The organism is Paenibacillus amylolyticus (genome assembly GCF_051136285.1).
GTDB lineage: Bacteria > Bacillota > Bacilli > Paenibacillales > Paenibacillaceae > Paenibacillus > Paenibacillus amylolyticus_F.
The window spans coordinates 2,074,728-2,132,398 of sequence record NZ_CP194938.1 but is presented as its reverse complement, the minus strand read 5'-3'; the positions used below and the strand labels follow the sequence as shown (position 1 = coordinate 2,132,398).

The 57,671-nt window shown below is 47.4% G+C and carries 53 protein-coding genes and 3 pseudogenes (2 of these 56 cut by a window edge); 32 read left to right on the top strand and 24 right to left on the bottom strand.

The annotated features are described in order from the left end of the window. Positions 1-745, bottom strand: the 5' portion of a protein-coding gene (locus ACR8BL_RS09470) for a M24 family metallopeptidase (protein ID WP_434752386.1). Its footprint begins 344 nt before the window's first position; the window shows 745 of its 1,089 coding nt (coding positions 1-745); the start codon lies at positions 743-745; its stop codon lies beyond the left edge, outside the window. Between the two features lie 479 nt (positions 746-1,224). On the opposite strand from ACR8BL_RS09470, the gene ACR8BL_RS09465 reads away from it, so the two are divergent. Continuing rightward, positions 1,225-2,433: a PQQ-dependent sugar dehydrogenase gene (locus tag ACR8BL_RS09465; RefSeq protein WP_434752385.1), complete on the top strand. Its 1,209-nt coding sequence runs from the start codon at positions 1,225-1,227 to the stop codon at positions 2,431-2,433. Positions 2,434-3,360: 927 nt separating this feature from the next. On the opposite strand, the gene ACR8BL_RS09460 is transcribed toward ACR8BL_RS09465, so the two are convergent. Beyond that, positions 3,361-4,095 (bottom strand): MBL fold metallo-hydrolase, encoded by a 735-nt coding sequence (locus tag ACR8BL_RS09460; protein ID WP_434752384.1) that lies wholly within the window; start codon positions 4,093-4,095, stop codon positions 3,361-3,363. 132 nt (positions 4,096-4,227) lie between these two features. Beyond that, complete coding sequence (locus ACR8BL_RS09455; protein WP_434752383.1) at positions 4,228-4,776, bottom strand: hypothetical protein; 549 nt, start codon at positions 4,774-4,776, stop codon at positions 4,228-4,230. Positions 4,777-4,939: 163 nt separating this feature from the next. Between ACR8BL_RS09455 and ACR8BL_RS09450 the strand changes: the two genes are divergently transcribed. Further along, positions 4,940-5,803 carry an SDR family oxidoreductase gene (locus ACR8BL_RS09450; protein WP_434752382.1) on the top strand — a complete coding sequence of 288 codons (864 nt, stop codon included), beginning with the start codon at positions 4,940-4,942 and terminating at the stop codon, positions 5,801-5,803. A gap of 21 nt (positions 5,804-5,824) precedes the next feature. Here ACR8BL_RS09450 and thrS read toward each other — a convergent pair whose 3' ends face one another. Then, positions 5,825-7,837 (bottom strand): threonine--tRNA ligase, encoded by a 2,013-nt coding sequence (gene thrS, locus ACR8BL_RS09445; RefSeq protein ID WP_434752381.1) that lies wholly within the window; start codon positions 7,835-7,837, stop codon positions 5,825-5,827. A 153-nt stretch (positions 7,838-7,990) separates the two neighbouring features. Between thrS and ACR8BL_RS09440 the strand changes: the two genes are divergently transcribed. Next, a complete protein-coding gene (locus tag ACR8BL_RS09440) occupies positions 7,991-8,266 on the top strand; it encodes a hypothetical protein (protein ID WP_434752380.1) in 276 nt (91 codons plus the stop codon). 120 nt (positions 8,267-8,386) lie between these two features. Here ACR8BL_RS09440 and ACR8BL_RS09435 read toward each other — a convergent pair whose 3' ends face one another. Both ACR8BL_RS09435 and ACR8BL_RS09430 read right to left on the bottom strand, forming a co-directional pair. Beyond that, the gene (locus tag ACR8BL_RS09435) at positions 8,387-10,150 is read right to left on the bottom strand and encodes a sensor histidine kinase (protein ID WP_434752379.1); all 1,764 of its coding nucleotides are present in this window, start codon (positions 10,148-10,150) and stop codon (positions 8,387-8,389) included. Next, positions 10,147-10,908, bottom strand: a complete 762-nt coding sequence (locus ACR8BL_RS09430; protein ID WP_434752378.1) for a response regulator transcription factor — start codon at positions 10,906-10,908, stop codon at positions 10,147-10,149. The genes ACR8BL_RS09435 and ACR8BL_RS09430 overlap by 4 nt, the downstream gene beginning before the upstream one ends. A 219-nt stretch (positions 10,909-11,127) precedes the next feature. Between ACR8BL_RS09430 and ACR8BL_RS09425 the strand changes: the two genes are divergently transcribed. Both ACR8BL_RS09425 and ACR8BL_RS09420 read left to right on the top strand, forming a co-directional pair. Next, positions 11,128-12,186 (top strand): M23 family metallopeptidase, encoded by a 1,059-nt coding sequence (locus tag ACR8BL_RS09425; protein ID WP_434752377.1) that lies wholly within the window; start codon positions 11,128-11,130, stop codon positions 12,184-12,186. Between the two features lie 354 nt (positions 12,187-12,540). Beyond that, a complete protein-coding gene (locus tag ACR8BL_RS09420) occupies positions 12,541-13,074 on the top strand; it encodes a GNAT family N-acetyltransferase (RefSeq protein WP_434752376.1) in 534 nt (177 codons plus the stop codon). 68 nt (positions 13,075-13,142) lie between these two features. On the opposite strand, the gene ACR8BL_RS09415 is transcribed toward ACR8BL_RS09420, so the two are convergent. Continuing rightward, positions 13,143-13,634, bottom strand: coding sequence for a DinB family protein (locus ACR8BL_RS09415; RefSeq protein ID WP_434752375.1), 492 nt, complete (start codon positions 13,632-13,634; stop codon positions 13,143-13,145). A gap of 284 nt (positions 13,635-13,918) precedes the next feature. Between ACR8BL_RS09415 and ACR8BL_RS09410 the strand changes: the two genes are divergently transcribed. The 5 genes from ACR8BL_RS09410 (at position 13,919) to ACR8BL_RS09390 (ending at position 18,148) form a co-directional block, all read left to right on the top strand. Continuing rightward, the gene (locus ACR8BL_RS09410; RefSeq protein ID WP_434752374.1) at positions 13,919-14,338 is read left to right on the top strand and encodes a hypothetical protein; all 420 of its coding nucleotides are present in this window, start codon (positions 13,919-13,921) and stop codon (positions 14,336-14,338) included. Beyond that, entirely contained in the window at positions 14,335-15,624 is a 1,290-nt protein-coding gene (locus ACR8BL_RS09405; RefSeq protein ID WP_434752373.1) for an ammonium transporter, read from the top strand. Before ACR8BL_RS09410 ends, ACR8BL_RS09405 begins: the two co-directional genes overlap by 4 nt. A gap of 146 nt (positions 15,625-15,770) precedes the next feature. Further along, positions 15,771-16,721 (top strand): DUF1963 domain-containing protein, encoded by a 951-nt coding sequence (locus tag ACR8BL_RS09400; RefSeq protein ID WP_434752372.1) that lies wholly within the window; start codon positions 15,771-15,773, stop codon positions 16,719-16,721. Positions 16,722-16,945: 224 nt separating this feature from the next. After that, complete coding sequence (locus ACR8BL_RS09395; RefSeq protein ID WP_434752371.1) at positions 16,946-17,404, top strand: DinB family protein; 459 nt, start codon at positions 16,946-16,948, stop codon at positions 17,402-17,404. A gap of 198 nt (positions 17,405-17,602) precedes the next feature. Further along, positions 17,603-18,148, top strand: a complete 546-nt coding sequence (locus tag ACR8BL_RS09390; protein WP_434752370.1) for a DUF2569 domain-containing protein — start codon at positions 17,603-17,605, stop codon at positions 18,146-18,148. 139 nt (positions 18,149-18,287) lie between these two features. Here ACR8BL_RS09390 and ACR8BL_RS09385 read toward each other — a convergent pair whose 3' ends face one another. The 14 genes and pseudogenes from ACR8BL_RS09385 to ACR8BL_RS09320 all read right to left on the bottom strand — a co-directional run bounded on the left by ACR8BL_RS09385 (position 18,288) and on the right by ACR8BL_RS09320 (position 29,797). Continuing rightward, complete coding sequence (locus ACR8BL_RS09385; RefSeq protein ID WP_434752369.1) at positions 18,288-18,746, bottom strand: threonine/serine exporter family protein; 459 nt, start codon at positions 18,744-18,746, stop codon at positions 18,288-18,290. 18 nt (positions 18,747-18,764) lie between these two features. After that, complete coding sequence (locus tag ACR8BL_RS09380) at positions 18,765-19,544, bottom strand: threonine/serine exporter family protein (protein ID WP_434752368.1); 780 nt, start codon at positions 19,542-19,544, stop codon at positions 18,765-18,767. Between the two features lie 193 nt (positions 19,545-19,737). Continuing rightward, a complete protein-coding gene (locus ACR8BL_RS09375) occupies positions 19,738-20,043 on the bottom strand; it encodes a hypothetical protein (RefSeq protein ID WP_434752367.1) in 306 nt (101 codons plus the stop codon). Positions 20,044-20,111: 68 nt separating this feature from the next. After that, complete coding sequence (locus ACR8BL_RS09370) at positions 20,112-21,155, bottom strand: S66 family peptidase (protein WP_434752366.1); 1,044 nt, start codon at positions 21,153-21,155, stop codon at positions 20,112-20,114. Positions 21,156-21,267: 112 nt separating this feature from the next. Then, positions 21,268-22,605: a DUF4179 domain-containing protein gene (locus ACR8BL_RS09365; RefSeq protein ID WP_434752365.1), complete on the bottom strand. Its 1,338-nt coding sequence runs from the start codon at positions 22,603-22,605 to the stop codon at positions 21,268-21,270. Next, a complete protein-coding gene (locus ACR8BL_RS09360; protein WP_434752364.1) occupies positions 22,602-23,117 on the bottom strand; it encodes a sigma-70 family RNA polymerase sigma factor in 516 nt (171 codons plus the stop codon). The genes ACR8BL_RS09365 and ACR8BL_RS09360 overlap by 4 nt, the downstream gene beginning before the upstream one ends. A 272-nt stretch (positions 23,118-23,389) precedes the next feature. Then, positions 23,390-23,926 carry an ankyrin repeat domain-containing protein gene (locus ACR8BL_RS09355; RefSeq protein WP_434752363.1) on the bottom strand — a complete coding sequence of 179 codons (537 nt, stop codon included), beginning with the start codon at positions 23,924-23,926 and terminating at the stop codon, positions 23,390-23,392. Positions 23,927-24,038: 112 nt separating this feature from the next. Continuing rightward, positions 24,039-24,914 carry a helix-turn-helix domain-containing protein gene (locus ACR8BL_RS09350; protein ID WP_434758345.1) on the bottom strand — a complete coding sequence of 292 codons (876 nt, stop codon included), beginning with the start codon at positions 24,912-24,914 and terminating at the stop codon, positions 24,039-24,041. Continuing rightward, positions 24,911-25,333: an NUDIX domain-containing protein gene (locus ACR8BL_RS09345; protein ID WP_434753060.1), complete on the bottom strand. Its 423-nt coding sequence runs from the start codon at positions 25,331-25,333 to the stop codon at positions 24,911-24,913. Before ACR8BL_RS09345 ends, ACR8BL_RS09350 begins: the two co-directional genes overlap by 4 nt. A gap of 228 nt (positions 25,334-25,561) precedes the next feature. Continuing rightward, positions 25,562-26,047 (bottom strand): annotated as a pseudogene (locus ACR8BL_RS09340) (GNAT family N-acetyltransferase); the annotation flags it as partial. Positions 26,048-26,286: 239 nt separating this feature from the next. Further along, complete coding sequence (gene flgB / locus ACR8BL_RS09335) at positions 26,287-26,697, bottom strand: flagellar basal body rod protein FlgB (RefSeq protein WP_434752361.1); 411 nt, start codon at positions 26,695-26,697, stop codon at positions 26,287-26,289. 231 nt (positions 26,698-26,928) lie between these two features. Beyond that, a complete protein-coding gene (gene speD / locus ACR8BL_RS09330) occupies positions 26,929-27,744 on the bottom strand; it encodes an adenosylmethionine decarboxylase (protein ID WP_434752360.1) in 816 nt (271 codons plus the stop codon). 250 nt (positions 27,745-27,994) lie between these two features. Further along, complete coding sequence (locus tag ACR8BL_RS09325; protein WP_434752359.1) at positions 27,995-28,573, bottom strand: DUF1273 domain-containing protein; 579 nt, start codon at positions 28,571-28,573, stop codon at positions 27,995-27,997. An 81-nt stretch (positions 28,574-28,654) separates the two neighbouring features. Beyond that, positions 28,655-29,797, bottom strand: coding sequence for an RluA family pseudouridine synthase (locus ACR8BL_RS09320; protein WP_434752358.1), 1,143 nt, complete (start codon positions 29,795-29,797; stop codon positions 28,655-28,657). A gap of 190 nt (positions 29,798-29,987) precedes the next feature. Between ACR8BL_RS09320 and ACR8BL_RS09315 the strand changes: the two genes are divergently transcribed. Beyond that, positions 29,988-30,395: a hypothetical protein gene (locus tag ACR8BL_RS09315; RefSeq protein ID WP_434752357.1), complete on the top strand. Its 408-nt coding sequence runs from the start codon at positions 29,988-29,990 to the stop codon at positions 30,393-30,395. 256 nt (positions 30,396-30,651) lie between these two features. On the opposite strand, the gene ACR8BL_RS09310 is transcribed toward ACR8BL_RS09315, so the two are convergent. Continuing rightward, entirely contained in the window at positions 30,652-31,362 is a 711-nt protein-coding gene (locus ACR8BL_RS09310) for a GT-D fold domain-containing glycosyltransferase (RefSeq protein WP_434752356.1), read from the bottom strand. A gap of 314 nt (positions 31,363-31,676) precedes the next feature. On the opposite strand from ACR8BL_RS09310, the gene ACR8BL_RS09305 reads away from it, so the two are divergent. The 5 genes from ACR8BL_RS09305 to ACR8BL_RS09285 all read left to right on the top strand — a co-directional run bounded on the left by ACR8BL_RS09305 (position 31,677) and on the right by ACR8BL_RS09285 (position 37,396). Continuing rightward, positions 31,677-32,366 (top strand): glycosyltransferase, encoded by a 690-nt coding sequence (locus ACR8BL_RS09305; RefSeq protein ID WP_434752355.1) that lies wholly within the window; start codon positions 31,677-31,679, stop codon positions 32,364-32,366. Positions 32,367-32,383: 17 nt separating this feature from the next. Further along, complete coding sequence (locus tag ACR8BL_RS09300; protein ID WP_434752354.1) at positions 32,384-33,373, top strand: polysaccharide biosynthesis protein; 990 nt, start codon at positions 32,384-32,386, stop codon at positions 33,371-33,373. A 34-nt stretch (positions 33,374-33,407) separates the two neighbouring features. Further along, positions 33,408-34,940, top strand: a complete 1,533-nt coding sequence (locus tag ACR8BL_RS09295; protein ID WP_434752353.1) for a nucleotide sugar dehydrogenase — start codon at positions 33,408-33,410, stop codon at positions 34,938-34,940. Beyond that, on the top strand, positions 34,900-35,673 hold the full coding sequence (locus ACR8BL_RS09290; protein WP_434758344.1) for a class I SAM-dependent methyltransferase: 774 nt from the start codon (positions 34,900-34,902) through the stop codon (positions 35,671-35,673). The genes ACR8BL_RS09295 and ACR8BL_RS09290 overlap by 41 nt, the downstream gene beginning before the upstream one ends. A 637-nt stretch (positions 35,674-36,310) precedes the next feature. Further along, positions 36,311-37,396: a glycosyltransferase gene (locus ACR8BL_RS09285; RefSeq protein WP_434752351.1), complete on the top strand. Its 1,086-nt coding sequence runs from the start codon at positions 36,311-36,313 to the stop codon at positions 37,394-37,396. Between the two features lie 299 nt (positions 37,397-37,695). Here ACR8BL_RS09285 and ACR8BL_RS09280 read toward each other — a convergent pair whose 3' ends face one another. Together ACR8BL_RS09280 and ACR8BL_RS09275 are read right to left on the bottom strand one after the other, a co-directional pair. Further along, positions 37,696-38,220: a DUF5412 family protein gene (locus ACR8BL_RS09280; RefSeq protein WP_434752350.1), complete on the bottom strand. Its 525-nt coding sequence runs from the start codon at positions 38,218-38,220 to the stop codon at positions 37,696-37,698. Between the two features lie 16 nt (positions 38,221-38,236). Beyond that, entirely contained in the window at positions 38,237-39,130 is an 894-nt protein-coding gene (locus ACR8BL_RS09275) for an AraC family transcriptional regulator (RefSeq protein ID WP_434752349.1), read from the bottom strand. Positions 39,131-39,251: 121 nt separating this feature from the next. Between ACR8BL_RS09275 and ACR8BL_RS09270 the strand changes: the two genes are divergently transcribed. The 16 genes and pseudogenes from ACR8BL_RS09270 to ACR8BL_RS09195 all read left to right on the top strand — a co-directional run. Further along, positions 39,252-41,105 carry an ABC transporter ATP-binding protein gene (locus ACR8BL_RS09270; protein WP_434752348.1) on the top strand — a complete coding sequence of 618 codons (1,854 nt, stop codon included), beginning with the start codon at positions 39,252-39,254 and terminating at the stop codon, positions 41,103-41,105. Between the two features lie 306 nt (positions 41,106-41,411). Further along, positions 41,412-43,295, top strand: a complete 1,884-nt coding sequence (locus ACR8BL_RS09265; protein ID WP_434752347.1) for an ABC transporter ATP-binding protein — start codon at positions 41,412-41,414, stop codon at positions 43,293-43,295. After that, positions 43,291-43,392: pseudogene (locus ACR8BL_RS09260) on the top strand (PD-(D/E)XK nuclease family transposase); the annotation flags it as partial. The gene ACR8BL_RS09265 and the pseudogene ACR8BL_RS09260, both read left to right, overlap by 5 nt. A 325-nt stretch (positions 43,393-43,717) precedes the next feature. Continuing rightward, complete coding sequence (recQ, locus tag ACR8BL_RS09255) at positions 43,718-45,598, top strand: DNA helicase RecQ (RefSeq protein WP_434752346.1); 1,881 nt, start codon at positions 43,718-43,720, stop codon at positions 45,596-45,598. Between the two features lie 760 nt (positions 45,599-46,358). Continuing rightward, positions 46,359-48,401, top strand: coding sequence for a B12-binding domain-containing radical SAM protein (locus ACR8BL_RS09250; protein ID WP_434752345.1), 2,043 nt, complete (start codon positions 46,359-46,361; stop codon positions 48,399-48,401). 112 nt (positions 48,402-48,513) lie between these two features. Next, a complete protein-coding gene (locus ACR8BL_RS09245; protein WP_434752344.1) occupies positions 48,514-48,687 on the top strand; it encodes a site-specific integrase in 174 nt (57 codons plus the stop codon). Between the two features lie 24 nt (positions 48,688-48,711). Next, a pseudogene (locus ACR8BL_RS09240) lies at positions 48,712-49,005 on the top strand (tyrosine-type recombinase/integrase); the annotation flags it as partial. A 73-nt stretch (positions 49,006-49,078) separates the two neighbouring features. After that, positions 49,079-49,249, top strand: a complete 171-nt coding sequence (locus ACR8BL_RS09235; protein ID WP_434752343.1) for a tyrosine-type recombinase/integrase — start codon at positions 49,079-49,081, stop codon at positions 49,247-49,249. 191 nt (positions 49,250-49,440) lie between these two features. After that, the gene (locus ACR8BL_RS09230) at positions 49,441-50,286 is read left to right on the top strand and encodes a PhzF family phenazine biosynthesis protein (protein WP_434752342.1); all 846 of its coding nucleotides are present in this window, start codon (positions 49,441-49,443) and stop codon (positions 50,284-50,286) included. Between the two features lie 707 nt (positions 50,287-50,993). Beyond that, positions 50,994-52,331 (top strand): hypothetical protein, encoded by a 1,338-nt coding sequence (locus tag ACR8BL_RS09225; RefSeq protein WP_434752341.1) that lies wholly within the window; start codon positions 50,994-50,996, stop codon positions 52,329-52,331. Continuing rightward, positions 52,297-53,199 carry an ATP-grasp domain-containing protein gene (locus ACR8BL_RS09220; protein WP_434752340.1) on the top strand — a complete coding sequence of 301 codons (903 nt, stop codon included), beginning with the start codon at positions 52,297-52,299 and terminating at the stop codon, positions 53,197-53,199. The genes ACR8BL_RS09225 and ACR8BL_RS09220 overlap by 35 nt, the downstream gene beginning before the upstream one ends. 15 nt (positions 53,200-53,214) lie before the next feature. Then, a complete protein-coding gene (locus ACR8BL_RS09215; RefSeq protein ID WP_434752339.1) occupies positions 53,215-53,964 on the top strand; it encodes a TenA family transcriptional regulator in 750 nt (249 codons plus the stop codon). Positions 53,965-54,070: 106 nt separating this feature from the next. After that, the gene (locus tag ACR8BL_RS09210; protein WP_434752338.1) at positions 54,071-55,090 is read left to right on the top strand and encodes a hypothetical protein; all 1,020 of its coding nucleotides are present in this window, start codon (positions 54,071-54,073) and stop codon (positions 55,088-55,090) included. Between the two features lie 11 nt (positions 55,091-55,101). Continuing rightward, positions 55,102-56,175 (top strand): C45 family autoproteolytic acyltransferase/hydolase, encoded by a 1,074-nt coding sequence (locus tag ACR8BL_RS09205; protein ID WP_434752337.1) that lies wholly within the window; start codon positions 55,102-55,104, stop codon positions 56,173-56,175. Further along, positions 56,151-57,101: an aminotransferase class IV gene (locus ACR8BL_RS09200; protein WP_434752336.1), complete on the top strand. Its 951-nt coding sequence runs from the start codon at positions 56,151-56,153 to the stop codon at positions 57,099-57,101. The genes ACR8BL_RS09205 and ACR8BL_RS09200 overlap by 25 nt, the downstream gene beginning before the upstream one ends. After that, positions 57,082-57,671, top strand: the start of a protein-coding gene (locus ACR8BL_RS09195) for a circularly permuted type 2 ATP-grasp protein (RefSeq protein WP_434752335.1). 850 nt of this gene lie beyond the right edge of the window; 590 of the gene's 1,440 nt are visible here — the first part of the coding sequence; it begins with the start codon at positions 57,082-57,084; its stop codon lies beyond the right edge, outside the window. Before ACR8BL_RS09200 ends, ACR8BL_RS09195 begins: the two co-directional genes overlap by 20 nt.

Sequence of the window (57,671 nt, the reverse complement as noted above, 5' to 3'; positions counted from 1 at the left end):
AAATGGTGCGCAGTTCCGGCGAAATGTCCCCAAAAGCAAAAGTACGCGTAATGTCTGACGCATATCCACCAGCGTACACACCCATATCAAACATAAGCAGGTCTCCGTGCTGCAGTTTGCGATCCCCAGGCGTACCATGCGGCAGTCCGGTTTTAGGCCCGATAAGTACCATCGTATCAAAGGAAGGGCCGTCCGCACCGAGTTTCTTCATCTGATATTCCATCTCGGCAACCAGCTCAATTTCGGTAACACCTGCACGTACATGTGTAAGACCTTGGCGCAGCGTTTCTTCAATTAAATAGATCGCATGGCGAATACGGGCGACTTCATCCGGCGTTTTGTTCACACGCAGCGCACGCAGCAAAGAGCCAACATCTTCAAAACTTGCATCGCCGAGTGCGGAGCTTAACTGCTCATAACGAGAGACGGTGACGTATTCTTTTTCCAAACCTACACGGTTCAGACGTCCCTGATATCGATCAAACAACGCATAGGGATTATCCGTGTCCGAATGTGTAGCAATGTTGGATACCGACGAAGCTTCAGCAGCAGCATCTGCGTCCAGAGCAGGTACGATCAATAAAGGCTCTTCACCACGAGCCAGCATCAGGCCCATAAAACGTTCATGCGGATTGCTTGCGTACCCGGTCAGGTAATAAATATGTTTGGGATCTGTAATTAACATAGCGTCGAGCCCTTGCCCGGACAGGTCGGCTTCCAGCCTTGATAAAGGAGTTTGATTCATGATAGATATATCCACCTTTCCTATGTACGCTCTTTTAAATACATCGCGTTTTCATAACACTTTAGCGTCTCTTCCCTCTATTATAGAAGAAGTTGAAAGAATTCTAAACTGGCAGTGGCTTGTGAGCCAAGGATACGTGTTTTTACCGTTTAGGTGAAGGGTGGTAAGGGTAATACAGGGCGATACCGCTTACAGATTGTGCATCAGGTGGAGTAAGAGACATAGATATACTAGATAAATAAACAATTGGAACAAAGGCTCGAGCAAAGATACACGCAATACAACACACAAAACACAACACACAAAACACAACACACAAAACACAACACACAAAACACAACATGCTACACATACCCACGACACGGTGACTCCCCTATAAGACGCATCACGACTTCAGGCCATATACGATATGTTGGAGAGAAACTGATCCTTTTTTTTATACCTAATGAAAACAAACTGAAAGGGGATTTTGATTCATCATGAACAATCGATTAACTGTGCCGCTGTATGCCTCTTTGCTTAGCATGGCTCTGTTAACCACATCGTGCGGACCCGACAATCCGATTCCAGATTCGCAACAGTTGTCTCAAGGAGAGGGATCTGGTCAAGGTCAGACCGCAACTGAAGGCAATAATAAAAAGGGTGCTGGAGAGAGTGAGGAGCAGGAGAGTACAGTAGTACCATATCAGGCTTCTGTACTGGTGAAGGGACTGAATGCACCTTGGGAGATCGTGACGGTTGCAGATGGACGGATGTTTGTGACGGAGCGGCCGGGGGTGATTCGAGTCATTACGGATGGAAAGCTGGAGGCCGAGCCGCTGATTGAATTCAAAGCACCTTTTAATGAAGAAGGTGAAGGCGGGTTGCTTGGACTGGAGGCAGATCCGGACTTCGAGAGCAACGGTTATTTGTATGTGTACCACTCGTATCTGGATGGGCAGGATATTGCCAATCGCGTGCTGCGCTTGAAAGTGACGGGTGGAAAAGCGGTGATCGACAAAGAGCTGCTGACGGGCATTCCAGGTGGGGTAAACCATAACGGTGGACGAATCAAAATCGGCCCGGATCAGTTGCTGTATATCACCACAGGTGAGCGTTATGAACCGGAACTGGCACAGAATCAGGATAGCCTTGGTGGAAAAATACTGCGTATAGGTCTCGATGGATCGATCCCTTCAGATAACCCTTGGCCGAATTCCCCTGTATACACTATGGGACATCGAAACGCTCAAGGGCTGGCATGGAACCCGGATAACGGGTATCTCTATGCGACCGAGCACGGTCAGCGCAACCATGACGAGATTAACCGGATTGTGGCCGGGGAGAATTATGGCTGGCCCGAAGTGGAGGGCGACGACGATGATAACGGAACCTATCAAGCGCCGCTGGCGCATAGCGGGAATGATGCCTGGGCACCTTCGGGTGTAGCCTTCATCACAGAAGGGCCGTGGGCAGGTTCATTGGTGGCTGCGAATCTGAGAGGCGAGCAGCTGCTACGAGTTATATTGTCCAAAGACGGTACGAAGGTCGAGCAGGTTGTACCCTTTTTCGAAGAGGAGTGGGGACGTATACGTAATGTTAGTGCCGGTGAAAACGGTAAACTGTATGTATTGACCAACAATCGGGATGGCCGAGGCACGCCGCGTGATGGGGATGACAAGCTGATTGTGCTTACCCCGGAAGAGTAAAGATTTTTTAGGCTGGATTGGTTGGTAGATAGAGGAAGTGAGAGTGCGGGTAGATGGGGATTGTAGGGTACATGAGGAAACGTCGCTAATTAGGAGTTAAGGTGTTAGGCGTCACAAGGGTTACAGGAAAGGATAGTGTTTTGCAAAACTAAAACGCTAGGTTTAAGGGTACTAGTTCCGCCCTGTATTATAACGATCACAGGAGAGCTTAGTTTGAGGTTTTTGGGTGTTTGAAAAATCTAACGATCCTCAGAAACGCTAATGACTCGAAAATACGCATAATGAGGCGAAAACATCAGTAATTCAAGTAAATAAGGTCTCTGGTGATCGTTAGAAAATAAAAGGTGGCGAATCAGGCCAAATAAGGCTTATGGTGATCGTTAGAATTTTGGCGAACTGAATGGATGGCATACGAGGTATATACGTAGCATCGGGTAAGGGGAGGGCTATCCTTGCTCGATATGACCCTGTCAGAACTGGCTGAGGGTCCGTCCATACGTTGAAATTCAGAAAAAGCTGTCCACGCCAGTATTAAGGCTCAGGACAGCTTTTTAATTACAGGAAACGCAGCGATAAAGGAAAGTACACGTCACGCCACAAAGTCTGTGGAAACCTGTAAGGTGTGAAGACGCAATAGTGTAACGCTTAGGTTTCAACTTGCGCATTCAACATGTGCATTCACGGATTATAACTTAAAGCTAAAGCAACTTAAAGCAACACTACACTATGCTGCACAGTACTATGCTGTTCTGTACTCGGGGATGATTTCGCTAAAGCATGTTGTAGAGCAGCCGTTGATGTAACGCTACAGCTCCACTGTGGCATACCCTTGAACTCTAACCTTAACCTTAAGCTGAACACTGTCTCCCCAGCAGATTGAAAGCTTAAGCTAAACTGTGCCGCTTACCCGCAGATGTATCAAAACACCTAGGCTTCCGACTTCTCGCTAAGCTCCGCAATGCGTTTTTCAGGCTCTTGGATAAACTCTCCGCCATGGTAGCAGAGTACTTTGTCCATTTTCAGACTTGTCAGTTTTTTCAGACTGCGCAGTGCTTCCGGCATGTCCGGTGTAGCTGGAGGTGCTGGGCCGACGAGTTCATCGTCTACGACGCGCAGTTCATCGGCAGCAAGCAGGAGCTGCTGCTCACCCAAATAAAGACACAGGTGACCTGGTGTATGTCCTGGTGTATGGATGACTTGTATTCCGCCTTGGAGCGGGAGAATGTCACCGTCCGCGAGTGTTCTGTCGATGTTAATCTCAGGCAGCTGCATCAGAAGCTGATCTGCCAAGGCCAGCACAGGAGCAGGCAGCATTGCGCGGCGTTCCGGTGTGAATTTGATCAGAGGTTTTGCACCGGTCAGATACGGGATTTCATCCGCATGAGCCCAGACCTCAAGCCCTTGAATAGCATCCAGCAGAGCGCCCAGATTGCCAATATGGTCAATATCCTGATGGGTAATAATGACACGTTTGATCTCTGCGAGAGGTACGTTCAACTCTTCGAGTGTCGCTTGTAACTCGGCAAATTGGCCGATCATGCCCGTGTCTACCAGCGTGTACCCGTCTTCGTCATGAAGCAGCACCGGATGAATCGGGCTATTGCCCGTAGGTGTTGGAATGTTAAGGTTTAGTACTTTGATGGATGGTATAAGTTGGCTCATATATTACCCGGATGTGAATCCGGGACACCTCCTTTTAAGGCTTGTATTTTCAAAAAGGGATTGTAAACCCGCGTGTACATCTGTTCATTTACCCATTCTGCATCATGCAACGCGCAAGTAATTACGTACTCTTTATTCTGCATCTGAATGTTCATAGTTTAGATGTTTTCTATATTTTTTTACCGCATGTAAAATCGTTTCAAACGTCTCTTCCTCATTGCTTCCGTCCTTAACGATGGTTACAAACGAGAAGTTTTCGTGAACCAATCGGTTCCTTGTCTGAAACGCCTGATGAAGCGCTAGGCTGCATTGTTCTTTGCCAGCTTTCAAAGCAATATGCTGCTTGCCCAGCTCGGCCTCCAGCATTTCCATATTGGAACGTGCCCGGTAGGCAGGAGTTTTCATCAGTTGAGTCGAATTAAACTTTTTCTGATACGTACGTTTGTAGAGTTGTAATAACATCTGTTCCATGATGGAGCATAACTCGATGGTTAGCGAAGCATATCTCCGGTTTTTGCGTTTGCGGGCAAGCTCGCTTGATTGTTCGTCATCCAGCCATTCGTATTCTTCATATATGGAGGAATCGTCATGGTTCAGAATATCGTGATATTCCTGTTCGAGCCGTTTAATCTCAAGCTTGGCGAGCTTCTTGACGTGTTTGAAATCCTCTTGGGTTAGCATACGACTTGTCCTCCCATGGGTACCGAGATGTGAATGGAACATGATCTAATCATGAATGATGTTGATCAGATGATCACTGTATTATCTCATATTCTGGAACATAATGCCTTAGCGCTTGGTCAAAATAATTCAAGGAACCTCCGGTTCAGAAGGGAAGGACACCATGTCCATTCAGACAGCAATCGTTACAGGAGCCAACTCCGGAATGGGGCTGGCAACCACCATTGAACTTGCAAAACAAGGATATCACGTCATGATGGCCTGCCGTAGTGAGAAGAGAGGACAAGAGGCGCTTCAACAAGCTTTGCAACAGTCCGGTTCTTCCGATATCGAGCTGATGCTGTGTGACCTCGGGTCGCTGGATAGCATACGTCAGTTTGCGCGCCATTATCGCGAGCGCTTCGATCACCTGGACGCACTGGTGAATAATGCGGGCGTAGTGATGGTGAAGCGTAAAGAAACGTCAGATGGTTTTGAGCAAAGCATCGGCATTAACCACCTTGGACACTTCCTGCTCACGTTGCTTCTGATTGAACCACTAAAAGCCGCCAAGCAAGGACGAATTGTGAATGTATCTTCAGGTGCATACAAGGCTGGAAAAATTCATTTTGATGATCCCCATTTAACAAAAGGTTATAATCCGATCAAAAGTTATGCCCAGTCCAAACTGGCAAACGTATTTTTCACCCGTGCCCTTGCCCGTAAGCTCGCTGGGACTTCCGTTACCGCAAACTGTCTACATCCAGGTGCGGTAGGAACCAGCATCGGGGTGGATCGCAACACCGGATTCGGTACCCGCATCATGGCGCTGGCAGCCAAGCTCCCGTTTTTCCTGACACCGGAAGAGGGTGCCCGGACAGCGATTTATCTGGCAACAAGTCCAGATGTCATCGGGGTGACCGGGCGATATTTCTACCAGCAGAAGGAGCAACGACTGAAAGATCATGCCCTGGATGATGCGGCAGCCGAGCGATTATGGACATGGAGCGAAGAGCAGGTTGGTTTGCAGCCTGACGAAAGGTTATAACATGTCATAAGTCTGTATCCCTCAACGTTTACTCTTCACCGCATGCTGAACCATCTCGATAAACGCATCAACAGGTTGAATGCCTTGATCTCCCTCACCGTACGCACGGACAGAGGCGGACGAGGCATTTTTCTCTTGTTCACCAAGCACAAGCGAATAAGGAACTTTCTCCATCTGAGCTTCACGAATCTTGTATCCAAGCTTTTCGCTCCGAAGATCTGTTTCCACACGTATCCCTGCGGCCCGCAGCTGGCTTTGTACCTGAAGTGCATAGTCCGTGTAATGATCTGATACGGGAATCAGCTTTACCTGTACAGGAGCCAGCCAGAGCGGAAACGCACCTGCATAATGCTCTGTCAGAATGCCGATAAAGCGGTCAATGGAGCCGTAGATCGCTCTATGGATCACAACGGGACGATGCCTCAGGGCATCCTCGCCGATGTAAGTGAGATCGAATTTCTCTGGCATTTGAAAATCAAGCTGGATTGTTCCGCACTGCCAGCTGCGTTTCAGCGCATCAAGGATATGAAAGTCAATCTTCGGCCCATAGAAGGCGCCGTCGCCCTCGTTAACGCGGTACTCTACACCGCGAGCGTCTAACACATTGCGTAGTGCCTGCTCCGCCTGATCCCACAATTCCTCCGAGCCCATAGAATCCTCAGGGCGTGTGGACAGCTCGATTTTATAGTCAAAACCAAAAATGTCGTACATCCGTCCAATCAGGGAGATCGCCCGATTAATCTCATCTTCGATCTGTTCAGGCATCACATAGAGATGGGCATCGTCCTGACAGAATGTCCGCACACGCATCATGCCATTCAGGGCACCAGAGAATTCATGCCGATGAACCTGACCGAATTCCATCATGCGAATCGGCAATTCGCGATAGGAATGCAGTGTGTTTTTGAAAATCAGCATATGTCCAGGGCAGTTCATCGGTTTCAAGGCAAATGTAGCATCGTCCACGTCCGCAAAGTACATGTTGTCCTTATAGTGCTCCCAATGACCCGATTGTTCCCACAGACGGTTGTTCATCATTAGCGGAGTACGAACTTCTTGGTACCCTTCTTCCAATTGCAGTTCCCGTGAAAATTGCTCCAGTTCTGTACGAACAGTCATGCCTTTAGGCAGATAGAAAGGCATGCCGGGTGCTTCTTCAGAGAACATAAACAGCTCCAGCTCTTTGCCAAGCTTGCGGTGATCCCGCTTTTTCGCTTCTTCCAGCACGTGAAGATGTTCTTGCAGCTGCGCTTTGTTCGGAAAAGCAGTGCCATAGATGCGCTGCATCATTTTATTGTCCGAATTACCCCGCCAGTAGGCGCCTGCGACATTCAGCAGTTTAAACGCTTTGATCCGCCCAGTGGATGGAAGATGTGGGCCGCGGCACAAGTCGAAAAACTCACCCTGCTCATAGATTGAAAGTTCAGCATCTTCTGGCAGATCGCGGATAAGCTCAAGTTTGTATGGATCATCGTTGGCTTCGAATAGCTCCAAAGCTTGCGCCCGGCTGACTACCTTACGGCAGATTGGCAGATTTTCCTGAATGATCTTGTTCATTTCACGCTCGATGGCTGCAAGGTCACCGATGGAAAGGGATTGCTCCAGATCGACATCATAGTAGAATCCATCTTCAATGACAGGGCCGATCCCCAGCTTCACGTGGTCTGGGCCATACAACCGTTTCAGTGCCTGTGCCAGCACATGAGCTGTGCTATGACGATACCTGTGCACACCTTCCTCGCTGTCTAGTGTAACGATGAATAATTCGCAGTCGTGCTCCAGTTTCTCGCTCAGATCAACATTTCGCTCATTCACGATACCACCGATGGCCTGTTTGCCAAGGCTTGTGCTGATCGAAGAGGCGACTTCGCCGACAGTGATACCTGCCTTGTAAGTACGTACAGCCCCGCCTTGCAACTGGACTTCAATCTTTTCAATCGACGATTCCGCTGCCAACGATTCAGATGCTGCTGCGTGCTGATCCCCCAAGGATGAATGCTCGCTTGCATACTCCCATTTTTTCTCTTGACTCATGTGAACCACTCTCCAATATTTGTGATGGAAGCGCAAAAAACACCCGTCCCGGAAAAGGGACGAGTGCGCTTGGCTCGTGGTTCCACCCTAATTTGGTTATGCTGCATTCCGCTCTCGGCCAGCCGCCGCAAACAGGAACCATCATAACCCTCATTGGAATCCATTATCGGGGATCAGGCGGTGAACTCTACTGACCGTACATGTAACCATCTTGCGAAATCATCGATTGAAAGAATGTATGGAGATGATCTGCGCATTGTCTGTACATCGTCGAAGGTTCGAGGTCACGGCTGCAGAGGGGTAACTTCGCTCCGTTCGCTGAAGAAGGTTTCACCAATCCCTTCTCTCTCTGGGCAGCACGCAATCGAAGTCCTGTCTCTGGTCATCGCCAAATATAAATGGATGCAACGAGCTGAATCACACAGATGAATTTCAGATAAGTTGATCCGTTAATGTGCAAATGTAGTTCAATAGTTGGAACAGGTGTTACTTGAGAGTCGATTATATAGACTGAAAATGGAAAGGTCAAGCGAAATGTTCGAATACAGATTAGCTGCTTTCTTTTGCACTTTGCATCCAGATTAAGCGAATCGTGGTTCCTTCGCCAGGTGTGGATAACACTTCAATTCGACCTTTCATCGCCTCAATTAAACCTCTGGTCACCGCCATGCCGAGTCCTGATCCAACATCACTAGTGCCCGTATCCGTACCGCGATAATATCGTTCGAATAGCTTCCACACCGTCTCCGGGCTCATGCCTTGTCCATTATCAGTAAACTCAATTGTGAATTCGCCTTCTTGTTCCCCGGCATGTACACGAACAACAAGAATAGAGCCCGGCGGGTTGTGAAGCAGAGCGTTAGCCGTGAGATTATCTACGATTCGTTCAAAAGAAGGAATGTGCACAAGCCCGTAGACAGGCATGTGAGCAGGTTGAAACAGAATACGTCCTTCGCCATAAGCCGGGTTACGCTCAGCCCGTTGAACGAGATCATGGAGTAGCGTATTTACGTCAGTTGGTTCTACTTCGGGTTGATACCCACCACTCCGTAGCCGATAGGTCATGGCAAGATCATTCACAAGCCTGTCCATATACATGGATTTGTCCACCATAATTCCTGCGAATTCCCGGACTTCTTCTGTAGACCAGCTATACTTGTCAGCCTCCAGCATATGAGCATATCCCTGGATAGAAGATAAAGGTGTTTTGAGATCATGGGTAATGCCTGCAATCCATTCTTCCCGCAGGGCGTCCGTCTGTTTCCGTTGTTCTTCATCCTGCTTGAGTGTATGGGACAAGGCCTGCATGGAATGAAGCACCTCACCATAGACTTGATATTTCCGTTTCCATTTTCCATTCCGACGCTGGCTCCGGGGAATACCTGAAACCCCTGTAGGCTCCTCGTAATGTCCTTGCTCGAGACGCTGCAACCACTGAAGCATATGTAACATCGGGGAACCGAAGCGATTGGCATACCACAACGCAAGCAAAACGAGTAGCACAACGATGGACAGAATCAAGACGATCAATGCAGGTTCAAGAATGAAAGCGTAGGGATTTACCTTCTCAACGACGGTTGAATCGACCCGTACACTTACGATCCAGGTCGTTTCATTTTGGTTGTCATACCATGTGGCTACCGATATGCCTGAACGATTGGGATAACGAACCTGGAGCACGAGATCTTGAATACTGTACTGAATGGGTACACCCACAGCCGGTTTATTATAAGAGACGATTTCTTTTCCGTAGGCATCCAATATTTGAATATAGGCATCTGCCTTGCGGATGGTCTCCTGTTCAGCAGGTTTTACAGTCAGTTTGCCGTTATCGTACGAAAGCTTTGCACGAATCCCATCCAGTAAGGACTTGGCTATATTCCGTTCTCCGTATAACAAAGTAAAATACTTTCCGTCCTTCTCCCGGATCAGCATGGCGAGCTGATAGGGGAACGGTTTATTGGCCTCCCAGTACGCAATCAATTCTCCGGGTTTGTAATGGTCTGGTACATCGGACGGGGCATGATAATCGTCAATGACATAGCCCTTCTCATCCAGAACCTGAAGCCAGCCATGATTTTTATCCACCTGCTTGAGCAGATCGGGATCGTATCGTATCGTGTTATCCGGCAGGATCTCGGCTGTATTAATAAGCTGATCTAATCCGTTATTGGCAAAGTCATCGACCAGATTCACTTCATTCACTTTCTGCAAAACCCAGAAGGTAGCGAGTGATCCTAGCACAATAATCAGGATCACGGTACCGGTAAGCATGCCGATGAACCGGGTCATTAATTTACGGCGGATGCTCATGTCTGCGACACATTGCCAGGCTGGATCAGTTTGTACCCCAGACCACGCACATTGACGAGAAACGCCGGATTGGAAGGATCGGCTTCAATGCGTTCGCGAATGCGATGGATATGCACCATAACGGTGTTGTCGTCGCTGATGGCTTCAGATCCCCAGACCCGTTCATACAGTTCCGATTTGGTGAAGATTCGGTTCGGATTTTTGCAGAAAAAGAGCAGTAACTGGAACACGAGTGCCGGACAGGTTACAGCCTGTCCCTCAACGCGCAGCTCTCCTGCCAATTCAAGCACCTGAAATCGTCCAAAATCATATATGCCTTGCTTCGTATGAGGAGATGACGTTTTTACGTGTTGTGAAGTGTTTTGTTGAACCGCTGCAGCTTTAGAAGGTAAATAACGATTCAGCAGTGACTTGATCCGTGCGACTACTTCAAGCGGATTGAACGGTTTGGCTACATAATCATCGCCGCCAACGGCAAAGCCGGTCAGCTTGTCATAGTCCGTTGTTTTGGCGGTCAGGAACAGAATAGGTGCATCCGTGACCTGTCGTAGAAAAGGGCAGATTTCCAAGCCACTTTTGCCTGGAAGCATAATGTCGAGCACGATACAATGGTACGTTTTATTGTTGCATGCTTCGAGCGCGGCTTCACCTGTAGTCACCGTATCAATGTCGAGAAACTGCTCTTTGAGCAACACCGTTTTGAGCATATGCAGAATTGCTTGTTCATCATCAACAATCAGTAATGAGACTTGATCCATTGTGTAGAGTTGACCTCCTCGTATTTCCTTTTCCGTATATTGCCCATCATATCATTCTTGTGACCACTTGGGATGCAGGTTGCCTTAACAGTACCTTAATTATGAGCTAAGGAAGCAGTGACGAGTTTAACTGAATGTAAGCAAGGGTTAGACGAAGCATAAGACTCATGATGTAGATTTAACTTAAGGAAGCTAAGATAAACAGAAAGGGTGTTGATTATGAATAAGAAATGGAAACTACTTTTATTAACGTTGGCAGCATTTGCTGTACTATCTGCTTGCACCAGTAACAAGATCACCTCAGATGAAGCAGAGCAGGCCGAGAAGCAAGTTACAGAGCAGGCATCTGGGCAAAAGGATAACCAAAGTGAGTCAGCTGGCAAAGAACAGAATGAAGGTTTGAAGGATAGTAAGGCCGTATCCCCAGACAATCTCATTGATACACTGATGAATGGTTCCAAGGATGCGATCTATGAGCAGTTCACTCCTGAAATGAAACAAGCCGTCTCTTTGGAAGATTTCAAGTCCTCTGCTGACAGCTTTTTGAAGGGAGTGAAGTTGTGGACCCCGAATTATCGTGCCGAGATGAACAATTTGACGGAATATGCATGGATCGACGATACAGGAGCTAAGGGCATCCGTGCTTATTTCACAGAAGATCATCAGATTGGTGGTTTGAGCATCACTCCACTGGAAGCACATCCCGATACAGACAATAAGCTAACCAAGACCGAGTTTCAATACCCGATGAAGGGAGAGATGTTTGTCTTCTGGGGAGGTCATAATGTCATGGCAAATTACCATTACGAGCATGAGACGCAGCGTTATGCATTGGATATTGTTCAGACTAAAGAGGGGGCGAGTTATCAGGGAGACCCCAAAGTCAATGCCAATTATTATGCTTTTGGTAAGCCACTCTATGCGGCTGCAGATGGTACGGTAGTGGAGATTAAAAACGATATTGAGGATAATGTGCCTGGCGTGATGAATCCGGAACAACCGGCGGGGAACTATGTAGTTATCGATCATGGCAACAAGGAATACAGCATTACGGGTCATATCAAAAAAGGCAGTGTAGCTGTGAAAAAAGGGGATAAAGTCAAGCAGGGGGACCTGATTGGTGATCTCGGTAATTCGGGTAACTCCAGCGAAGCTCACCTGCATTTCCAGGTATCGGATGGGCCGGATCTATTCACTTCGCAATCCCTTAATATCCGCTGGGCCGATCAAAGCCATGAGTTAACGCGGGGAAATACGGTTCAGGGATTGCCTGAGTAAGCAGGGCAATACGGTACCATTTTACAGATTCATTTGATGTGTTGATGTCGGGATATTCTACATGCTGTACGCCAGCTTCCGTTTTCCATTATAATAGCTTCTATAATTATAGCCTTGAATTTGGTTTTGAATGATATTAGAGCTATATAAGGTGAATTATTTATTTACACTTTAACGGAGAGGACAGAAAAAACCTGGAAAAGCGAAGCGTTCGCCCTTATCACCGGATTTTTCCCTTTGGAAAAGGGGATCAATAAAATCCGGGGATAACAGCGATTGGAAGGTTATTCTGTCATCGGAGTGGACTGTGTGAAATCTTTAGTTCAACTTATAGAGGTTAATGGAGGATTAGGGATGGCACTGGACAAGGTACAGATCGAGTATGCACGTCAGGAAGATTTACAGAGAATTGTTGAGATTTATAACTCTACGATTGAGAGCCGTATGGCAACGGCAGATTTGGAACCGGTGACGGTAGAACAGCGCTTGCCATGGTTCAACGAGCATACACCGGATCGTCGTCCTCTGTGGGTGATGAAGCGGGATGGGCAGGTTGTTGCATGGGCTAGTCTAAGTTCGTTCTATGGGCGTCCGGCTTACAATGGCACGGTAGAAGTCAGTGTATACGTAGATCAGCAGTGTCGTGGAATTGGGGCCGGTGGACGGATGTTGAATACCGTATTTGAGGCTTGTCCCGCGCTGGGCGTCACGACGATTTTGGGATTTGTATTTGGGCATAACGAGCCGAGTCTCGGTTTATTGCGCAAGCATGGCTTTGAACAGTGGGGATTCTACCCCGAGGTAGCTGTGCTGGATGGTGTGGACCGGGACCTCGTAATTATGGGTAAAAAAATAGAAGCAGGCCGCACGAGTGCGGGACAGAGTTAAATAAGAAAACCTCCGTATCCACCGTGAAGTGGAATGTGGAGGTTTTTTTATTTATTTTACAAACTGTTTCACAAACCGAGCTGCTGCTTGATTTCCCGAATCTGTCCCAGATGGCGTTCCTCGTGGTAACTTGTAAAATCGATCCATTGCGCAAGATCCATCTCACCAAATACCGGATGAGGGAAAGACTTGCTGCGCAGCAGAGCCGTATCATGCTCTTGTGCAAACTGTTCCAGCGCACGATGGGACGATGCCAGGTCGCTGCGCACATCTGCAAGTGACTCAGGTGCAGTTGGTGGCTGAACATGAGGAGGAGCTTCTACGGATCTGCTGCGATCCAGAGACAGCTCGTAAGGTTTTTTATCGATGGACATATGTTGTTCTTTTTCCAAGGCAAGACGTGCTTGATTTGTAATTACATTTTCCATCAGATTCAAGTGCCGTAACACCTGCATGATGCTCCACTGTTCAGGGGAAGGTTTCCGGTTCAATTGCTCCTCTTCAAGTCCCGAGATGGTTTCCCAGATTTGATTTCGAATTTCATCATTGCGTTCAAACATCGTTAACATCCTCTCTCTGCAGATTTATTACAAATATCGTTATAGCCTTTATGTGTCCAATTGAACATATGGAACCCTGTTTAACCAGCATAGAGCATAAAACGAGTAAAAGCGAATATCACCTATGAAATGCCTTGTTAGATGAATAGATGATGAAAATAAAAAACATACCCTTTTATTGGGTATGCTGAGTTATATAAAAGACGAAAAAAAGATTGACGGGCACACCCCGGCAAACTATAATCGGTACAAGTAACTTGATATGTAAGGAGTCCTGACATGATATGTTAGTAATCGACGAGGTGTATCACCATACAGCATTGCAAATATCATCGTCCGATCTATTGTACCTTATCGAACGGTTGAAGGTCAAAAAAGAAAATGAGATCGAAACGCTCAAGCAGAAGATTGAACAGTTTGATCAAAAACGACGAGCTGAGGAAGTGGCATATCAGTCGCTATCGCCTGTCCGCAAATGGTTTGCAGGACGACCGGCTTCCCATCATCAGGCGGTGGAATATATGGTGCAGGTGAAGGAACGGTTTCGCAAGATGGAGCAGATTCGCAGACGCATCCGTGACCTCGATCTGATCATGGAACGCATTCAAATCGCTGATCATAACCAGCAAAAAGAGGTTGAACTATCACCTGAAACGATTCGCGAAATCAGACAGCTAAGTGAAACGGAGGATGTACAAGCATGACTTTGGAGACGTTAAGCTCCGGAATCGACACGGTATGGGTTGTACTCAGCGCAGCGATGATTTTGTTGATGGAGGGCGGATTTGCACTGCTGGAAGCTGGTTTTGTACGTTATAAAAACAGTGTGAATATCATTATGAAGGTATTTGCTGATATTACCATTGGTACGTTATTGTTTTATGCCATTGGTTTTGGCCTGATGTACGGTTCAGATGCGGGTGGGTTCATAGGGGTGACGGGATTTTTCCTGAATGGTGATCTTTCTCATCTGAACGTACCCGTGTCATTGGAGACGTTCTGGCTGTTCCAGGCCGCGTTTACCATTGCCGTCATTTCAATTGTATCCGGTGCAGTAGCTGAACGGATCAATTTCCGTGCATACCTGCTCTATATCATCCTGATGACGGCAATCATCTATCCAATTGGCGGACACTGGGCGTGGGGCGGCGGCTGGCTCGGTCAGCTTGGTATGCAGGACTTTGCCGGTTCGGCGGTAATTCACGCACTGGGAGGTTTCTCCGCACTGGCGGCGGCGCTCATCATCGGGCCACGTAAAGGTAAATACACGCCGCTTGGTGTAAGCGCGATTGCCCTGCCGAGCAATCTGCCGCTGGCCTCGGTAGGGGCGTTTCTGCTGTGGTTCGGCTGGTTTGGTTTTAACGCTGGCAGTACATTGAGCGCTACAGATGTCAGAATCGGTCACATCGCCATTGTAACGATGCTGTCTGCGGCAGCGGGCGGTGCGGCTACGTTGCTGTACACGTTGTTCCGTTTCAATCGTTCCGATGCCCCTTCCGTGATTAACGGTTCACTTGCAGGACTGGTGGGCATCACGGCGGGCTGTGCATTTGTAGGTGATCTGGCAGCCATATTCATCGGTGCTGTCTCCGGTCTGTTAATGATGGCGGCAACCAACTGGCTGGATCGCATGCGGATTGATGATCCGGTGGGCGCTTTCCCGGTTCATGCCGTCTCAGGGATGTGGGGCACGATTGCTGTAGGTCTGTTTGCCACAGATGGTGGTATGTTCATGGGCGGCGGCTGGAGGCTGCTTGGTGTTCAGGCGTTAGGTCTGACGGCTCTGGTCATCTGGGGGTTTGCGATGACCTGGCTCGGACTGAAACTCATTGGGAAAGTGGTACCTGTCCGTTCAACCGAGGAGGAGGAAGACCTCGGATTGGATATCAGCTATCATGGGGTGATGGCTGCGCATCAGTCGCATGAATTTCTGGATGGTGAGGAGCATATGATTGCATATCAAGAGAAGTCTTCTGATTCAAATCGATAACATTTGTATAGGAAGAGATAGGGGCTGACGAAGGTCAGCCTCTTTTTTACACAGAAAGCAGGGAAAGAAGACAAGGCGGAAGAATATACAGGTGTATAGATGAATAAGTCTCAGCATAGGTGTAACGTCAAAAAGGGAGGATCTATATGATTAAGCCGGAACAATGTGAACGTCTGACTAGAAAAGCACGTAAAACCCTCGAAGAAGAATACAATTTAGGTGCTGTTGCCGATCTGGTACTGGATGCTGGGCGCTGGGGTATTCGCCTGGATGTATCCACGCCCGATGAGTATCGCAGAACAGGAAATTCGCGTGTAGGTGGACATCCTGATTTGCCCGATGATCTGGACTGGCCGCTTACGAAGGATGGGGTACCGATGACTTTTCTGGCCCAGCTGAATATGGTGGATCTGTCTCCGTATACGCCGAATGACGGACGCGGAACGTTGCCGGAGCGGGGCATGTTGTACTTCTTTATTGGGGGCGCGGATGCCGGTTATCCAATCGAACATCAAGTGATCTATGAACCATCTACGAATAACCTTGTAAAACGTGAGCCTGACGGGGTTACTGCACTTGGAGGAGAATCTACGGTAGCTCATTCTGTTACGGTTTTACCTAATCTTGAGGTTCCTACATATGCATATGTAGACGCTGCGGCGTTGAATGAACGTGATGATGTTTTAACGACAGAGTCCGAAGAAGGTAGTGCTCCGGAAGGCAGTTTGTTTGACCGCTATCTGGAATTTGAATCGGATTGGAATCATCCCAGTCCGCTCAATTGGGGTGGCATGTTTGGTTACCCGGAGGGGCAGCATTCTGATGTAGAACACCAGGCCTTGAGCTATATTGAGCTGGGTGAGGTATACAACGGCAACGAGCAGGAATGTGTGAAGAAGTTGACGGCTCATTATGACGGAGATGAAGAGCGCACATGGGAAGAATTATCGGACACGTTGCTGCTGTTAAAAATAGATACGCATGATGCCATCGGTTTTAAATGGCATGATAGCGGTGAATTGCAGTTTTTCATTCGAGGCGTAGATTTGGAGAATGAACAATTTGATCATACTTGCTGTTCGATCTATTCCAGTTAAGTTGTTTTTATACACAGTTCCAGTGTCATTCCATAAATTAGGTGAATAATTATTCAATAGTTGTAACAAAATGTCCTGATTTCCGTCTATAAGAGGAGGAGGGACTTTTTTTTGTGCACATATGTTAATCAGAGGCGTCAGTATGTTTAAATAGTTAGAAGAAGTTAATGACTTGAAGTGAGATCATACGTTCTGTATAATGGGATTAAAAGGGAGTGAAGAGGATGATTCAGTCTACATTCAAACATATTGATACAGCGGTTGCGTCTTTAGTTGATATTTGCGGTCAATTAAGTGAAGAAGATTTGGAACTGAAACCAATTGAGGGGAAGCGTTCAATAAGGGAATTGCTCTCGCATCTGGCCTTAGTCTGCCGCGCAGATCTGTACATATCCGAAGGTGCGTCGGAGGAAGAGATGGCTCTATTTTATCAAGAGAACCGCGTGTGCTCCGTGAACCAGATCAAGCTTTCACTTATTGAGAATCGAAACTTTCTGTATCAGCGGTACATGCAGTTTACTACCGAAGAGTTGCTTCATGTAACAACATCCTACTGGGGTGCTTCCTACACTCGTTTGGAATGGTTGCTTGAGATAATGGGGCATATGTACCATCACAGGGGGCAACTCTATACGATGTTAACCTTGACAGGAAGAGAACCGAAAACGGCGATGTTTGCCTAAACGAATACATATAATCCAATCAATACATAGGATATTTAAGGAATAAGGTGCATGAACGGAATAGCAAGGAAGCAATAAGGGAAAGGGGAGTTGGCAAGCAATCGTATGTAGCCCAACTGAGAATATTCTCCTTTTTATAACACAACATATAGATCTTGAGCTATAATAAATATTCTCATATTGTACTAGGAGGATATCATGGATAGTCGATATGGTAAGCAGGATGAAGAAAAAGATATGCATTCGTACAGAAGCGGCACCCGGCCTGAACTGCCAGGTATCTCTGGTCTGGGCGGCTGGTTGATTTTAATCCAGATTAGTCTTTGGGCCTCACTAGTGTTTTTACTTTCGGATATTTCAAGTGTTACTGTAATTATGGATCCGGCACGATGGGAAGGCAGTCGCGGTGTTGATCCGCAGCTATATGCGGAAGTCATCCGACCCCTTTTGTGGTTTGGATTCATCAGCAGCGTTATTCTATTCGTCATGGTTGTTGTGAATCTTGTTCTATTGTACCGCAGAAAGCGGCTGTTCCCACGGTTGATGATTGTACAGTACATCGTCAATGTGATTATTGGTGTGATGACCTGGATTCTCATTGCGCAAAATGAGGTGGGAAGAGAAGAACATGTGCTGGATGCAACACCCGCGTTTAATCTGATCGTTCGCTCATTGCTGACATGCTGTATTTTTATTCCGTATTTCCTCAAGTCGGTACGTGTAAAAAATACGTTTATCAAGTAGGCGAGAATGAGAATGTTCTGATTGTGATCTAATCGGGAAAACGAAAAGACCCATAGGATACAAGATCGGAGCTTCGTCAAGACTCCAGCTTGTAGACCATGGGCTTTTTTTGCGGGATGATTCACTTATGTCAGGAGGATCATTTGGAGGTTGACTTGACGCGAGCTGAACGAGAGAAGCTCTGGATCATTTGGTTTAACACCTCGGATAATACAAGTCCAACGGCGATGGCTCCCGATAACATCAGTGCTTTGGCAGCCATCTCCATGGCACCACTATAGTCATTTTGCACAAAGCTGCGCATCGCATTATACGCCAGTCCTCCCGGCACAAGAGGAATGATGCCTGCCACACTGAAAATAATGACAGGTGCACGAAACATACGAGAGAACAGCTGACTGATCACACCCACAGCAATCGTTGCTGCCAGCGTGGCAGGAACAGCGTCTGCTGCATATTCGAGCACAATATAGATGATCCAGCCAATCATTCCAACAAAGCCACCGTGAAGCAGCATACGCCTTGGTGCATTAAAGATAATGCCAAACGCGGCCGAAGCGACAAAGCTGGTTAAGGCTTGTTCAATAAAATGCAGCATATCCTGCAACCCTCCGTCTTACATCAAAAGTGAAAATACAACGGCAATGCCTGTACCGATGGCAAAAGCAGTCAGAAAAGCCTCAGCGCCCTTGGATAAGCCGGATACAAGATGCCCGGCCATTAAGTCGCGTACAGCATTGGTAATAAGCAGTCCTGGCACGAGTGGCATGACGGAACCAATAATAATTTTATCCCGCTCGAAGCCTGCCCCAAAATCCACCAGGAAAAAGGCAAGCATACCGATGACAAAGGAGGCTGTAAGCTCAGCAAAGAATTTCACACGTACCCAGCGGTGGAAAAGAATGACCGCAGCGTAACCGATCCCGCCGCAGATCAGTGCCGGCAGAAAATCAGCCCAGCCTCCGCCGAACATAATGGTAAAGCATGAACTGGATAAGGCAGCAGCACCTAGCTGCACTGCGTATGAATAACCAGAAGGTTTTCGTTCAATTTCCAGCAGTAAATTATGAGCTTCCTGAACGGTCAACTGCCCTTGCCCGATACGCCGTGAGACGGCGTTAACTTCAGATACTTTATCGAGGTCTGTTGTACGCTCAGAGATACGAATCAACTTGGCTGGTTCGGTGGCATCCACGGAGAAAAATATGCCTGTAGGCACAACGTAACTATGTGAATGTGGGAGACCTAGTGCAGCAGCCATTCGTTTCATCGTATCTTCAACGCGGTACGTTTCACCGCCGCTTTGCAGCATAATTTTGCCGGCAAGCAGACAGATGGCGATGACTTGGGATTGCTCCGATGCTTCAGTAGGAGCGTATTGGCTTGTATTACTCATCTCCGGTTCGGATTCAACAGGAGAATTTGTTTCATGACGTATGTATTCCAACCGGATCAAGCTCCGTTTCATATGAGATAAGGCGTGGTATCGTCACCATTGTATCATATTTCACACGCTCACAAGCAATCCCGGGACAGGTAATAAAAAGCTTCGCCCGATCCCCGAAAGGAAAGAGACGAAGCCTTTAGACTTACATCAACAAGGTGATGACAAGCAATTCATACAGCACCAGCGGCAGAATCGTTGGGCCAAACAAGGCACGCGGTTCGGGGTAACCATGCATTGGCGTCACTTGGAGGTACAGAATACCGCGATCCGCACTAATAATGACACCTTCCCAGACCTGACCGTCAATGTTCTGGACTTGTACTTTCTTGCCGACATGCTGACGAGCCGTATGATGCAGCATATTCCGCACACTTTGCACGGATTGCACCATCGGCTGATTGGCCTGATATACAACACGAGTGGTTGGTGTGGATGGTGATTCAGACATGATGCACAACCCTTCCTCGAAATGAAATCCTTCTTCCTTCAAGGTATGCATCTGCCTACAAAAGGTGATTACACGTATGTCATGTGCAGTTCACCACGACCGCTTTCGTAACTTACCTGACCTAGTGCACCATTAACAAAAGTCATCTGAGGTGGGATGTGACCCAGGTCCACATCATAGAGTACGGGCACGTCCAGATCACCTAGAGCGGAAGACAAAGCATCGGTAAATGTAAAATCGGACGTGTTCGAATAACCGGCAGGCCGCCCAAACAGGAAGCCGTTCGCCCCAGCAAACCAGCCAGCTTGTCTCATCTGCCACAGGCGGCGGTAGATATCTCCTGCGTTCATCTCGCAGCTTTCCAGATACCAGATCGTTCCCTCTTCAGCACAGTACTGCTGCACATAATGTTCTACCGGTGCAAACGGAGTACCGATCAAACAGGTGATTGTGTCCATACATCCTCCGAGTAGTCGTCCCGAAAAGTGGGCAGAGGTATTGGTACCTTCGGCTGCTCCGAGCTGCTCCCAGCGAGAAGGCGTATCCAGATTAAAGCCAGGCAGTTCCATTTTCCATTCGGATTGATAGTGGGTGGAGGATACCTGTAGGATCTCTTCCCCGGCTTTAGTCTGCAGCACATCAAGCCAGCGGGCCGTAACCGGATCTAACTCGCTTGACCGAAGATCTACATAATTGGTGCCATGAGCTGAGGCTGTTCCGGTTAGTAACGTGTAGGTAAACAAAAATGTACTGATATCGGAGTAGCCTAATACCCATTTGGCCGGTGATTTCTTCAAAGCCTTCCAGTCCAGCAATGGCAGAATATCCATCAGAAACTCTCCGCCCCATGGAGGAATAACGGCTTGTATCCCGGGATCAAGCATAAATGCATTTAGTTCTGCTGCACGAGTTTCTTTGGGAGCACTTACACATTTGGAATTGTTACGCAGGGAAAGACTTTCCTGAATGATAAAGCCAAGGTGCTCCAAATGTTGTTTGCTCTGTTCCAAATAACGATACATCGACTCCCCTACACCACTGGACGGTGCTGCTACACCAATGGTATTACCCTTCACAAGTGGCTGTGGATAACGGATAGAACGCGGGCTCATGTTATAACCCACCTTTCCTATCGGACTGACATTGCTCAATAATATATTTCATAATATTTCCATCATTATATAGGAAAGCTTTGTAAAAGACAGCCTGTCAGTCACAATTGAATTAAGGATTAACAGGGATTTCTAGTGAGAAAGGTGACTTTATTTTGGACGGATAGGTAGAAATTTTAATCTGAAGCTCACCCTGTAGTTTCGCACCATTTTCGATGGTGATTGAAACCGTGGTATGATTTTGATTCTTTCCATATCCCGGACTCCAGCTGGCACTAGGGGTTTGATACGTTTTACCTGAACTGTCTTTCACTTTGCTGAAATTAAAGACGTAACTATTTTCCATGTTGTCAGGAACAGAAAAATCAATAATGAGATCTTTACCTTCCACTTTGCTGCCAAGCATCTGAAGCCCGGAAGGGCCGCCCGTGATCTCACGTGTCTTCAGGTTGAGGCTGAAATCCAACTCCTTTTTATCAAGACCTGAGAATCCGGAACCTTGCAAGGTTAGCTTTTTGGGTTTGGCAAAATACATGCTCTCAAAATAGATGGAACGTGTATCTTCCCCGATGGAGGTGTCGGTTCTCCAGGCGCGTCCTTGTTCATCAACCAATTGTAAATCGCTGAGGCCAAAGATTTTCTTGGTGTTGTTTGGATCCATCTGTACATCAAGCACCAAACGGGTTGGATACATGGTGGCTTGTTTCACCTGGATACGTTGTCCGTCAATGACCAAGCTTTCATTCACAGGGATGACCTTTTTCATACCTTTGGTCAGATTTTTATCTACGGGCAGGGTTACTTTCCATACGCCTGGATGGGCATCGTCTCTCGATTTGAAGACCACAGTTAACACATCCGGAGGGGAGGCTTTGTCGGTGAAGACGACATCAATAAAGTTTTCATACACCTGATCATCTGAATCAGAGTTAGGTACGGAATAACCATAAACAACAGGAATATCTTTACCATTTTCATCAAGCAAGTCGATGTCATAGTTGAATTTCTCCGTATCTTTCATGCCTTTCATTTTATAAAAAATAACCATACGTGACTCGTCTGTAATAATGCCTTCTACGGTTACCGAACCACCATCATGCTCATCGGTGATCCCGACTTTCTGTAAGAGGGACTGATCAATCGCCATCATTAATCCTTTATCCTGCCGGATCAGGCTGACGACACCTTCCATGCCAGGCAGTTGTTCGACAAAGGACGCAAAGGCAGGGGATACCCGAATACAGCCAGTGAACAATAAAATCAGGGCGGCTGCCGAGATCGAACTGGTTAGCCAGCGCAGTTTTGATTTTCGTTTATGTGAAGCTTGTTGAATCCCGGCCTGCACAGCTCTGGATGCTGCGGCATGGGGTACATCGATAGCATCATATTCGGCCTTGCGTGCTTGAAGACGTGCCTCCAATGCTTCGAACGGGTTGTGTTCGTCGGTCATGATGATTGTTCTCCTTTCGGTTCAAGTTGATCCCGGAGTTTTCCAAGCACGCGGTGCAGTCGTGATTTTACCGTGCCTGCCGGGATTTCGAGAATGTCGGCGACTTCGGTCAGCGAGAAACCTTCGAAATAACTCAGAATAATAATTTGTTTGTATTCCGGTTCCAGGGCGGCTACTGCAGCGGCCAGATCAGGGTCCTCAGGGCGATCCCAGCGACTGGATTCCCGAATTTCCGTGACGGGGCTGAATCGAAATTTACGTTTGCGTTCATCTGCACAGTAATTCAGAAGAATGCGGATCAACCATGTGCTGAAGTAAGAGGGTTTTTTCAGTTTTTTGAGTTTGCGGAATGCTCGGTAGGTTGCTTCCTGTATCGCTTCCAGTGCATCGCCCTCGTTATGCAGATAGGCATAGGCGATCCGGTACAGGCGGTTGTGATGCATTTCCATTAAGGCTGCAAAAGCAGCAGCATCCCCTTTCTGTGCAGCTCGCGTAAGTTCGGTAGGGGTCACAAGGCTCCTCCTTTGCTGATGTTGTTTCGTATTAGACAGAGAAAGTCCCCGAACGGTTCTTGTGTTTTTTTAAAAAATATGAATGTATTCCATTTCAGAAAAGTTTCTATTGCATTATACAGCAAAAAACCGGTAGATCTCCTATGGGCATTGCTGCTCCAAAACGAGTCTAACGGTTATCCGTGTTGCCTTAAATATAGTTTCAGGCACAGTTTTGATCTCAAGTGTAGATGGAGTTACAGGGTATAGTAGCGTAGATCCATCCACTTATCTCAGGGAAGCTTCGTCACTACTTCTTGCAATCGAGCTGCGACAGAAATGTTCCCACGTTGCTCCGCAATGTCCAGTGCCGTTTCACCTGAAGTATTAGGTGCCATAGGATCGGCTCCATATTCAAGCAACATATCAATAATCACTGTCTGATCGGTATGAAAGGCTGCGGTGTGCAGTGCATGCTGTCCATCACTGTCAGCAATGTTTGTAGATGCGCCATATTGAAGCAATAGACGGATCACTTCTGCAGAACGCTCCCCAGCAAGTGCAGCGTGCAAGGCTGTGTTGCAAGGAATAAAGGAAATCAGGGAGTGGGAGATGCTATTCACATCAGCTCCGTGTTGGATAAGGGTATGTACACTTTCCTTTTGCCCATAGTGTGCGGCATATCCCAGAGGTGTCAATCCATCCTTGTTTTCTGTGTTCGCAAGTTCCGGGTGCACATCAAGCAGGGACTGAAGTGTTGCCATATCGCCATCTTGTGCAGCTTGGAATAGCTGATCGACCTGTTCTGTTTGCCGTTTCGCATCTGTCATATGTACTAACCTCCACGTTCGTATAGATATATTAGGTTGTGTTGCTGCTTCATAAGCTAATCCAAAGCTAACTTCATGATACACAGTTTATATTAGCGGCGCTTATCGATAATCACCTTTTTATCCGATACTGCGAAGGGGAGAGATGGAATCGTCTGGAGAAAAGAGAGCTAAACGAGCCTAAGCTCTCAAAACCGACTCTATAACAGATCTCCGTGACGGGGAGATCTGAGTTTGATAACAGCTGACAGGCAGCTTGAAGTCTGCGTTCTGTCAAAAATTGATGCGGCGAAATGCCAAAAAGCTTCTTATAATTTCGAAGAAAATGATTTACAGACAGATGCGCGGCTGAGGCAGTCTCTGCAAGCGTAATAGGCTGACTATAGTAGGCTGTCATGTACTCATGTGCGATGTAGATTCTGCGATATAATTCGTCCCTGGTAGAAGATCTCACCATATCAAGCTGGTCTATTTCACAGCGAATCTCACGATGTAAGACGAGCATATGTAATGCAAGCTGGTGAAGCTGCTCCTCCAATCCCCAGGCATCTAGGGTCTTAGAAACGTAGGAAGAACGCAGCCGCGCAAGAGCAGCACCCAATGGATCTTCCATCGAATAGGTTCGTTCCACCCAATCCATTGAACAAGCAGAGGACAGAGCATAAGGCTCATCCAGAAGATATCGATCACTGCTTGAGACATTCCGCCCGACCTCTTCAACCATACCAGGAGGAAAGAAGATGCAGAAAGATTCGACGGGCACAGGTGAATCAATATGCAACTGATATTCCTGTCCTTCGTTCAGGAGTAAATATCGATCATGACCTACGGAAAAATGTCCATGACCCGCTTCATATAACGAAGTTCCGTAACGAAAGGTTTTCAATGAAAGAGCCCCTTGACCTCTCCAGTCGAACTGAGTTCTGGATTCGTGCAATATGAAAGGGATGCTGCGTTGCGTTAACGTATTTCCCGTAAAGGTATTCATCGTGAGCTATCGGTGTCGTTTTTCTGTGGGTATTGACGCTTCGCTGCTTCCAATGCCGGGATGGCAAAGCTGGCGAGTGGAGAAGGCAACTCATGAAGCGGGAACCAACCGATCTCACCGATCGCTCCGCCTTCTTCCAGATTACATGCTACCCCGCCGATGACTTGGGTGGAGTAAATCATGGAAATCCAATGTTCCTGTAGCTCTGGACGCATGGTTTCAGCAGTACAGAGCAGACCATCGATAGCGATATTCAGATTGACTTCTTCTTTAATCTCGCGAATCACAGCTGTTTCGAGCGTTTCATACGCATCGACTTTCCCGCCGGGAATGCTCCAGGTATGCTGTTCCGGGGCACGGTTACGCCAAACCAGCAGTACTTCGTTTCGTTCATTAAGGATTACAGCACCTACGCCGATCCGGGGAGTGGCATCCGAGGTAATTCTTACACTCGCAGATTCTACTGAACGGATAGGACGTACAGAATCTGAATTCGACAGAGAATCCATGTGATCGTTAGAAAGCGAATTATGATGAGTACTAGAATCGGCTGGGACAACAGCCGCCGGGCGAAATGAAACCGGATATCCCGTCTGAGCAGACCAATCTGCTGCGAGAATACTCATTGGGATCAGATCATACTGTGTACCGTCCCGTAGCACGGCAGCACGATGTCGACCTTCTTCGCGGAATCCGGCTTTCAGGTACGCTCCCCTTGCGATTTCGTTGTATTCAATGACGTCCAGAGCGATCCGATTCAAGTTCAATTCATGGAATGCATATCTTAAAATCAAGTCCAATGCGTCGCTGCCGTAACCCTTGCCACGATCACGTTCATGACCAATACCAATAGCCAGCTGTGCAGAGCGATTATTCCATTCAATCCGATAGATGGCGACAAATCCGAGAAAGCGGTTATCCTCCAAGGTGCGCAGTGCAAATTCGAAATCTTGACCGTTGCGAACCGAAGACGCTCCTGTTTCATCCGATGTTAGTGGAGTCGCAATATCTGTATCCATGTTACGCATATAATCATAGTTCTCGGTGAAATGTGCGATCTGAACACGATCTTCAGGGCAAGGTGGTGCGAGTCTAACCTTAGAGCCTTGAAAAGCATTGTAATGACGAGCCATGTTGCACCTCTTTTACAGGATATAAATTCCTTCGTTTTTACCATTATACTACAGTTGGAAATATTACCGAACTTACACGTTGATCACCAAGGCTTGGCGACGAAGAGGGGGAGGTTTGTGGCAGATGGAATTAAAAGAAGCTACCGCCTGCGAAATACAGGGTAGTAACTTCTATTAAGGAGTCACAATGTCACTACCTCATACAAAAAAACAGCCACAAGGGCTGCTGGTATAGGCTTTTATTTTAAATCATTCAATAAATTTTTCATTTTTTTGTAATGTCCGCTGACGCGGTCAGCCATGTAGTTATACATGAGTTGGTTCTCGGAAAGCTGCGCCATCTCTCGGTCAATATCTACATTGTTGTTGTTATTGTTCATAGCGGTTTCGTTGTTCTGCATGACTCGGTATTGAACGATGGAGTCATTTGGGTTGCTGACTGGAAAATGTTTCTCGTGTGTCCGCTGCATCCGGAGCTGTCCTGTTTTACCATTCTCGATGATGCGTCTAAGCTCATCTTGAAACTCAACGGTTGTTTTCTTGTAATTGGGTGTGTCGGCGTTAGCAATGTTGTTTGTGATGGCTGCATGTCGTGCGTTTAGGGCTTGCAAAAGGGATTCATTACGTCTGGTTGTATTCGTTTCGATCATACCCTGATCCTCCTTCACCGCATCCGAGTGCAGTTCTCTCTATTTTAAGAAATTCGCCCGCACACTGTCAAGCTGAGGACTTTTAAAATCTAGCATCTGCAACCCGCATCTTATCAATAACTCCATAATAGGCAACGAAAAAAGATAAGCATATGATCGATCTAACTTCTGTCCAAGAAGCCGATCATCATTATTTATCTTTGTCGTCGTTATATTCTTTTCGATAACTACTCAGGAAGAGTGATTCATATTTTTGCCGTAATAAATTTCGTCCATCTCCAGCTTCAGCCACTCGGTGATTTCCTGTTGTTCCGATGTACTGAGCTTGTCCTTGGTGTACCCGAACAGATAATTATCCAGATCAAATTCCTTTAGCTTACATTTGGTGTGGAAAATATTCTCCTGATAGACGTTCACGTCAATCATATCAAAGCCGCTTTTGATCTCGTCCGGAATGTAATTCTGAATCGAACTGATCTCATGATCAATAAACAGCTTGCGACCGCTCGTATCCCTTGTAAAACCGCGCACCCGGTAATCCATAATCATAATGTCCGTATCAAAAGAATGAATCAGGTAATTCAGCGCTTTCAGCGGTGAAATCTCACCACAGGTTGACACGTCGATATCTGCTCGAAAGGTGCTAATGCCCTCGCTCGGATGGAATTCGGGATAAGTGTGGACTGTGATGTGACTTTTATCCAGCTGCATGACTACATTATCGGGCAGGGGTCCAGGCGATTCATCGAAGGATTCTTCGGGAATCTCGACAATGGGGCCTTCCGAGACCAGCATCGTTACACTGGCGCCCTGAGGAACGTAATCCTGCTGTGCGACATTCAGGACGTGTGCTCCGATGATGTCCGATACATTTTTCAAAATATGAGTCAGTCGGTCTGCGTTATATTGTTCATCGATATATTCAATGTAAGCTTCACGTTCTTCTTTGGTCTTGGTGTAACAGATATCGTACATATTGAAACTGAGTGACTTGGTGAGGTTGTTGAAACCGTGCAGCTGAATGCGCTGCTCTGGCGTTAAAGTCATGGTTACAGTTCCCCTTTGTCCCATACGACATAAAAATCGCAGTTTTAATACTACTTATACCCAACCTTGCCCGAAAAAAAACATGAGCCTGCACGTTCCATGGTGAGCGAAGTACTCTCCGTTAGTTCTGTTTATGCACCGAATAAACCAACGTTAAGAAGGATTATGAAGTTTATAGAGTCTTTTCCTTAGCAGTGTGAGTAGGGCAGCACAAAAAAACTGCACAGCATGGGCTGCGCAGCATCTTATGTTATAGGGACAAGTCCTCATCGTAACCAAAATCATTCATACGTTCTTCCTCCGCGACAGACTGAATGTCCTCAGAAGTTACCGTAATGATCGGATAATGTTCGTTCTGTTGTTTTTTCACCGCTTTTTCCTTCACAAAACGGGGGCTGCCTTCTCCGGCATCCTCATCATAGACAAGCAGCAGACCGTCACTTTTGCGCAGCAGCAGATCGTCTCGTGCGGTAAACTGCCATGGCCCGATATACGGCTGTTTGCTGATTGCGCCATAATAATCCACACCGGACAGGATGGAACGGTAGTACTCCTGCTTATCTTCTTTCCATTGTTCCTCCGGGTTCTGAAAAGCGGTGATGATCGACAGCTTCAGATGTGGATAACTCTGTTTCAGCTCCAGCACAACCTCGCAGGCCCACAGGTCAACGCCGTATTGACCGGGGGTAAGCACCCATTCCAGTCCGTCCTCTACAAGCGGAGTGAGGCGGGAGGCGATGGCTTTTTTTATATAGGGAATGCCTTCGTGCTTCTGACCAAAAATCTGTAGTTCATGGGCACGGTAACCGGTAATGAACAGGTTATGCAAACGTGAGAACCTCCTTTCAGACGGACGGAATCACGGTGGGATACAACATTCCAGCATTCCATCCGTCTTCGTATGAGCACGTTATTGTGCAGGCGTAGCTGGTGTAGTTTCTCCGCGGAACGGATACAGGAATGGCTTCGGAATATCCGTCTCAAATGTCATCAGCTTGCCTGTTGTTGGATGGATGAATGACAGTACGCGTGCATGCAATCCCAGACGTCCAAGATCTCTCGTACGTGCACCGTATTTACGATCTCCGGCAATCGGATGCCCCAGATCTTCCATATGCACACGAATCTGATTTTTGCGGCCGGTTTCCAGACGTACCTCCAGAAGGGAGAACTCGCGGTTCGACTTCAGACGTTTATAATGAGTGATGGCATGTTGTCCATCATTTGGACGGGAACTGGAGTACATCTTCAGCGTTTTGGTTTCCTTCAGCCAAGAGGAGATGGTGCCTTCTTCTTGAGCTACCGCGCCTTCAACCAGTGCGACATAAACACGGTCCTGTACATTTTCTTTCCAGTTATTTTGCAGCTGCTGCTGCACTTCTTCACTTTTGGCAAACATCATCACACCCGAGGTGTCCCGGTCCAGACGATGCACGATGAAAATCCGGTTCAGTTCGTTGGTACGACGCACATGTGACATGAGCTGGCGATAGGCGGTCAGATCATCACTTTTGTCTGCTGCGATGGACAATAATCCTGCTTCCTTGCGAATAACAATGATGTCGTCGTCTTCGTGCAAAATGTTGATGCCCGTCAGGGAAGGAGCGGCAACCGCACCATCTTTGCTGATGAATACGACCTGTCCAGGCGTCAGCGGCTCGTTAAACTTGGTCACCACTTTCTCATTCACGGATACTTGCCCACGTCCCAAAATGGATTTTACGGCATTTCGTCCGGACTTCAGATGTTTCAGCAGGAAATTCAGCAGTTCATCCGGCTCTGTTACTTTGTACTGACGTGGCGGTTCGGACTTGCGATAATGTGCATTGCCTGGACGCTTGGATATCTTAGCCGGTTTGGTACCTTTACCACCGCTTTTTGCAGGGGTCACAGGCGAATGGGTGTCTGAAACATTTTTGGCAGCATCTCTTGAGCGAGGGGAATTCGGTTTGGATGATGAAGTATTGGAGCGGCCGGAATGCGGCTTGGAAGAACCTCCGTATGATTTTCCTTTGGCAGATGTACCGCCTGTTGAGCGTTTGCGTTTATTCATGAATAACTATCTCCTTCTGAACAGCCTGTACCCTTTGTGTGCATACGATCCGTTCATTTCGTTATGCAGTTCAATATACCATTATCCGCACGGAATTAAAAATAGGTTCATCAAATCTGCCAACCATCCAATCCGAAGAGTTATCAGATTCATAGGATAAGATATCCCATAACATTGGAGGTGTTACTTCATGGGCGTGTTTCTCGATATGAGAACCTCGGAGAACTCGGGATACGTAGGGGCGCCGGGATTGCCTTTGTCCGAATCTCCTGAACCCTTCGGTGTAATCGGTCTTCAAACCCAAGGGGTCATTAATCCGATCATTACCTTCAACGGCACGGTGGGGGTTACAGGAGAACTGGGCGATACGTTTGTTGTAGAGATTGTGCGTGGTTTTCTGTACGATCCGTTTTTCATCATCTATCGTGCAGAAGGTACAATCGGGCAAAATGGCGGAGCCGAGTTCCATTCGTTTACAGCTCAGGATTTGGCTGCACCACCAGCGCTGGAAAATGTATATACTTCATTTATCTCTGGTGTGTCCACAGCGGTGCGAACTGGCCCGGAGATGTTCTACGGCATTGCTGCGACCGACTAACAAGGTATACACGAATCCGTTGAGGCTCGAAACGCGGAGTGAGGGTACAAGCACCGAATGCTGATTTGATTTTTTTGCGTTACCAGCACCTGTATAACGTTACCGCTTGTTTCGTTACATTAATTTGTTTCATTCGATGTAAATTCAACCCCCCCGGCCATAGCAGGCGGGGGGGTTGAATTCTGGTATATAACTGTGCTGTGCACATTGAGGATGTGCGCCCGCAACAGGAGCCACAAGATAAAGTGAGTGCATGTTAGTTGGCGCGCCCTTTCAAAATCATATTGTTAGCTTTGCCAAAATCGATGCCGACTTTACCTGCAAGTGCTGCTGTGCGTTCTGCAAGAATGACTGCGTTGACGCCACAAGAAAAAAGCGCGACATCGAATTCATCCCGATGGGTTTGAATCCATTGCAAGGTCTCATCCATCTGATCGTAGCTGTCAAAAGGGAGTGTACTTACGATATTTAGATGGTAAGGCTCCTTAACGAGCGCAGCCTGTAACTCATTCAGCTCACGCGTAACAAGCAACACACGTTTGCCAGCAAGGATCTGCCAGAATCGCGGAACTTGCACAAGTTCACGATTCACACAAGCATGACAGGTCAATGCAGGCGTGATTCCATAGTGAGCAAAGATCATATCGGTTAGTGGTCGCTTGAGATAATCCGGAGCTTTGATGGTGCTGTCTCCGCGGGGAAGGACACCGACTATGGTAGCTCGTTTCAAAGAAGCAGCTACTTCGTCCCGCATCTTCAGGTTGGGAAGCCGGAGTCCCTTTTGTCCGAGATTGGCTTTGACCACCCAGCGTTCCTGAAGCACTTGCTCCATAGGCCATACGGTTTCTTGTGACATGACGATATTCTCGCCATCCCCCACACGCACCAGAGAGAATGGACGCTGTTCGCGCAAGGCTGTTTCAAGCTGATCGAGCACGTCCTGCATTTCTAGATACATCGAATTCATTTGAATGCCTGCCCCCTTTGAAAATAACGCTCCTCTATTCTATGTTGCGAGAGAAACCGTGATCTGTGTGTTCGGCCCCCAAGAGATAACTTGGGATGTATATCAATCTATTTATAAGAAATTCAGTACATATGTCGGTGCAGGAATGTTTAAGCGTTCATACGTTATACAGTGCTGACATTTTAAGAGAGTATTCACGTGACAGGAATCAGCGCGAGGAAAGAGTTTTGTAGATGCTAGCTTTCATTTTCGAAAACTATGAAAACGACTGTACTCGGCCAAACGGGCTTACAGCGTTCATGAGGAGGAAGGGTATGTCCAGGAAAGTTGTGATTGAGATTAACTTCAATAACTACGGGTTAGATCCGCAGCGGCTGACCCGCGAATGGCTGGAGCGTCGCATGACGATTTTTCGCACGTTTACATTGCATTGCCTCAAGGCTCAGACGAATCAGGATTTCCTGACGGTAGTGAAGCTTTCGAAGGAATCTGGAGAACTGATGCAGGAGATTCTGGCGGGGCAGGAGCCGCTGCCTTCGAATATTCGTTTTGGAACTCATATTGAGAGTGTGCGAGCCATATTGGAGTTTGCCAAAGATGTAGAGGACATCTACATTGCCCGTCTGGATTCGGATGATCTGTATCACAAAACGTTTGTGCAACAGCTCTATGATGTGCAGCCGCAGCCGGGCACAATGGCGCTGATCAACCAGAATGGTTATCTGTGGGACAGTGTAAACAATGAGATGGCTCCAGCATTTCACCGTTCACCTCAATTTTATGTATATCTCTACAAAACGGCGGAATATGCCGCTGGATATCGTGTCAAACTTCCGGGCCGAGGTACACATGGCAATGTCATCGACTTGCCGCATGAACTGCTTGCACCGCGGAACTACGTCAATATCGTGCATGCGAGCAATACGTCGGTCAAAAAAGTACCGCCTAAAGACCGCTTGAACCCCGAAGAGATGGCGCAGGTTTTACGTGAATTCATGATCTGAACAGGAGGGATTCATCCATGATTCAAGGACAAACAATTCTGATCACCGGAGGAACCGGCTCCTGGGGCCAGAAGCTGACGGAGGTACTGCTTGCGCAGAATCCGGCGGAGATTCGCCTGTTTTCCCGGAACGAGTATGCACAGATTGCGATGCAGCGCGAGTTCAATCATGATCTGCGTCTCCGGTTCATCATCGGAGATATTCGGGATTACCGGGCAGTGGAGGAGGCGTGCCAAGGTGTGGATGTGCTCTTTCATCTGGCAGCGTTGAAGCATGTTCCGGTCTGTGAGGATCAGCCGGATGAAGCGTTCAAAACCAATGTCATCGGAACACAGAATATAATTCGGGCGGCTATTCGCATGCAGATCCCGAAAGTGATCGACGTATCCACCGACAAAGCGGTTGATCCCATTAATGTGTACGGTATGACCAAAGCGCTGGGCGAAAAAATGATGATTCGTGCCAATTGGCTGAGCGAGAAAACGCGTTTTGTATGTATCCGAGGCGGCAATGTGCTGGGTACAAGCGGCAGTGTGGTTCCCTTGTTCCGGCGGCAGATTGATGAAGGCAAAAGCCTGACCATCACGGACGAAGGCATGACCCGTTTTTTCCTGACCCGCACCGAGGCGATTCATTTATTGCTCAAAGCAGCGGAAGCGGCGGTAGGCGGAGAGACGTTTGTTATGAAAATGAAAGCTTGCAACATGACCGATCTGGCTTCCGTCATGCTGGAACAAGCTGGTCGCCCGGCAGGCGATTACAAAGTGACAGGCATCCGTCCCGGAGAAAAGCTGCACGAAGTGCTGATCTCGCCATTTGAAGCACCGCGTACACGCCAGTACGATGCGCAGTATTATGTCATTTTGCCAGAGCATCCCGACGAAGGACTGACGAAGCATTATGATCCGTTGCCACATGTGAAGTTTGACCAGTATCGCTCAGACAGTGAAATGATGAACAAACCGGCGATTGCAGCGTTTCTGCGGGCAGGAGGGTATATCAACTAACGGAAGGGAGGCGGAACGTTTGGAGGTGGAAGAGATGAGTGAAAACAGCCTGAATCCCGAAGAGAAAGGTCAAGAAGAAAAGGAGAAGCAGGCACAGACTTCAGGAGAGCACCGTGGCCGGAAACAGCAGCAATTGAAGCGACTTTATCCGAAACCACTGCAGACCACGCTTCAATGCATTCATGACCGCTCCCTGAAGGCTGTTGTCATTGGTCTTGGTTACGTGGGTCTACCGATGGCCGTTGAGATGGCACAGTCCGGTTACCAGGTGCACGGCATTGATATCGATGCAGGCAAAGTGGCTAAGCTCCGCGCAGGCCATTCATATATTATTGGCATTGAAGATGAGGTGCTTCAAACGTTGCTGGATGCGAATGTATTAACGGCAGGAACAGATTATGCAGCAGTCGCAGGTGCGGATGTCATTGTAATCTGTGTACCGACTCCGTTAACAGATGAACATCAGCCGGATATATCCTATATTTCATCAGCCGTGGAGGGCATGACCCCCTATCTTCAGCCGGGCAGCCTTGTCATTCTGGAGAGCACCACGTATCCAGGGACTACGGAAGAGCATGTAAAACAGCCATTAGAAGTAGCGCGCGGCTGGACCGCGGGTGATCATTTCTATGTCTGTTATTCTCCAGAGCGAGTCGATCCGGGCAGTGTGCATTATGGTGTGAAAAACACCCCGAAAATCATCGGCGGTTCGACTCCCGCCTGTCTGAGTTATGGAACACAATTCTACGGCTCGTTTCTGAACGAAGTCGTGCCTGTTAGCTCAACAACCGTCGCCGAGACAGCGAAACTGTTCGAAAATTCGTTTCGCAGCGTAAACATTGCGCTGGTTAATGAGTTAACCCCGGCTTGTGAGCAGATGGGAGTGGACATCTGGGAAGTGTTACAGGCAGCGGCAACGAAGCCTTTTGGCTACATGCCGTTTTATCCTGGGCCTGGTATTGGCGGGCACTGTATTCCGATTGATCCGATCTATCTGTCTTGGGCAGCCAATCGCCAGGGATCGGAGCTGCGGTTCATTGAGCTTGCAGATGCGACCAATCGGCAGATGCCGGAGCATGTGGTTCAGCGTGCAGTAGCCATGCTGGAGCAACGTGGTACTTCCGTGCGCGGAGCCCGCGTTGTGCTGGCGGGTATGGCGTACAAAAAAGATATTGACGACCTGCGCGAATCCCCTGCGCTTGACGTCTTCCGGCTGCTAAGCGCAGCGGGAGCCGAAGTTGTTTTCACCGATCCGATGGTACCGGTATTCCGTCAAGATGATGGCTCCATGCTCCAGTCCCGGCCTGCTTCGCCCGAATTGTGGACATGGGCCGATCTGGTGATCATCACAACCGACCACTCCGCGTTTGATTACCAGGAGATGGCGGATCATGCACGGCAGATTTTTGACACACGAAATGCTACCGCCGGATGCCGTGGAGACAATATCGTTGTACTCGGTCAGCCAGAGCGACATGCCCATGGGAAAGCACAGAAGGCTGCAAGGACGGATCGAGACTTAAAAAATGTGCACGGAAAAACGGGAGATGGCTATGGCGAATCATGACCGGGTCAACGAACGGTATTACGGGGAGATTAATTCCGAAGATTCTCATGAAGCAACGAGGACTCGCGTGCACTGGATGTGCCGGGAGACAACAGGCAAACGCATTCTGGATGTGGGATGCAGTCAGGGAATTACATCGATTTTGCTGGGGCGCGAGGGGTGTCGTGTGACAGGTGTGGATCTGGAGGAAGAGAGTATTCGCTATGCACAAGAGGAACTCGCCAAAGAATCGAAGCCTGTCCGTAATAACGTAGATTTCCGTATGCTGGACATCACGCAGTGGAAGGCCAGAACGACGTTTGACAGCGTTCTGCTGGGGGAGGTACTGGAGCATTTTGCTCATCCGGAGACACTGCTGTTGCAGATTCATCGTATGCTTGGAGAGGAAGGTACACTCATCGTTACCGTTCCTTATGGCTATCATCCATTCTATGATCATAAGCAGACGTTCTATGCGAGTAATCTGGCGATGTGTTTATTACCGTATTTTGAAGTATGGAAACTGGAAGTGCATCATAAATATCTATGTTGTGTGGCGCGCAAACGGCAGAAAGTACAGCTTGATATCAAACCTACCGTGAAACAAGTGCTGGACTGGATGAAGCTGGATCATACTCATTTTGTAGAGGTCGAGCAGCAGCATCTGCGTTCCATGAAACAGCGCAAAAAAGCGCTGGACAGTGCCGTGGATCAACTGAAACGCATACGCCGTCGGGAGAATGAAGAAGGATAAGCGGTGCAGAGTTGTAACACCAACACCAACACCAACACCAACACCAACACCAACACCACTAGCTTAAGCCTGACATCAGTAAGCATTAGCATGTATGTAGATCATCAACACCAATAGTAAAGTAGTAATACCGCAATCGCACCAACCCGCAATCACACCAACACTCAGGCACTAACACACGAAGAAAACTAACATTAACTCCACAACCGCTAACTGCGCTAACTCAGGTAAACTACCGCTACTGCAAGCTACTGCACAATTAGCATGGGTATCACCGGCACCTACAGTCATCAGCGGTAGCAACACTCCCACTACCAGTAAGTATAATGAAGCAAGTTTTTCTAACGATCACCAGAAGCCTTTATAAGGTCATTTTGAAGCTCACAGAATTCTAACGATCACCAGCGACGTTATTTGCTTTGAAATCAGCGATTTCTCTCAAATTCAGGCCTGAAATGCGAAAATAGGGTCATCTGTGATCGTTAGATTTTCAAAAGCTATGAAATGTGCTAAATAGCGTCATCTGTGATCGTTAGAAGTTTTAGATCTTTCAGAAGTTGCTTAATCTCTTTGGTTGTGGGAATCAGTACGCGTGAGGCAGGAAGGGGCTCAAAACGTGATCACCATCAGCTTGTGTATGATTGTGAAGAACGAAGAACGCACACTGGCGCGTTGTCTTGATTCGGTGGCTGATATTACGGATGAGATTATCATCCTGGATACAGGCTCGTCGGATCGAACGATGGACATCGCTGCAAAGTATACCGACCAGGTCTATACGTATACGTGGAACGAGGACTTTGCTGCAGCGCGGAATGAGTCATTCGCCCGAGCCACGCAGGAGTATATCCTGTGGTTGGATGCGGATGATGTGCTGTTGCCCGCGGAACGGGCAAAACTTGCCGTGTTGAAGGATCAGCTGACGTCCGGAGGCAAGACGGCAGGTGTGATCTTGAACTATACGCTGGCCGAGGGGCCGGAGGGAAGTCCGCTGGTGGCGGACCGCCGGCTTCGCCTGGTCAAGCGGGATGCCGGTTGCCGCTGGCATGGCCGGCTGCACGAGCAGCTGCGCTTCCCGCAAGGCGAGGTCATGACGGCAGATATTGCCGTCACCCATCGCCGCGAGGCGGGCAATCATTCGGCGCGTAACGTGCGCATTCTGCGCAAATGGATCGCCGAAGAGGGCATAGCCCAAGGACGCCTGCTGTTCTATTATGCAGGCGAATGTTATGACCGCCAGCGCTACGCAGCGGCGGCACGCGGTTACGCGAAGCTGCTGGAGCAGCCCAGCGGTTACCGCGAGGACCGGCTCATTGCCTGCACGAGGCTGGCGGAATGCCATGAGCGGCTTGGCGAGCCGGGCCGTAAGCTGGGCGCATTGCTGCAGTCGTTCCAGTACGACCTGCCGCATGCCGATTTCTGCTGCGCCATTGCCGCCTGCTTCCATGAGCGGCAAGAAATTATCACCGCCATCTATTGGTATATGCAGGCGGTGGATGTGAGCAGTCGCGATCCGGGTCTGCGCCCTGTACCGGCGGCCTGCCGAACGTGGCTGCCACATGCGAGGTTATCGCTCTGTTATGCCCATCTGGGCAACTGGGAGCAGGCGTTGTTGCATAACACAAAAGCTCGGAAGTATCTGCCGGATGATCCAGGTCTGATCGGGAATCGGGAGAAGCTCGAAGCCGTAATTCGCAAACAGCGGAAAGAAAGCGAAGGGTAACACATGTAAGAATGGAACCAAAACTGAAAGTGAAGATAAGGTATCCAACAGAATGAAGCTAGCAATCCATTGGTGAAACGGAATCATAATAGTTTTCATATATAGCAATCAACTAATGATCTTACTACAGTGGGCAAATAAAAAACAAACCCCGTTTAGCCGAGAAAGTCGGTAAACGGGGTTTACTTTTGCTTTAGCATGAACAATGTATACCGGGTTTAGAACCACTGAACTTATCTTCCATATCCATTTTTCCAAGCGAAGTTGTCATGACAGAATATTTCATCAGCATCTGTTGATCATAATTCAGGTTCCAAACATCGTACATACTGGTCTTTTGTGCGCAAGCTGCTGCAAGCCCAGCCCCATCCATCATAAATTTCTTCATCTATATTCAAGGTAACCGTCTCGTTACTATACTCGTTCCGGTTTTCGATGCGAAGGGTATTTTCACTTTCCCATTCGAGGTGATTTCCTCCATGAAAATCTGCACGATAGATGCTTTTAGCATTCGAAGCGTTTTTATCCGCTGTTTTCCTTACGTCCACCCAGATCGTGACCCCACCTGCTGCACCGCCATAGGGAACACCATATAGTTCTGCCGTGTATTCTCCATTTCGCGATGGCATGGAATAGCTCAGATCACCCCGGTCGGCACGATCAAATGTGGAAAGATAGGGCCGAAGCGTGAAAAAAAGCGTCAAAGCCACGATGGGCAACACAAACAAGGTGATAAATATCGAAGTGTTTGGATGCCTGAGAATCCAAGATTGGTGTGCGTTTATCGGAGATGAATCCGGGCCAGGAGTTCTATCTTTTGTCATAATCATGCACCTTCCTTTAGAGCGTAACCTGTTTGGCAGGGATATAAATATCCAGTTCTCCGTAATGCTCCTGGGCGAGACTGCCGTCTATTCTTTCAAAATAATAAGCATCACTTTTCATGTATCCGGAATGACTTTGCCAGTATTCATCGATAAACGTCCAGACACTATCCAGATGATCGATATTGATCAGACTCGGATGGAAATCACAGACAAATTTGAACACGGCATATTGATTGGCGGGCACCTCGATGCCGCTCAGTTCCTCCGGGATCTCATCCAAGCTTGTGACTTCGACCGATGGCTGATAGGTACTGTGATGTTCTTTCATCTCATTGGTAAATCCAATATATACGTTATCATGCAGCACGTTAGGGATCAGATGAAAGTACTTTTCATAGAAGAGGTTGCCTGCTGAATTGGATTCATAATTTTCTTCATTGTCCACATATCGAATCCGGGATTGCTGACCGATGAGCTTCATCGCAGGTTTCCGTACATAAATTGGATGAAAAATATATCCATACGGAAGGACCGTAATCATTGATGAAGTCATACGAGCCGTAAACTGTAAATCACCAGAACCCTGTTTGCGATATTGCAGAGGCGTTATGCCAAAGGCCTGTTTGAAAGCCCGAATGTAAGACTGCTCATGTTCAAAAGAATAATGTCCGCTGATATCTATGATTTTCCAGTTCAGATCAACTAATTGTTCCAGACTGCGGGCCAATTTGCGAGCGCGGATATACTCTCCAGGCAACTGACTGCTGGCATGTTTAAACATGCGATGTAAATGGAACTTGGAGATGTGGGTTATCGACGCGAGATGATCGAGTGTCAGCTTCTCATGAATATGGTCTTCTATGTAATCAAACAACGTATCCAATGTCTGCAGTAGATCTGGTTGCATATACAATCTCCTTATTTCGTCCTGATTTATAGGGGATAGCAAGAAATGTTCATTTTTTCCTTATCACTGATGATATCATAACCAGATACTTAATTTTATGACAAGATTGGAGTAATTACATATGTTAGCCGACCAAACCATAACAGACCAAAAAACATATAAGCCCATCCAGATGCTAACAAGGCTATGGACATTAACCGGAAAATATCGCATGTTTATCATCCCGCTGCTCGTCGCGGCTTTGGCTGCCTCACTGGTGGAAGTAGGGTATCTGGAATCGATTCGCAGATTGGTCAAAGGCGCAGCGGAATCACAGTTTTCTCTAATTTATTCAGGGTTGACCATCGGCGTTTCTATTGTTGTGCTGCGTGCCATGGTAAGCCTGTTCACAACATGGTCGGAGACGTTATTTCAACAGAAAACACTGGTGTTTTTACAGTCCAGGCTGCTGCATTCCCTTGGACTAACCGATACACAAGAACTGGCAAGGTATCATTTGGGGGATCTCACATCCAGAGTATGGACTTCAGCTACGGAGGCTCAAAAAGGCATCAATCAACACGGGATCGAACTTGCGAAAAATATGATTCAATTGCTTCTGGCTTTTGCCTATTTCAGCTGGGTTAACCTGCAACTTGCTCTTGCCATTATTGCGTTCACATTAATCTATCCGCTGGTAACGGCAGGACTCGGAAAAAAACTGCAACGAGAACACGACCGATTGAATGCAAGTGCAGCGGAGCGGGATGAATTGCTTACGGATATCATTCAAGCCCCGGTGGAAATCCGCAGCTACGGACTTTCGGGTTATATGCAACAACAGTTTAGCAGACGAATGAATAAGGTATTTAGGCGTACGATGTCCGTTTCGGTATTACAGCGTTTGACGGAGGCTGCTGGACGGGTTTCTACTTACGGGGGCATGATCCTGATCTTGTATCTCGGTGGAATCCAGGTGCTGAACGGACATATGGATGTGGGCGGATTGGCGGCTTTTCTGGTCGCAAGCAGTCAGTTGACACGTCCGATTGAGGCACTGTCAGGTTTATGGAGTGAGGTCATTGGGTCAGCTTCTCATGCGTCCCGTGTGTTTGAGATGTTGGATTTGGAAAAAAAGAAACCGGCTGCAGCTCAGCCGCAGCACAAATTTATGACCGAAGGTGTTCATGTAGACCAGATCTCCTACAGGTATGCAGAGCAAGAAGAAGTGTTATCGAACATTTCTTTTACAGCCGCCAAAGGCAAACTTACGGTAATTACAGGCCCTAGCGGATGCGGAAAAACTACATTACTGAAAGTCATTGCTGGATTACATGCCCCTGCGAGCGGTTCAATCCAGCTGAACAATCCAAATACATCAAATACATCCATGCTTGCCAATAAGGACTCTGTGGGATCGGCAGCCTCTAAGTGCCCAGTTCAGAACATAGCAACGGGTATAAATCACGTTTACGTTCCGCAGCAAGTCTTCATTTTTTCAGGAACCGTAGAAGATAATATTAGATTTGGTGCTGAAGGGGTGTCTGCGGAAGAAATACAACTTGCTGCCCGTATGACTCATGCGCATGATGCCATTATGAACCAGACAGATGGTTATGAGACAGAGCTTCAGCCGCAAGAAGGAACGATGTCTGGCGGAGAACTTCAACGGATCAGTCTCGCCAGAGCGGTGTTAAGAAAATCGGAAATTTTATTGCTGGATGAACCAACCTCCTCACAAGACCCGTGGTATGAGCAACAGTTGAACGAGCTATTTACTGTGTTAGCTGCGGAGTATGACACAACGATCATTGCAGTCACTCATCGGTTATCTTTGATTGAGTGTGCAGATCAGGTGATCTATATGCAGAATGGAGAAGTTGTAGACATCGGCACTCACCGTGAACTGCTGAATCGTGAGAATGGTTACCTTGCTTACCTTGCGGAGCAGGATGCAGAAGAACGAATAGATGAAAAAGCGCCAGAACGGGTGTGAACAGATCGAAAGAGTACCCAAATCAATAGAGAAGTAAGACGTCTGAATAAATAACAGGGCAAAAAAGCAGAAGCACTCTTAAAAGTGAAGGTGAAGAATGAGATTGAGGTAGCCCGCGAAGGTAAAGGTAGAAGTATAAGTAAAACTGGAGGAACAGCATGTCAGATGAATATACAGCATGTCAGATGAATATGAAGATAAGCAGAAAGGGAATGAAACGTGTTCACAAAAAGCCGATACACATTTAAGCAGTGCTGTCGATGGAAAATGAACATGAGCGCATAGAGGTGGAGGGCAGGAGCATAGATGGAAGAGCAATTTAAGAGCAATGAAGTAGAGGGAAATAAGCGCATAGATGTAGAGGAACATAAACGCATAATTGAAGAGGGACCTCATAGCAGTGATGAAAATCAGGATGTGAATAAGGCCAAAGAACCAGCATCTCTGAGAAAGGTATGGCCGGTGGTTGTCCGCTTTATGAAGCCCTATAGATGGGCGGTAATTATTATGTTTCTTTTTATTGCAGCGGACGCGGTGTTCGATTGGGGTCTGGCTTTTGTGCAGGGATTTTTCGTTGATGCAATTCATGACGGTGGACAGGAGAAACTGAATGCCACGGCGGTAACTTTTATCGCTGTGTTGATCGGGTTTATCGTATTACTGGCGATGCATCGTTATGTACTTGTACGGCTCAAAGAATCCATGCATAGGGATATGTCGATGAACCTGCTAAAGCTTCTCAACCGGATGCCTTATCCATGGGTTCGTAGACAGAAGTCCGGGGATGTGATGCTGCGAATCAAGGAAGATACTAAGCATGGTGCAGAAGTCTTGGAGGCGATGGCAGAAGGAGTGACGGTTGTTTTTATTATCGTTCTCTCCCTGGGGTACTTGTATCGCGCAGATGCATGGGTTGCAGTCATTGCACTTGTCAGTGCGGCGGCGATCTGGTTTACGGCCAGGGTATATGACCAGCGCATTATAAGGTTGTCGGATGAAGTGGAGTCTTTGGAGGGTGAGTCACAGCAGCAGATTCAACAGTACATGGAAGGTGTGTCTGTGATCCAGGCCTACAACGCTTCGCCATGGTTTCTCACACGTTTGCGTACACAGCAACAACTACTTAACCGTGTGCAGGCGAAGCTGCAGATGACTTTGAGTGTATCGGATAATGTGGCGATGGCCGTATTTGGTCTGGCTCAATTGGCAGCATTATTTCTGATTGCTTTAGCTGCAGCGAGGGGGGCTTTGTCACCGGGAATGGTTGTGGCAAGCAGCTTGCTGTTTGAACTTGTGGTATGGCCTGTCCTGGGTTTGTCGAGCCAGTGGAGCCAAATGCAGGCGAGTATAGGTGCATTTGCACGAATATCGACATGGCTTAATCTAGCACAGCGAACAGAACTAGACGGTGTAAACCAAAACAGTTCACAACGCGGAGTACTTCTGCAAAATGAACAGCCCATCTTGACACTGGATCAGGTGACGGTGTCGGCTGAAAGCAGCGGTCGAACCCTTCTGGATCGGATCACGCTCAGACTGGTACCCGGTGAACTGGTAGCTGTAGTGGGAAGCAGCGGAGCCGGGAAGTCTACGTTATGTCAAGTGTGCGCGGGATTAATCCATCCGACGTATGGACGTGTGATGCTGGGTAACGAGGATGTAGAGCAGATTATGGCTCGGGATCAGCAATCCCGGCTGACGTATATGCCGCAGTCACCGGCATTTTTTACAGGCACGATCGAAGAGAATATCCGTCTGGGTACGGACGCTACATTAAATGAAGTGAAACTTGCAGCGGGACAGGCTGGTTTGCAGGAATTTATTGAGGCTCAGGAAGGTCAGTATGATGCGATCCTGCAAGAAAAAGGGGCTAATCTGTCTGGAGGTCAACGCCAGCGTCTGTCCCTTGCCCGGCTTATGATGAGATCTTCAGATGTGTATATTTTGGATGAACCCACTTCATCGCTGGATAACCGAACGGAGCAGTTCGTCATGCAACAACTTCGCCGCTTCGTGCAAGGGAAAACGGGGGTGCTGGTAACTCATCGCATGGAGGTCGCCCGTCAGTGTTCACGTATTCTCGTGATGAAGCATGGACAAATTGCGGAGGATGGCACGCATGAGCAGCTGATGGAGCAGAAAGGTTTATACTATGGCATGAATGTCAGGGATGCAGCATCGGGGGAGTAATAAAGATGCTTCCCTAGACAAACAGTCGATTTTTGATATTTGGGCTAAAACGGCAGGAGGTAAGCTGATAAACATTGAAATGCAGCGGTTTAACAGAGTTTGAGGTAAAAGCGCTTAAAAGCTAAAACTGCATGTTACAGCTAAAATAGTTTATTAAAAAAGGAAAGCAGCCGTTTGTCTCCACCCGGGATGAACGGTTGTTTTACGTGTGTCTGCAAAGGTTCAAGCGTTTTACAGTAAAACGCGGTTGCTCATTCGGGGCTAGCCCGTTAAACTAAAGGGAGCGGCGTTTTGCTTGACGGACAAGTCATGAGAACGCCATTTTGTTGTCAAGGATGCGGCGAAGATGCCCCGTCCGGATGTCAGAATCGGATAGAACCAAGCTGGTGTAACAACACCGGTGACAAGTAAGGAGTCTTTACATGAGTGTGCAAGCACCTACATTAGAAGAAGCGCAGGGTCTCCTGCAAAAATATTATGGTTACCCCGATTTTCGTGAGGGTCAAAAAAAGATCGTTTCCAGCCTGCTCGAATACGAGGATACGCTGGGTATTATGCCAACCGGAGGCGGGAAGTCGATCTGTTACCAGATTCCTGCCTTGTTATATCCGGGGCTGACGCTGGTCGTCTCCCCGTTAATATCATTGATGAAAGACCAGGTCGATGCGCTGACGACCGCTGGCATTGCCGCCGCTTATATTAATAGTACGTTAAGCGGCAGAGAAGTAAATGAGCGGATCCGTGCGGCGCAGCGTGGGGAGCTGAAGTTGCTCTACGTCGCGCCGGAGCGACTGGAGCTGGATTGGTTCCGCGAGGAGATGGGGCAGCTGCCAATCTCGTGCGTTGCTGTGGATGAGGCCCACTGTGTGTCACAGTGGGGACATGATTTTCGGACAAGCTACCTGGCGGTAGCGCCGTTTGTGGATAGTTTGTCGGAGCGGCCGGTAGTTGCGGCCTTTACGGCGACAGCGACGCCCGAGGTCATGGGCGATATACTGCGGCTGCTGCGTTTGCAGGACCCGCAGACGTATGTGACCGGACTTGGGCGAGATAATCTCGCGTTTAGCGTGCTGCGCGGCGAGAGTAAAAAGGATTTTGTCTTAAACTACGCGCGCGAACATGCGAGCGAGCCAGGTATTGTATACGCCGCGACCCGTAAGGACGTGGACGATCTGCATCAGCGTTTACTGCAGGCAGGTTTGCCCGCAGGACGTTACCATGCAGGTATGACGGACGATGATCGGGCTCAGAGCCAGGAACAGTTTTTGTATGATGATATCCGCGTGATGGTGGCAACAAATGCATTCGGGATGGGGATCGATAAGTCCAACGTACGTTATGTGCTTCACTACAGCATGCCGAAGAATATGGAGGCGTATGTACAGGAAGCCGGACGTGCAGGACGGGATGGTGAGCCGAGTCAGTGTATTTTGCTATTCGGAGCGCAGGACATCATTACTCAGAAGTTCCTGATTGAGCAGAACCCGATGGAGGGTGACCGCAAAGCCAACGATTACCGCAAGTTGCAACAGATGGTGGATTACTGTTATACCACACGCTGTCTGCGCAGTGCGCAACTGGATTACTTCGGTGAAGTGCACGAGGACAAGCCATGCGGCATCTGCAGTTCCTGTACTGACGAACGTGAGCTGGTGGATATGACCATTGATGCGCAAAAAATATTCAGCTGCATTCACCGCATGCGTGAACGCTACGGGGTATCACTTGTGGCATCGGTGCTTAAAGGCTCTCGTGCCAAAAAGGTGCTGGACTACGGCTTCGATTCCTTGCCGACCTATGGTGTAATGGGCAATCGCACAGAGCGCGAAATTGCAGAGATCATCAACGTCATGGTATCCGAAGGGTATCTGATGTTGTCTGAGGGACAATATCCCGTAGTACGTTTACAGCCGCTGGCGGTGGAAGTGCTGAAAGGTCAACGCGAAGTCATGCAGCGTGTCGTGCGCAAAACAGCCGCTACGGCTTCCGGTACAAACTATGGCGGACGCCGCGGACGTGATGCAATGCCTTCAGCAGTGAACGAAACTGTGTTTGAACAGCTTCGTCTGATCCGTCGTGATCTGGCTGCCAAAGAACATGTGCCATCCTATATTATCTTCAACGATGCAACCTTGCGTGAGATGAGTGTGGTATGTCCGAAGACAGAACGTGACATGCTGACTATTAAAGGGGTCGGTGAAGTTAAGTACCGCAAGTATGGACTGCCGTTCCTGGAATTCTTCCAGAAGCAATCTGGTGAAGAAGTGGACACGGACGATGACGCGTTTTATGAGTATGAGTGATATGTGATATGTAATGAGTGATGAAAGATGAGGATAAATGACAAGAGACAAGTGAGATCTGATCTGTGCTCAGTGACCTGTGCCTGAAGACTAATTCTAGAAAAATTAGAGATTAAAGATAAGACTAAAGTTTAGGAGATAGAAATCGGACACAGACAGAGATATGGACAGAAACAGAAATGGGAACGAGAACAGAACCTAATCAGATGCAGAAAAAGATGCAGAGGTAGAAGCAGAACAAGACAAGAAGCAGAATCAGAAACAGTACCAGAGGCAAGATCAAAAAAGAAACGGAAACAAATCAGGATATGTATCTTAAAATGTGTCCCTGCAGAGTAGACAAAATGAGAGAGATTGTCTTTCAAAGGGTGGACATTGACGTTAAAGGTTGCTAACGAATATTGGCACAGTATATAGTGATTTTGATGGAGTTTAGTCTATATATTGTGTTTTCAGTTGGGTGGAGAGTGGATGTGTTTTTAAAAGAGGTGTCCACTCTTTGAAAGACAAATTGGGGATTTGTTTATGAGATGCGGACGGTTATAACATATGGACTGGTTAATAGATCCTGTGGGTGTGTGCTGGTGCGTGATGCGCGTACTGGTGCAGATATCGGTGTGGAGTTGTGCAAGTGTGGCCAAAGATATGGCTCGGACTTGCGTTGAGGTTTGTCTGAACAGCATCCGGGGCAGGATGGCTGTGGAGCTTTACTTTTCCTAAAAAATATATGGTCTGGGTGTCCAGGCAAAGGTTGTGAACCATGAAGGTAATTTTATCGACTTTGAATGCAAAGTACATCCATACCTCGCTGGCGCTGCGGTGTTTGAAGGCGTACAGTGAGAAGGATTTTGATATTGAGCTGGCGGAGTATACGATCAAAGACCCGGTCATGAATATTGTGTCGGATCTGTACCAGCGCGGGGCGGATGTGATTGGGTTTTCGTGTTACATCTGGAACATTGAAGAGACGATTAAGGTGATTGATAATTTGAAAAAGGTTATGCCTGACGTGAAAATTTTGCTGGGCGGGCCGGAGGTGTCCTACGACACCGAATATTGGATGAACCGGATTCCTAATGTCGATTTTATTGTCATGGGTGAAGGGGAAGAAACACTGCATCAGCTGCTCACGGAGCTGGAGGGTAGTAAGAAGTTCCATTTTGTCTATGGACTGGCGTATCGCAAAGGGGAAGAAGTTATTCTCATGCCAGGACGTCCAAAAGCGGATTTGAATGATCTGCCCTCACCGCATCGATTTGAAGAGGATATCCCGGAACTTGGGAAGCGGGTTGTTTATTTTGAGACCAGCCGGGGTTGTCCGTTTAGTTGTCAGTTCTGTCTTTCCAGCATTGAGGTTGGCGTGCGGTATTACGACATCGAGCGGACGAAGTCGGACATTCTGTACCTGATCGAGAAGGGTGCGAAGCTGATCAAGTTTGTAGACCGGACGTTTAACATTAAACGTGATTATGCGATGGAGATGTTTAAGTTTCTGATCGAGAATCATCAGGGGACGGTGTTTCAGTTTGAAATTACGGCTGACATTATGCGCCCCGAGGTGCTCGACTATTTGGCAGAGAATGCGCCGCCGGGTACGTTCCGCTTTGAAATTGGGGTTCAGTCCACGAATGATCCGACGAATGAATTGGTGAAGCGCCGCCAGAACTTTGCCAAGCTGAGCCGTACGGTGAACAAGGTGAAAGCCAGTGGCAAGATCGATCAGCATTTGGATTTGATCGCAGGACTACCGGAGGAAGATTATAATACGTTCCGCAAGACGTTTAATGATGTATTTGCTTTGGGGCCGGAAGAGTTACAGCTTGGGTTCCTGAAAATGCTTCGCGGTACCGGACTGCGTCTGGATGCAGAAAAATACAACTATACGTACATGGATCACGCGCCGTATGAGATTTTGGGCAGCGACGTGTTGCCGTTCAGCGACATTGTACGTCTGAAGCGGCTTGAAGATGTGCTTGAGAAATACTGGAACGCACATCGGATGGATCATACGCTCAAGTATTTGATGGAGCAGGAGTTTGATTCACCGTTTGATTTCTTCCAGGCGTTTGGCGATTACTGGGAGGGTCAGGGTTGGCAGAAGATCGGACACCAGCTAGAGGATCTGTTTACTCGTCTGCACAGCTTCTTGGAGTCACGCAATACGCCACACATGGATATTGTGCTTGGTCTGATGAAACTGGATTATTTCCTGGGACATAAGTACAAGCCGCGTAAAATCTGGTGGGACGATGTACTCCAGAAAGATCAGTGGGCGGGTTATATGAAAACGTTGGCTGATCGTCCAGAGGACGTTCGATTGCCACGTATTGCCGGTGCCTCTGGCTCGGCATGGCTCGAAAGCAGCGGCGCGAGTAGAGCGGCCGCTGCGGGAACTTCGGCGGCTGCCGGAGAGGACACTGCCGCAGATGCGGCGGGTGTGATCGGCAGCCATGCCGGGGATGCTGCGTCGCTTGCAGTGCGCGACGCAGTAGGGTCCGCCGCAGATGGAGCGGCGGACATGGGGGACGGCAACGCTTCGCGTGCGTTGCCGATGACCTCGGCCATGACCGCACAGACGGTCATGGGTGCCCGTGCTTTCGCCGATCTGAGACTCGGCGAAAAGGAACTGCAGAAGCACGCCGTATTGGACGTGCTTCCGTTCCGGCTTGAGCGTGTGCTAGCTGGCGCCAGCCCGCTTGCCGCGAAAGGCCAAACGCTGCTGGTCGTGGTATACCAGCAGCATGAAGACCAGCAGGCGCAGTATTACACGCTGCCGTTGGGAGAAGAAGCCGCTGCCATGTAAATGCAGTGGCAATAGTTCCAAAAGCATCGGAAGATCATTGTTTCCCCTTACGGGATGAAGATGATCTTCCTTTTTTTATTTTCCAAATTCAATAGAACGTATATATATCCAATTGAGTCGCAAAACGATTAAAGCATACTTTAATCAGGTTGAACGATTTGTAACTTGTCTCTCTCAAAAAGATACAGAAATTAGCACTTCCAGTGTCCAAACATACTGCTTGAGTTTGCTTGAGCGAGGAGTCTCTCATCCCAGTGTAATTCAGACAATTAGTGCGATTCGATAAAAACAAACCAAGTTGCCCATTGTCATGTCCGAAAAAGAAGGTGCCCAATTGACCCAAGCCTTAACTAATCTTAAGTATAAGACAATCCTGTATCTAACCTATTTGGCAGGGCTTCGTGTTGACGAAATTGTTCGTCTACGATATAGCGATCTGGATATTGAGCGCCAGACCATTATCGTAAGGCAGGGAAAAGATCATAAGGATCGGAGAACGCTTCTCTACAATCTTACATGGAACATAGTGCAGAAATACATTGCAGAGTATCGACCCGATCGTTGGTTTTTTCCGGGACAATCTTCAGATCGACATCTTACGGAGCGCAGCGTACAAAAGGTTTTTGAAGAAGCTAGACAACGAGCGGGCATTGTAAAAAAAATGCAACATTTATGCTTTGTGGCACTCTTTCACTACTCATTTGCTGGAAAACGGAACAGATCTGTGCTATATACAAGAGATTCTCGGTCATACGAGTGCACAAACAACGCAACGATATGCACATGTCAGCACGAAAAACATTCAGCGTATTCCAAGCCCGCTGGATCGTAGGGACATGGGAAAGTGACAACTCTAAATATTTCCCTTTTTCGCCAAATTTTTCTTCGCAAATATCACCCCATAGGTTATCATATACATAGTGAATTATGAAGATCATGGACAATTACACTAAAAATGCAGTACCAGAACATGTGAAAAGCCAAATAAGAATCAGTTATAAGATTAGAGGATGATATTTTAATAAATGGAGGTGGGATTATGTTACAGGAAGTGAAAAAATATAAAGTATTTACTGATGATTTTAATCAGGGAAATGCAGCAACTGTTGTCGCCTATAGAGGATGGCATGATGCAGAGATGCTTGAAATAGCGAGGGATTCCGGAACACCTGTAACGGTATTCGTACAATTTAGCAACGAGCAAGCTGAGAATACCGTCTTACGTTATTTTTCCAGCGAAAAGGAAATGGCGTTCTGTGGACATGGAACACTCGCAGCAGGTGCTTTTATATTGCAGCAATACGAACGGAACCCAATACAGGTTGTTTCCGGGTCCGGTACACCTATTGTCATTTCAAAATCCCCGCAGGGCCATTTTTATTTTAAGACCTCACGAGTGAGTCGATTAGATATGAAACCGGACAAGATCGAAGTGGCATACATGTTAGGAGTGAACCCCGAGATTATTTTGGATGATATACCTTTTTGTGTGGCCAGCATCGGATCGCCCAAATTGTTCGTTCCGCTTCGTCATTTAACCGCATTAGATGAAGTAATCCCTAATTTTGAGCAGATCAGAGCGTGGAGCGAAAAATACGGTGTGAACGGGGTATATGTTTATACCTTTCAAGAAACTGTAAAGAGGAATCAGGATGATAAGGCTGTTTATATCAATGCACGCGGCTTCAATCCATTGTTTGGTATCCCGGAGGATGCTGCGACTGGTGTGGCGGCAGGGGCGCTTGGAGACCTTCTGTTTCAGGCGGGAGGGCTGTCTGAATATGTAATCCAGCAAGGTAAACATGTCGGTGCTAAAAGCGAAATCAGTGTAAAAATCAAGACAGGAAGTGTGGAAATCGGTGGTTCCGTGCTGAATTTGATATGATATAAACTCATCATACAATCTGAATGACGAACATAATGTGTTTGACTGCCCAGTATCAAAAATACTGTTATAGAGGGGCTGTCTCAAAATGTAGTGCCCACCGTCAAGTAGACAACACAAAAATAAAAGCTAATTAAGCGGCCTTGATACAGGGGCCGTTTCATTTTGTCTGGAACAGTTAGTAATTGTGAAAGTGTACCTGATCATCAACCATTTATAATAACTTGACCATGGAATCTCTTCCATATAATATCACACAAAAAGCTTCGCTTCTCAAACATTCTGAATAGCTAGATAGATGTTTTCTTTGCGAATGTGACTAAACGCCCAACCCCTTTTTGAAAATATTCTCCACACGTAGCCGCGCCTTCTCGTACTCTAATTTTGCATAGCGAGCTTGTAAATCTGCTTCAGGTGTTTGATACCTCCTCTGTCGTCTCGTAGTACCTGCTCACCGCCTGCTTTGTATTTCTTTTCCCAAGTATATTTTACCTGTCTAGAATATGGGGAGATTGTCGGTTATTGGACAGTCTTTTTTATGTAAAATTTACCTAATATGACTTTAAAAAATATTTTTTTTAAAAAATACAATATTCGACAACATTTTGAATTTTTATTTGATATCTTTTATTTATCTAAAAAGTAAAATTTGACTAAAAACAATTTCAATTATAATTCCCCATCAATATTAAGATTGGAGGAAAGTGATGAATCCGATTCTTCCAACCCAAAACGAAGTGAAAGAAATGTTTAGTCAAGCTGGACGAGCATTAATTTCAAGACCTAGAATCATCGTTTCGCCGCAAATCCAGAGCGTTGCAAAGATGAAACAGGATGCGGATGCAACAAAGAAGCTCTTGGATCTGATTGGTTTAACAATTGATCGATTGTTCGGGGGGGATATGGTGCGTGTAGCCCGCTGGTTGGGTTATTCGGATACTGTGCTGCGCTGGGTTCAGGCCAGTCCGCGTTTGGATAGTCAGAATGTTCTGGTCCGCAGCGACCTTTATGACGATCACGGCCTGCTGAAAATACTGGAATTGAATTTGGGAAGCAGTGTAGGAGGCCTGGTAGAAGCCTCACTTCACGCAGTCGTGCTCAAATTGCCCTCGGTTAGCGGCTTTGTCCGTAAGTGTGAAGCCGAATGGTTGGACGTACTGAAGGAATGGGCCTGGATCACGGCGCGGTCATATCTCTCGCATCACTCCGATCCGCTGCTGGCTTTTGTTGAAAGTGAATTTTCGATGCCTGGTATGCAGTCGACGCTGAACAGAATGGCTGCCAAGTTCCATGAAATAACTGGGATTCGAGTGATGGTATGCACCCCGAGAGAACTTGAGCGCCGAAATGACGGCCTTTATGCAAGCAAAGGGAAAGTGGATGTCATCTATCGGTTATTCGATATAGAGGATTTGCAGAGAGCCCCTTCCGAGTTTGAACATATCCTTGATGCACTGGAGAATCGTCTGGTAGACATGCCTATGGGTATCTCCAGCCGGATCGCTGGAAGTAAGGTGATGTTCGCCCTCTTGTCTGATCCTGCATATCAAGTTGGCTTCTCTGAAGAAGACATGGAATGGATCAGACTACATATTCCCAAAACCCGACTGCTGACAATCGGAAATAAGGACTATGCTTTGTGCAAAAGGGAACAGTTGCTTATTAAGCCGGCGGACGGATACGGGGGCGCGGGTATCATATGCGGCTGGAAGACGTCCGAGGCTGACTGGAGAGTCCAGATTGATTCTTATTTATACTCTTCGTCTTGTGAAGCAAGGGCCGTTGTTCAGGAAAGAGTTAACCCCTCGTCAGGACCCGTTGTTATAGCAAATGAGGAGGGCATGGTCTATGAAGAGCAAGCAAGCTTTTTGTGGGGCTGTTATTTGTTTGGAAATAGGCACATCGGCCACATTTTACGGACGAAAAAAACAAGTGACGATTCCGTAATTAACTATACTAATGGGGCTGCAATGGGTCCGGTCTTTTACAACAAAGGTGGTGAAGGGACGGATGCTCGTGAAATCACTGCTCATTTTATGCCGTGAAGAAACGTCGGATGTCATTGAACTGGCGGATGCATTAATCGAAAGGGGAATTCCAACGATTTACGGTAAACCGTGCGAAATAACGGTTGATATGGATAAATCAGGTATTCGTTTTATTTATAATCATCGTATATTGGATTTATCTTGCGTGCTTGGCTGGGTATCGCTCTCTCAGCGTGAGTATGGGTTGTGGTTGCTAAAAGCGTTTGAAATATGCGGTATTCCGGTGATTAATGATTCTGAAGTTCTAGGTAGTGGCCAAAACAAGTTTTTGAATTCGGTATTGCTTACCCAGCATGAAATTCCGCACATCCCAACTCGGTTTATCGGCACTTGTGAGCAATTGGAGGAAACGGCGGATTTATTAGGCTTTCCCCTCGTACTGAAACCTGTAATTGGAGCGAAAGGCCAGCAGGTAGTACGGGTTGATGATATACACAGTTTGAGAAACCTTGCACCTTATTACTTGCGGGACCACAAGGCACTATACGTCCAAGCCTGCTTAGACAAGCCAGGTAGGGATATTCGGGTCAGGGTTGTGGATTACAAAGCAGATTTCGCTTTTTTTCGATATGCAGAGAATGGAAGCTTTTTGACAAACTTGTCCATCGGAGGAACTTGGGCTGTCTGTCCTCTTACACAAAGGATGATTGAATTGGCCGAGTTGTGCTCCCGCGTATTTCACGCCCCTGTTGCAGGGGTCGATTTACTGGAAGTAGGCGATGATGATTACGCCGTCATTGAAGTGAACACTACCCCCGCCATTACTTGGCCTCATATGGAGACTGTCAGGTATGTGGCTGACTTAATTGAACAGAGGGTGCACCTGTCATTCCAGGAGAAAGTTAGGAATGGTAGTTCATCATAAACTTAATTATGAGGAGTGATTGAAGTGGTACTTAGTCCTGATCAGTTTGTCGAGAAGCTCAAAAATATTGTGGAAGAAAACAAGAAGATTACCCATCCGCTTTACCAGATTATTATGAAAGGTGAAGCAACATCGGAGCTTTTGAAAAATTTTGTCTTGCACCGCTATCATATCAAAAGCTTCTGGACTCGCAATATTTCAGCTATTCATTCGAAAACTCCTGATGTTGAAACTCGCAAAGAATTGGCCGAGAACATTTATGAGGAAGAGACTGGAAAACTTACCGGAACGATGCGGCATCTTGAATTGTTTTTCAAAATCGGTGAGCAATTCGGTCTGACGTGGGAAGATATCGAAAACTGTGACATTTTACCCGAATCCCAGGATGTTATCGATTGGAACAACAAGGTTTGTGGACCGGATCATCATCTGGTAGAGGCTGTAGCAGCATTGATTGTATATATGGAAGGGCAGCCGCCGGTCTCATGGGACGGACGCACAATGAATGAAGCGATGAAGCATTTTTACAACCTGAACAAGGAAGGGGTACAGTACTTCACTATTCACAGTTCGCATGATATGGAGGTGGAGGAGGATCATGCAGAAGCAGGTTACGATATTCTCCGCAAATATGCGATAAATGAAGAACTTCAGGAGAAGGCGATCATGGCCCTTTATAAATCGGTTGAAGTACGCATGAAGCACTTTAGTGCGATCCTTCGTGTGTCAGGAATACAAGTGGAAGCGGAGTCCGTTATGGGTTAGATAGTACCAAACAGATAGAAACACAAATAATAGGGAGCCCTCTTCGGTAGGGCTTTCCTATTAACTAATTTATCTGTGAATCCCTCATACAGTGAAGGAGGATTTTATGGCCCAGCTGATTGATGTAACTTTGCGTGACGGTGGATATGTTAACCGTTTTGATTTTTCTTTAGAGGCAGCAAAACACATTGTAAGCGGGTTGCAAAAGGCTGGTGTAGACTGGATAGAAATCGGTTACAGGAATGGCCCGGCCAAGGGAACGACGGGACTGGGTATGACGGCAGCTACGGATGATGATTATATAGCAGCATTAAAGGAGTTTACGCCGCTCTCCAACCTGGTCGTTATGTTTCATCCTGATAATATTCAAGTCGAAGATCTTCAATCCCTAAAAAGGCTCGGCGTGTCGCTCGTGCGCGTATGCATCAGACAAGACTGTTTGGAGGAGGGACTCGATACCATCCGGGCATGCAAAAGAATAGGGCTGTTTACCTCAGCGAATTTTGTGCGGATCACTTACTTTACGAGTCAGGAGTTACGACAAATGACACAGAAAGCGGAGGAGGCCGGAGCAGACATCGTCTATTTTGCCGATTCCAATGGACATCTAGTTCCTGATCAGGTAAAGTCTATCGCCACGATACTGAAGTCCACGTTGACGATTCCAGTCGGATTCCATGCACACAACAATTTGTCCTTGGGCCTAGCCAACACAGTAGCGGCGTTGGAGTTGGGAGTGGACTGGATCGACAGCTCTTTGCGTGGGATGGGGCGAAGCGGGGGGAATCTGGCTACGGAGGTTTATGCGGCCTATATTGAGCGTTGTTTTGGGGTGAAGAACTTAAAGTTGGTTGAGGTGATGGAGGCCGCAGAATTTGTTCAGGACAAAGTTCTTTTGTCCGAACATTGTACGACGCCAATGATCAAGGATATTTTGTTCGGTCTGATGAATTTTTCAACAGATCTGAAGCAGTCCATTATGGATGCATCTCGTGAGTATAACGTGAACTGGAAGCAACTTGCGTACAGGATCGGTATTAATTCGTCCAACAAAATTACAAGCGAAGGTATTGCTTTTACCGCTTCCCAAATCAGTAAAAACAACATTGAGTTGCAGCATATGTGAGGTGAATTCAGATGCTGAGCCCGTTAAAACACATTATAGTCAGCGGCTCTCCATTTGAGCGGGGAACGCAATACGGAGAGACACTGCGGCATGATATCAGGGATTTTCTGAATGATAACATCGCCAGGATCAACAGTATCAGACGTAATCCGTTTACCTTGGAAGAGGCGTTAGGAATAACCGACAGCCACATTCCGCATATCGAAGCCTGCACTCCTCAACTCGCCGAGGAAATTAAAGGTTTGGCGCAAGGGGCTGGAATCAGTTACCGGGAGGGAATGCTGCTTCAGCTTCGACGAGAGATAATCGCTACAGGCCTTGAATGCACCGCGTTTGCTTGTTTTAGCCAAGAAGGGCGTGCCGTCATTGCACAAAATGTTGATTTGGCTGGTGGGATGACAGACCTGGGAATGATTCTTGAAGTACAGACGCCTGGAGCCGATCCGGATCTATTGATGTATACACATGTAGGTCTGATCGGATATTTGGGCATCAATAGTTACGGACTGGGCATCGGGCTGAATATGGTACTTAGTCCGGGGTGGCGTCCTGGCGTACCCCCCTATTTGTTAATCCGCCATCTGCTGCATCAGCCAACGTTGGAGAAGTGCGAACGCGAAATCGGCAGGGTTCGCCGTGCATCTTCCAGAAATTTGCTGATGACAGATGGCATGCGCCTGGTGAATGTGGAAATGACTGTGGAACACGAACGTTCGATCGAGGATAGCCTTCTGGTGCATACCAACCATTATTTGCATGAGGATTTCATTGGTTGTGATTTGGTGAATCCAAACACGTCTACGTATCCCCGCCTCAAACGGGCGAAGGATAGGTTGCGGCAATATGGAGACAGGCCAGCAGTGTGGCAAATGGAAGAACTGCTGGCCTATCACGAGAGCGGGCCTGGGAACCTCTGCGTTCATCAGGACGAGGATCTGAGCAATGTTGCGACGATTGCATCCGTGATCTTGGAGCCCTCCACGGGCAGGATGAGGATATGCAAAGGCTACCCTTGCACGGAGCCATTTTATGATTATCGAATCGAAAGGAGTAGGATGGTGTGTCGGAATACTTTATTCAATTAAACGACAGAGTCGTTCGTTATAACGAGGCGACCATTCACGTTGGGTCTGCAGCGATGAAATACGGGGCATCTGTGTTTGAAGGAATTCGTGGATATTGGGATGCAAGCCGATATCGAATGCATTTGATGTCCTTGTCCGAACACGTAGATCGGCTTTTCGATTCTATGAAAATCATGGGGATGGAGCATACATGGAGTAAAGAAAGTGTGCTCAAAAATATTCGCAACATCATATTGATCAATAGTTTGCATGAGGATTGTTACGTCCGCGTAGCTGCTTCCATCGAAGCGGATGGTCCTCTAGATTCTAGGGGGCCAGTATTGCTTAGCATCGCGGCATTCCCCATGCAGCGAAAGCCGCATTCGGACCAAGGAATTCACATATCGGTCTCTTCTTGGCAGCGTATATCAGACCATATGATGCCCCCAAGAATTAAATGCATCGCTAATTATCAGAACGGTCGCTTGGCGATGCTGCAAGCCAAGTCTGACGGCTATGATAATACTCTTCTACTAAATCAGAACGGAAAAATCGCGGAAGCTCCGACAGCGGCTTTTTTCATCGTCAAAAACGGCCAGTTGATCACATCCTCCGTTACATCGGGCATTCTGGAGAGCATCACCCGCAGGGATATTCTTAACTGGGCCGAGGAAGTGGGCTTAAATGCCACCCAGCGGGAACTGGACCGGACGGAATGTTATTTGGCGGATGAAGCTTTTCTCTGCGGGACGGGGGCAGAAATTCTACCTGTTGTCAGCATTGACCGCCATATACTAGGTAAGGGAAGCATCGGGCCGATCACGGCACTCCTGATGAGGAAATATTTTAATGCGGCATACGTACGAGAAGAAGGTCTGGAACCAGCCGTGGAGGATATCGTGATTTATCCGAAGGAGGAGATCGAAAATGCAGCGTTTCCTATATGAACAGGATTATAACCGAATGGTAGTCAGTTCAGCTAACCGTCTAGATGAGGAGATCAGGGAACTAGAGGGAAAGTTGGAGAGCAACGGTTTCATTTACCGAAACAAGCCTTTTCAGCTATTTCCAAGAGTTGTTATTCTATCGTCCTCTGACCGCGAAAAAATTCGAAATGATGCCGAGAAACTGTTAGCTATACTGGAGAAGGTCATCCGTATTTATGAGGAAGATGTGGCCACTAGGGAGTTCTTTATGTTGGATGAAGCCGCCTCACGTTTGGTACAGATCGATCCCGGTTACGAACGAAAAATCCGCATCTCTCGGTTTGACACTTACCTTGTGCCAGGCGAAGAGAGTTTTAAGGTGTTGGAAAACAATACGGATTGTCCAGCAGGTACCATTTTTACTGGACGAATCAATACGGTAATCCGGCAAATCCCGTCAATCTCCACTTTTTTGAAAAATATTCCTCCGCTATTCGAAGAAGGCATTCATAAGTCGGACACTTTTATTAATGAATTGATTTCTACCTTTGCGGAATTCTCTTTTGGATCACCGCTTCGCAGCATGGCGAT

What these genes read in the sequence shown, in the direction of transcription:
- ACR8BL_RS09250 (WP_434752345.1), top strand. Translation starts at nt 46,359, where the DNA reads ATGAAGGTAATTTTATCGACTTTGAATGCAAAGTACATCCATACCTCG.
- ACR8BL_RS09430 (WP_434752378.1), bottom strand. Translation starts at nt 10,908, where the DNA reads ATGGATCAAGTCTCATTACTGATTGTTGATGATGAACAAGCAATTCTG.
- ACR8BL_RS09410 (WP_434752374.1), top strand. Translation starts at nt 13,919, where the DNA reads ATGTTAGTAATCGACGAGGTGTATCACCATACAGCATTGCAAATATCA.
- ACR8BL_RS09285 (WP_434752351.1), top strand. Translation starts at nt 36,311, where the DNA reads ATGATTGTGAAGAACGAAGAACGCACACTGGCGCGTTGTCTTGATTCG.
- ACR8BL_RS09315 (WP_434752357.1), top strand. Translation starts at nt 29,988, where the DNA reads ATGGGCGTGTTTCTCGATATGAGAACCTCGGAGAACTCGGGATACGTA.
- ACR8BL_RS09290 (WP_434758344.1), top strand. Translation starts at nt 34,900, where the DNA reads ATGTGCACGGAAAAACGGGAGATGGCTATGGCGAATCATGACCGGGTC.
- ACR8BL_RS09280 (WP_434752350.1), bottom strand. Translation starts at nt 38,220, where the DNA reads ATGACAAAAGATAGAACTCCTGGCCCGGATTCATCTCCGATAAACGCA.
- ACR8BL_RS09305 (WP_434752355.1), top strand. Translation starts at nt 31,677, where the DNA reads ATGTCCAGGAAAGTTGTGATTGAGATTAACTTCAATAACTACGGGTTA.
- ACR8BL_RS09425 (WP_434752377.1), top strand. Translation starts at nt 11,128, where the DNA reads ATGAATAAGAAATGGAAACTACTTTTATTAACGTTGGCAGCATTTGCT.
- ACR8BL_RS09225 (WP_434752341.1), top strand. Translation starts at nt 50,994, where the DNA reads ATGAATCCGATTCTTCCAACCCAAAACGAAGTGAAAGAAATGTTTAGT.
- ACR8BL_RS09465 (WP_434752385.1), top strand. Translation starts at nt 1,225, where the DNA reads ATGAACAATCGATTAACTGTGCCGCTGTATGCCTCTTTGCTTAGCATG.
- flgB (WP_434752361.1), bottom strand. Translation starts at nt 26,697, where the DNA reads ATGATCGAAACGAATACAACCAGACGTAATGAATCCCTTTTGCAAGCC.
- ACR8BL_RS09265 (WP_434752347.1), top strand. Translation starts at nt 41,412, where the DNA reads ATGGAAGAGCAATTTAAGAGCAATGAAGTAGAGGGAAATAAGCGCATA.
- ACR8BL_RS09450 (WP_434752382.1), top strand. Translation starts at nt 4,940, where the DNA reads ATGTCCATTCAGACAGCAATCGTTACAGGAGCCAACTCCGGAATGGGG.
- ACR8BL_RS09400 (WP_434752372.1), top strand. Translation starts at nt 15,771, where the DNA reads ATGATTAAGCCGGAACAATGTGAACGTCTGACTAGAAAAGCACGTAAA.
- ACR8BL_RS09380 (WP_434752368.1), bottom strand. Translation starts at nt 19,544, where the DNA reads ATGAGTAATACAAGCCAATACGCTCCTACTGAAGCATCGGAGCAATCC.
- ACR8BL_RS09420 (WP_434752376.1), top strand. Translation starts at nt 12,541, where the DNA reads ATGGCACTGGACAAGGTACAGATCGAGTATGCACGTCAGGAAGATTTA.
- ACR8BL_RS09350 (WP_434758345.1), bottom strand. Translation starts at nt 24,914, where the DNA reads ATGAATACCTTTACGGGAAATACGTTAACGCAACGCAGCATCCCTTTC.
- ACR8BL_RS09230 (WP_434752342.1), top strand. Translation starts at nt 49,441, where the DNA reads ATGTTACAGGAAGTGAAAAAATATAAAGTATTTACTGATGATTTTAAT.
- ACR8BL_RS09415 (WP_434752375.1), bottom strand. Translation starts at nt 13,634, where the DNA reads ATGTTTGAACGCAATGATGAAATTCGAAATCAAATCTGGGAAACCATC.
- ACR8BL_RS09460 (WP_434752384.1), bottom strand. Translation starts at nt 4,095, where the DNA reads ATGAGCCAACTTATACCATCCATCAAAGTACTAAACCTTAACATTCCA.
- ACR8BL_RS09355 (WP_434752363.1), bottom strand. Translation starts at nt 23,926, where the DNA reads ATGACAGATGCGAAACGGCAAACAGAACAGGTCGATCAGCTATTCCAA.
- recQ (WP_434752346.1), top strand. Translation starts at nt 43,718, where the DNA reads ATGAGTGTGCAAGCACCTACATTAGAAGAAGCGCAGGGTCTCCTGCAA.
- ACR8BL_RS09390 (WP_434752370.1), top strand. Translation starts at nt 17,603, where the DNA reads ATGGATAGTCGATATGGTAAGCAGGATGAAGAAAAAGATATGCATTCG.
- ACR8BL_RS09385 (WP_434752369.1), bottom strand. Translation starts at nt 18,746, where the DNA reads ATGCTGCATTTTATTGAACAAGCCTTAACCAGCTTTGTCGCTTCGGCC.
- ACR8BL_RS09295 (WP_434752353.1), top strand. Translation starts at nt 33,408, where the DNA reads ATGAGTGAAAACAGCCTGAATCCCGAAGAGAAAGGTCAAGAAGAAAAG.
- ACR8BL_RS09395 (WP_434752371.1), top strand. Translation starts at nt 16,946, where the DNA reads ATGATTCAGTCTACATTCAAACATATTGATACAGCGGTTGCGTCTTTA.
- ACR8BL_RS09370 (WP_434752366.1), bottom strand. Translation starts at nt 21,155, where the DNA reads ATGAGCCCGCGTTCTATCCGTTATCCACAGCCACTTGTGAAGGGTAAT.
- ACR8BL_RS09310 (WP_434752356.1), bottom strand. Translation starts at nt 31,362, where the DNA reads ATGAATTCGATGTATCTAGAAATGCAGGACGTGCTCGATCAGCTTGAA.
- thrS (WP_434752381.1), bottom strand. Translation starts at nt 7,837, where the DNA reads ATGAGTCAAGAGAAAAAATGGGAGTATGCAAGCGAGCATTCATCCTTG.
- ACR8BL_RS09210 (WP_434752338.1), top strand. Translation starts at nt 54,071, where the DNA reads ATGGCCCAGCTGATTGATGTAACTTTGCGTGACGGTGGATATGTTAAC.
- ACR8BL_RS09375 (WP_434752367.1), bottom strand. Translation starts at nt 20,043, where the DNA reads ATGTCTGAATCACCATCCACACCAACCACTCGTGTTGTATATCAGGCC.
- ACR8BL_RS09455 (WP_434752383.1), bottom strand. Translation starts at nt 4,776, where the DNA reads ATGCTAACCCAAGAGGATTTCAAACACGTCAAGAAGCTCGCCAAGCTT.
- ACR8BL_RS09300 (WP_434752354.1), top strand. Translation starts at nt 32,384, where the DNA reads ATGATTCAAGGACAAACAATTCTGATCACCGGAGGAACCGGCTCCTGG.
- ACR8BL_RS09275 (WP_434752349.1), bottom strand. Translation starts at nt 39,130, where the DNA reads ATGCAACCAGATCTACTGCAGACATTGGATACGTTGTTTGATTACATA.
- ACR8BL_RS09405 (WP_434752373.1), top strand. Translation starts at nt 14,335, where the DNA reads ATGACTTTGGAGACGTTAAGCTCCGGAATCGACACGGTATGGGTTGTA.
- ACR8BL_RS09270 (WP_434752348.1), top strand. Translation starts at nt 39,252, where the DNA reads ATGTTAGCCGACCAAACCATAACAGACCAAAAAACATATAAGCCCATC.
- ACR8BL_RS09205 (WP_434752337.1), top strand. Translation starts at nt 55,102, where the DNA reads ATGCTGAGCCCGTTAAAACACATTATAGTCAGCGGCTCTCCATTTGAG.
- ACR8BL_RS09435 (WP_434752379.1), bottom strand. Translation starts at nt 10,150, where the DNA reads ATGAGCATCCGCCGTAAATTAATGACCCGGTTCATCGGCATGCTTACC.
- ACR8BL_RS09320 (WP_434752358.1), bottom strand. Translation starts at nt 29,797, where the DNA reads ATGAATAAACGCAAACGCTCAACAGGCGGTACATCTGCCAAAGGAAAA.
- ACR8BL_RS09365 (WP_434752365.1), bottom strand. Translation starts at nt 22,605, where the DNA reads ATGACCGACGAACACAACCCGTTCGAAGCATTGGAGGCACGTCTTCAA.
- ACR8BL_RS09220 (WP_434752340.1), top strand. Translation starts at nt 52,297, where the DNA reads ATGCTCGTGAAATCACTGCTCATTTTATGCCGTGAAGAAACGTCGGAT.
- speD (WP_434752360.1), bottom strand. Translation starts at nt 27,744, where the DNA reads ATGACTTTAACGCCAGAGCAGCGCATTCAGCTGCACGGTTTCAACAAC.